Annotated in this window: 39 protein-coding genes and 1 pseudogene; 14 read left to right on the top strand and 26 right to left on the bottom strand. The window is 42.1% G+C overall.

Annotated elements, in window-relative coordinates:
• The first annotated feature begins 47 nt into the window (after positions 1 to 47).
• Positions 48 to 524 (top strand): hypothetical protein, encoded by a 477-nt coding sequence (locus FC51_RS10210; protein ID WP_057909040.1) that lies wholly within the window; start codon positions 48 to 50, stop codon positions 522 to 524.
• 79 nt (positions 525 to 603) lie between these two features.
• On the opposite strand, the gene FC51_RS10205 is transcribed toward FC51_RS10210, so the two are convergent.
• From FC51_RS10205 to FC51_RS10185, 5 genes are all read right to left on the bottom strand, one after another.
• Positions 604 to 1461, bottom strand: coding sequence for an aldo/keto reductase (locus FC51_RS10205; RefSeq protein ID WP_057909041.1), 858 nt, complete (start codon positions 1459 to 1461; stop codon positions 604 to 606).
• Between the two features lie 15 nt (positions 1462 to 1476).
• On the bottom strand, positions 1477 to 2034 hold the full coding sequence (locus tag FC51_RS10200; protein WP_171031878.1) for a sugar O-acetyltransferase: 558 nt from the start codon (positions 2032 to 2034) through the stop codon (positions 1477 to 1479).
• 228 nt (positions 2035 to 2262) lie between these two features.
• On the bottom strand, positions 2263 to 3687 hold the full coding sequence (gene araA / locus FC51_RS10195) for an L-arabinose isomerase (RefSeq protein WP_057909043.1): 1425 nt from the start codon (positions 3685 to 3687) through the stop codon (positions 2263 to 2265).
• A 640-nt stretch (positions 3688 to 4327) separates the two neighbouring features.
• Positions 4328 to 5707, bottom strand: a complete 1380-nt coding sequence (locus FC51_RS10190) for a sugar porter family MFS transporter (RefSeq protein WP_057909044.1) — start codon at positions 5705 to 5707, stop codon at positions 4328 to 4330.
• A gap of 668 nt (positions 5708 to 6375) precedes the next feature.
• Positions 6376 to 7479, bottom strand: coding sequence for a GntR family transcriptional regulator (locus FC51_RS10185; RefSeq protein ID WP_057909045.1), 1104 nt, complete (start codon positions 7477 to 7479; stop codon positions 6376 to 6378).
• Positions 7480 to 7797: 318 nt separating this feature from the next.
• Here FC51_RS10185 and FC51_RS10180 point away from each other — a divergent pair, with 318 nt between their 5' ends.
• Entirely contained in the window at positions 7798 to 8814 is a 1017-nt protein-coding gene (locus tag FC51_RS10180) for an aldose epimerase family protein (RefSeq protein WP_057909046.1), read from the top strand.
• A 94-nt stretch (positions 8815 to 8908) separates the two neighbouring features.
• On the opposite strand, the gene FC51_RS10175 is transcribed toward FC51_RS10180, so the two are convergent.
• The 6 genes from FC51_RS10175 to FC51_RS10150 form a co-directional block, all read right to left on the bottom strand.
• The gene (locus FC51_RS10175; protein ID WP_057909047.1) at positions 8909 to 10081 is read right to left on the bottom strand and encodes an acetate/propionate family kinase; all 1173 of its coding nucleotides are present in this window, start codon (positions 10079 to 10081) and stop codon (positions 8909 to 8911) included.
• 219 nt (positions 10082 to 10300) lie between these two features.
• The gene (gene gntK, locus FC51_RS10170) at positions 10301 to 11836 is read right to left on the bottom strand and encodes a gluconokinase (RefSeq protein ID WP_057909048.1); all 1536 of its coding nucleotides are present in this window, start codon (positions 11834 to 11836) and stop codon (positions 10301 to 10303) included.
• Positions 11837 to 11901: 65 nt separating this feature from the next.
• Entirely contained in the window at positions 11902 to 12894 is a 993-nt protein-coding gene (locus FC51_RS10165; RefSeq protein ID WP_057911298.1) for a D-isomer specific 2-hydroxyacid dehydrogenase family protein, read from the bottom strand.
• An 83-nt stretch (positions 12895 to 12977) separates the two neighbouring features.
• Entirely contained in the window at positions 12978 to 13859 is an 882-nt protein-coding gene (locus FC51_RS10160; protein WP_057909050.1) for an aldose 1-epimerase family protein, read from the bottom strand.
• Between the two features lie 24 nt (positions 13860 to 13883).
• Positions 13884 to 15308: a glucuronate isomerase gene (gene uxaC / locus FC51_RS10155; protein WP_057909051.1), complete on the bottom strand. Its 1425-nt coding sequence runs from the start codon at positions 15306 to 15308 to the stop codon at positions 13884 to 13886.
• A gap of 16 nt (positions 15309 to 15324) precedes the next feature.
• On the bottom strand, positions 15325 to 16950 hold the full coding sequence (locus FC51_RS10150; protein WP_057909052.1) for a mannitol dehydrogenase family protein: 1626 nt from the start codon (positions 16948 to 16950) through the stop codon (positions 15325 to 15327).
• 209 nt (positions 16951 to 17159) lie between these two features.
• Here FC51_RS10150 and FC51_RS10145 point away from each other — a divergent pair, with 209 nt between their 5' ends.
• Together FC51_RS10145 and FC51_RS10140 are read left to right on the top strand one after the other, a co-directional pair.
• Positions 17160 to 17822 (top strand): GntR family transcriptional regulator, encoded by a 663-nt coding sequence (locus FC51_RS10145; protein ID WP_057909053.1) that lies wholly within the window; start codon positions 17160 to 17162, stop codon positions 17820 to 17822.
• Between the two features lie 715 nt (positions 17823 to 18537).
• Entirely contained in the window at positions 18538 to 19848 is a 1311-nt protein-coding gene (locus tag FC51_RS10140) for a PstS family phosphate ABC transporter substrate-binding protein (protein ID WP_081037504.1), read from the top strand.
• A 98-nt stretch (positions 19849 to 19946) separates the two neighbouring features.
• On the opposite strand, the gene FC51_RS10135 is transcribed toward FC51_RS10140, so the two are convergent.
• The 7 genes from FC51_RS10135 to FC51_RS10105 form a co-directional block, all read right to left on the bottom strand.
• Positions 19947 to 21272 carry an MFS transporter gene (locus tag FC51_RS10135; protein WP_057909055.1) on the bottom strand — a complete coding sequence of 442 codons (1326 nt, stop codon included), beginning with the start codon at positions 21270 to 21272 and terminating at the stop codon, positions 19947 to 19949.
• A gap of 56 nt (positions 21273 to 21328) precedes the next feature.
• The gene (locus tag FC51_RS10130; protein ID WP_434086396.1) at positions 21329 to 24055 is read right to left on the bottom strand and encodes a family 78 glycoside hydrolase catalytic domain; all 2727 of its coding nucleotides are present in this window, start codon (positions 24053 to 24055) and stop codon (positions 21329 to 21331) included.
• Positions 24056 to 24073: 18 nt separating this feature from the next.
• Positions 24074 to 25591, bottom strand: a complete 1518-nt coding sequence (locus FC51_RS10125; RefSeq protein WP_057909056.1) for an MFS transporter — start codon at positions 25589 to 25591, stop codon at positions 24074 to 24076.
• Positions 25592 to 26012: 421 nt separating this feature from the next.
• Entirely contained in the window at positions 26013 to 26972 is a 960-nt protein-coding gene (locus FC51_RS10120; protein ID WP_218674062.1) for an AraC family transcriptional regulator, read from the bottom strand.
• 286 nt (positions 26973 to 27258) lie between these two features.
• On the bottom strand, positions 27259 to 27930 hold the full coding sequence (locus tag FC51_RS10115; RefSeq protein ID WP_225355072.1) for an SGNH/GDSL hydrolase family protein: 672 nt from the start codon (positions 27928 to 27930) through the stop codon (positions 27259 to 27261).
• Positions 27931 to 28506: 576 nt separating this feature from the next.
• Positions 28507 to 29409, bottom strand: a complete 903-nt coding sequence (gnd, locus tag FC51_RS10110) for a phosphogluconate dehydrogenase (NAD(+)-dependent, decarboxylating) (protein ID WP_057909059.1) — start codon at positions 29407 to 29409, stop codon at positions 28507 to 28509.
• 228 nt (positions 29410 to 29637) lie between these two features.
• The gene (locus FC51_RS10105) at positions 29638 to 32235 is read right to left on the bottom strand and encodes a YfhO family protein (RefSeq protein WP_057909060.1); all 2598 of its coding nucleotides are present in this window, start codon (positions 32233 to 32235) and stop codon (positions 29638 to 29640) included.
• A gap of 404 nt (positions 32236 to 32639) precedes the next feature.
• Here FC51_RS10105 and FC51_RS10100 point away from each other — a divergent pair, with 404 nt between their 5' ends.
• Both FC51_RS10100 and FC51_RS10095 read left to right on the top strand, forming a co-directional pair.
• A complete protein-coding gene (locus tag FC51_RS10100; RefSeq protein ID WP_057909061.1) occupies positions 32640 to 33545 on the top strand; it encodes a DUF5776 domain-containing protein in 906 nt (301 codons plus the stop codon).
• A gap of 39 nt (positions 33546 to 33584) precedes the next feature.
• On the top strand, positions 33585 to 34079 hold the full coding sequence (locus tag FC51_RS10095; RefSeq protein WP_057909062.1) for a C40 family peptidase: 495 nt from the start codon (positions 33585 to 33587) through the stop codon (positions 34077 to 34079).
• A gap of 117 nt (positions 34080 to 34196) precedes the next feature.
• On the opposite strand, the gene FC51_RS10090 is transcribed toward FC51_RS10095, so the two are convergent.
• A complete protein-coding gene (locus FC51_RS10090; protein WP_057909063.1) occupies positions 34197 to 34622 on the bottom strand; it encodes an OsmC family protein in 426 nt (141 codons plus the stop codon).
• 191 nt (positions 34623 to 34813) lie between these two features.
• On the opposite strand from FC51_RS10090, the gene FC51_RS10085 reads away from it, so the two are divergent.
• Positions 34814 to 36007: an MDR family MFS transporter gene (locus FC51_RS10085; protein WP_057909064.1), complete on the top strand. Its 1194-nt coding sequence runs from the start codon at positions 34814 to 34816 to the stop codon at positions 36005 to 36007.
• A gap of 380 nt (positions 36008 to 36387) precedes the next feature.
• Here the strand turns inward: FC51_RS10085 and FC51_RS10080 are convergent, their stop codons facing one another.
• A complete protein-coding gene (locus tag FC51_RS10080) occupies positions 36388 to 37788 on the bottom strand; it encodes an APC family permease (protein ID WP_057909065.1) in 1401 nt (466 codons plus the stop codon).
• Between the two features lie 205 nt (positions 37789 to 37993).
• Between FC51_RS10080 and FC51_RS10075 the strand changes: the two genes are divergently transcribed.
• Positions 37994 to 38572, top strand: a complete 579-nt coding sequence (locus FC51_RS10075; protein ID WP_057909066.1) for a TMEM175 family protein — start codon at positions 37994 to 37996, stop codon at positions 38570 to 38572.
• Between the two features lie 61 nt (positions 38573 to 38633).
• Here the strand turns inward: FC51_RS10075 and FC51_RS10070 are convergent, their stop codons facing one another.
• Positions 38634 to 38987: an iron-sulfur cluster biosynthesis family protein gene (locus FC51_RS10070; RefSeq protein WP_057909067.1), complete on the bottom strand. Its 354-nt coding sequence runs from the start codon at positions 38985 to 38987 to the stop codon at positions 38634 to 38636.
• Between the two features lie 120 nt (positions 38988 to 39107).
• Here FC51_RS10070 and FC51_RS10065 point away from each other — a divergent pair, with 120 nt between their 5' ends.
• Positions 39108 to 40058 carry an NADP-dependent oxidoreductase gene (locus FC51_RS10065; RefSeq protein ID WP_057909068.1) on the top strand — a complete coding sequence of 317 codons (951 nt, stop codon included), beginning with the start codon at positions 39108 to 39110 and terminating at the stop codon, positions 40056 to 40058.
• Between the two features lie 83 nt (positions 40059 to 40141).
• On the opposite strand, the gene FC51_RS10060 is transcribed toward FC51_RS10065, so the two are convergent.
• Positions 40142 to 40342 (bottom strand): hypothetical protein, encoded by a 201-nt coding sequence (locus FC51_RS10060; RefSeq protein WP_057909069.1) that lies wholly within the window; start codon positions 40340 to 40342, stop codon positions 40142 to 40144.
• Positions 40343 to 40357: 15 nt separating this feature from the next.
• On the opposite strand from FC51_RS10060, the gene FC51_RS10055 reads away from it, so the two are divergent.
• Together FC51_RS10055 and FC51_RS10050 are read left to right on the top strand one after the other, a co-directional pair.
• On the top strand, positions 40358 to 40756 hold the full coding sequence (locus FC51_RS10055) for a S24 family peptidase (protein WP_057909070.1): 399 nt from the start codon (positions 40358 to 40360) through the stop codon (positions 40754 to 40756).
• A 229-nt stretch (positions 40757 to 40985) separates the two neighbouring features.
• Positions 40986 to 41942, top strand: coding sequence for a helveticin J family class III bacteriocin (locus FC51_RS10050; RefSeq protein ID WP_057910063.1), 957 nt, complete (start codon positions 40986 to 40988; stop codon positions 41940 to 41942).
• A gap of 136 nt (positions 41943 to 42078) precedes the next feature.
• Here the strand turns inward: FC51_RS10050 and FC51_RS10045 are convergent, their stop codons facing one another.
• On the bottom strand, positions 42079 to 42936 hold the full coding sequence (locus FC51_RS10045; protein WP_057910064.1) for a hypothetical protein: 858 nt from the start codon (positions 42934 to 42936) through the stop codon (positions 42079 to 42081).
• 1048 nt (positions 42937 to 43984) lie between these two features.
• Here FC51_RS10045 and FC51_RS10040 point away from each other — a divergent pair.
• A complete protein-coding gene (locus tag FC51_RS10040) occupies positions 43985 to 44968 on the top strand; it encodes a helveticin J family class III bacteriocin (RefSeq protein WP_057911297.1) in 984 nt (327 codons plus the stop codon).
• Between the two features lie 110 nt (positions 44969 to 45078).
• Here FC51_RS10040 and FC51_RS10035 read toward each other — a convergent pair whose 3' ends face one another.
• On the bottom strand, positions 45079 to 45825 hold the full coding sequence (locus FC51_RS10035) for a hypothetical protein (RefSeq protein ID WP_057908981.1): 747 nt from the start codon (positions 45823 to 45825) through the stop codon (positions 45079 to 45081).
• Between the two features lie 205 nt (positions 45826 to 46030).
• Here FC51_RS10035 and FC51_RS10030 point away from each other — a divergent pair.
• Both FC51_RS10030 and FC51_RS10025 read left to right on the top strand, forming a co-directional pair.
• A pseudogene (locus FC51_RS10030) lies at positions 46031 to 46304 on the top strand (type II toxin-antitoxin system Phd/YefM family antitoxin).
• Positions 46304 to 46708, top strand: coding sequence for a type II toxin-antitoxin system YafQ family toxin (locus FC51_RS10025; RefSeq protein ID WP_057909017.1), 405 nt, complete (start codon positions 46304 to 46306; stop codon positions 46706 to 46708). The pseudogene FC51_RS10030 and the gene FC51_RS10025 overlap by 1 nt, the downstream one beginning before the upstream one ends.
• A gap of 117 nt (positions 46709 to 46825) precedes the next feature.
• Here the strand turns inward: FC51_RS10025 and FC51_RS12715 are convergent, their stop codons facing one another.
• Entirely contained in the window at positions 46826 to 47023 is a 198-nt protein-coding gene (locus FC51_RS12715; RefSeq protein WP_157777035.1) for a DUF3923 family protein, read from the bottom strand.
• Between the two features lie 212 nt (positions 47024 to 47235).
• A complete protein-coding gene (locus tag FC51_RS10015; RefSeq protein ID WP_057908982.1) occupies positions 47236 to 47961 on the bottom strand; it encodes a hypothetical protein in 726 nt (241 codons plus the stop codon).
• Positions 47962 to 48240: the final 279 nt, after the last annotated feature.

Genomic DNA, 48240 nt, shown 5'->3' with positions numbered 1-48240 from the left:
TAATCTCGATTTAGGTGTTAAAAAGTTACTAGTAGAGGGGAATTATTATGAATCGATTTATAAAATTATTTATATCGTTGCTTTCAGTCATGCTCATGACGATCTGTTTTGGGGAATCAACGATCGCTAGTGCCAACTCAAAAGTTCAAGATGGTGTGCCAACTGTATTGCAGGGAAAATACTGGACCGTCACCATCAGGGGTAGTAAGAGTTCTCAGCCAATCCATGAATACTTTTATGCAACCAAAGATGGCTTTGTTGCAAAACATACAAAAGATGGCAATTTTACTGCCAAATGGATGATTTACCGTCGAATGGAAGACAACGATTATATATTGAACGGCTCTGACACCAAGGATCTTTCGATGGCATATTGGATATTCATTGAGCCGAATAAAAATTGGACAAAGATTAGGATTGGTTACGCTCATCTCCCAATTAATCAGAGTCTTAAGCATTACCCCTCATACTATTGTCGCAGCACAGCCACACGAGTTTCAAAAGTCACGGCAATCTTACATTAAAATCAAACTTAAAAGTGCCAAGTTGACAAACTCTACTCATTCGAGTTCGTCGACTTGGTACTTTATTTGTTGTGAGCTATTAATGATGTGGATATTGATGCCCAATCTCATACACCATCTCAGGTTCTTGGCTGATCCGGGTATTTCGGTTCAACCCATCGACCAGTTTCATCTCATCCGCACTCAATTCAAAATCATAAATGTCAGCGTTCTGCTTAATTCGTTCCGGATGGACTGACTTGGGAATAAAGGCATCCCCACGCTGGAAATGCCACCGCAAAATGACTTGGGCGGCTGATTTACCATGTTTGGCGGCGATTCCAGTGATGACCGGGTCATCAAAGATCCGTCCTCGCCCCAGTGGCGCCCAAGCCTGAGTGACAATGTGATTTTCACGATCAAAGTCAATCATTGCCTGTTGGGACAAGTAAGGATGAACTTCCAACTGGTTAACGACGGGCATCTCATTGGCCTGAGTTGCCAAATACTCCAAGTGCAGCATGCCATAGTTACTCGTTCCAATTGATTTAACCAAGCCCTGTTCCTTGAGAGCTTCGAATGCTCGCCAAGTTTCAAAAAAGTGGGTATGAATCGGCCAATGAACTAACAGTAAATCAACATAATCCAGCTGTAATTTCTTTAAAGATTCTTCTACTGAAGCGATTGTTTGATCATAGCCCTGATTTTCTTCAGCAACCTTTGTGGTGACGAAGATATCATCCCGGGCAACATTTAGTTCTTTAATTGCTTGACCAACTGCGGCCTCATTGCCATACATTTGGGCGGTATCAAATAATCGATAACCGTCATCATATGCGGACTTCACCGATTGGATCAACTCGGCTTCATCCGTCATTCGGTACACGCCAAGCCCTTCTTGAGGCATTGTGTGACCGTCTGCCAACTCAATTCTACTGCCAATATTCTCTTTACTCATCAAAATCCTCCACTGTTATAGATGTTTGAGCACTCTGGCCGGGTTGCCGCCAATTAAGACGTTGTCACCAAATGATTTGGTCACGACGGCTCCGGCAGCCACGACGACATTGTCGCCCAAGGTGACGCCAGGAACAATTGTGGCGTTACCGCCAACCCAGAGATTATCTCCTATTGTAACATTGCCAGGATACTCATAGTTTTCATTCCGTTCGGCTGCATCCAATGGATGATTAACCGAATAAATCGAGGTGTTCGGCCCTAACATTGCATTTTTACCAATGGTAATCTGACCAACATCGATAAAGGTACAGCCGTAATTGGCAAAAAAGTTTTCGCCGACGGATATGGTATAGCCATAGTCACATTGAAACGGCGACTGAACATCGACCTTTTCCCCAGTTTGATGAAATATCTGCTTAATCAGTTGACTGCCCGCTTTTGGATCTTCACGGGCAACCCGGTTAAATTCATCGACCAGCAGTCGGTTTCGACGTCGGTCTTCAGCCAGTTCAGGGTCGGTATTTAAATATCGCTGTCCAGCCAGCATCTTCTCTTTCTCAGTTAACGTCACAGTCATTTCCTCCTATATTATAGATATGTACAAAATGAGGTCGAGGCAAAAGCAACTTTGTCTCAACCTCATTTTAATTTTACTTAAGTCCCGCCAAAGTCTCTCGGGGCTTTGTTATTGGAACTTTATTTGAGTAATCATTTCGGATTACTGATTAGTTCGCCAGCTGAGCAATAGAGGCTCTTCTACTGTCAACTAACTGAAGTTGTTTCGAGGGTCGTGCACAGACTACTTGATGTCGTCAAATGGTAAACCAAACATTGTTGCAAGGTCTTGGATTTGAGTTTCACTAGCAGAGAATGTAAGAACCGTGTGGTGTCCGCCACCATCATGGATCCATTGAGTAGCACCGGCCTTCAAGCCAGCCTTTGGAGTCCACATTTGTTTAGCAACTGGCAGATGTGGTGTTTCCTTAGGTGCCTTGTTACCTGTAACGGCGTAGCCAATCATCCGGTATTCAGTACCGAAGTCTGAAATCGTGATGTCCATTGCGTCGCCTTCGCGTCCAGTAAATACCAAACGAGCAGGGTCTGCTTTGCCACCAATGTCCAATGGGTGAACTTCAACACGAGGTTTGTCACTGGCAATACCAGGGTCAACTTCAAGCATATGTGATCCAAGGATAGCTTCCTTACCCTTTTGTAATTCAAGAGTGTAGTCTTCCATGAATGCAGTAGCCTGATTATGAGTCATGATTTTAACTAAGCGGCCAAGAGCAGCTGTCTTCCAGTCACCTTCAGCACCGAAGCCATAACCTTCAGCCATAAGCAATTGTGCAGCCAGGCCAGGTAATTGTTCCAAACCATAAAGGTCTTCGAAGTTGGTTGTGAATGCTGAGTAGTTGCCTTTGTCCAAGAAGTTCTTGATTCCGAAGTATTCACGGATTTGGTAACGTACTGAATGTTCGTACTTGTCTTTGTCGTTATCGCCTTGAACAAATTCATATTTGTCTTGTAATTCTTTGTACTTAGCATCAATATCGCTTTCAGAAACAGCGTTAACTGATTCTACCAAGTCGCCAAGTGCGTAGTAATCAACGGTCCAGCCAAATTGGATTTGAGCTTCAACTTTGTCACCTTCAGTAACCGCAACATTACGCATGTTGTCACCGAAACGTGCAACTTTGATCTTGAAGCTTTCGTCATAAGCAACTGCAACATCTTCCCAGTCAGCAATTTCGTCTTGGACTTCTGGATCACCCCAGTAGCCGTAAACAATCTTGTTGTGCTTTTGAAGACGCGCATTGATAAAGCCGTATTCACGGTCACCATGAGCACTTTGGTTAAGGTTCATGTAGTCGAAGTCAATGGTGTCATATGGAATGTGATCCAAGTACTGAGTTGCCAAGTGAAGTAATGGCTTTTGAAGTAACTTAGTTCCACGGATCCAGTTCTTAGCAGGTGAGAATGTGTGCATCCAAGTGATAATACCAGCAACTTTATCATTGTAGTTAACATCTTTCATTAACTGAGTGATGCTATCTGCAGTGGTTGCAACCATCTTGAATACGATTGGGTAAGGTAATTTGCCTGAAGCATTTAACTTATCAACCATATCCTTGGCGTCTTTTTCAACGGATTTTAATTGTTCTTCTCCGTAAAGATGTTGACTACCAGTAACAAACCAAAATTCATAATCAGGTACTTGTAACATAGCGATATCTCCTTATAAAAAATATTTTAATTGTCTGGATCAGTCATCCAAACATTTGTAAAAACCAAATTATTGAGCTGTAAGGTCAAAACACTTTCTTGTTATCGCTTACATTCCATAGTATAAAATATTTATACGCATAAATCAACAATTAATTGTAGTTATTCGAATAAAATTTTTAATTTATGTGGGTGACTACTCAAATATTGTTAAAAACTGCCGATACCGCCGTTAATTAAAGCTCAAAACTTCCCAGCAATATCAACAAACGCTGGCCTTGGAGCGTATCATGTGTCATTCCATTTACTAGACCAAAGATGACAGACACCCGCCTGAAACGATCGTTTAAATAGTTCGGGCCACCGTCGATGTGACCGATTCAACATTAGCCTATTAAGTCTCATTAGCATCAAGAAATGAGATGCCTATTTATCCGTATAAATGTTACAAGCCAACACACAAGCGCTTTGAACTTACGAGGCCAGCCCTTCTATAAAAAAGGCTCCAATCAAAAATTCAAAAGAATTTTGATTGGAGCCTTTGGTTGCGGACTATGCCACAGTTTCATCATTTCATAAAGCGTTCACGAACAGAATTAATTGAATCCCATCCTAACGATTGTTGATCATTTAAGTTAGGTTTATTCCTTAACGTTCCTGGCTTCGATTTCTTCAAGTGAAATACCCTTTGTTTCTGGAACGAAGAATTTAACAAAGAGGACACCGAAGATACAAATAACACCAAAGATTGCGAAGACGGCCTCTTGTGAAAGACTCGCAGTCATAATTGGGAATAACAGACCAACGACGAACGAGCCAATCCAGTTGAATGATGAAGCCAAACCGGCAGCTTTACCACGAACAGCCAGTGGGAACATTTCACCCACGATAACCCATGTCAGTGGAGCCCATGTAAATGCGTAGAAGAAAACATAAACACAAAGGAATACTAATAATAACATCGGGTGTTCAGTACTGGTAATCTTGTTAACAATCGCAGGAATTAAGAATGAGATGGCCATAACGGTACCACCACACATGATTAATGTACGACGCTTGAACTTTTCGGCGATAACCATGTACAGCAACGCGCCGACAACCAGAATAACTCCTTGAAGAACTGACCAGATCAAAGCATCACTGGCATTAATCTTCAAAGCACTTTCAACAATCAGTGGAATGTAATAGAAGATCGCATTAGCACCTTGGAATTGCTGGAAAGCAGCAACACCAACACCGGCAATAACTAAGTAACGATATTTACCAGTAAACAGTGAGGCGTAACTAACACTCTTATTAGCAGCGTGCTTTTCAGTTTCAGCAGTTTTCTTGATGTCATTCAATTCACTGTCAATTTCATTATCATTACTACGAACATAACTCAAAACCTTTCGGGCTTCATCATTTTGTCCGTGGTTTACCAAATAACGTGGAGATTCTGGTAATTTCAGAACTCCGAAGAATAAAACAATAGCAGGAACAGCAGCAAAGGCTAACATGATACGCCAGCCCCATGCGGTTGGTAAACCTTTAAAGAGGTAATCCATAATGTATGAAATCAACATCCCGGAAACGATCATGGTCTGGTTCAACCCATTCATCCGACCACGAAGACGTGCAGGTGCAAGTTCGGCCATATATGGAGGTACCAAAGCTGATGCAGCACCAACGGCTAAGCCTAAGAAACACCGAATAATAATCAAGTAGAAAACACCATTATTTGGTGCGACACCTGATAGTAGTGAGAATACACAGAAGATAACGGCTGAATACAAAATCATCCGTCGACGTCCAAGACGATCGGCTAACTGTCCAGCTAATGCACCACCAAAAATGGCACCAAACGTAACACCTGAAGTAACCCAACCAACTAAGGTCGCATTTGACATGGAGCTTACCCAATCAATTTTCAAAAAGGGTAAGGCACCCGTCATAACACCAATATCGTAACCAAAAAGGATTCCACCAAATGATCCAAAAAAGTATATGAACCAACTTGGAATTTTCTTTTCATTTTCCATCGTACTTTTCTCCTTTGCTCCAAAGAATTATATGCGGTACCGAGAAACGTAAGCGCTATCAAAATACTATAAATAGAAAGCACAATGCTCCTCCATATCACTTCCCGGCAAACATTGACTGTCGTTGTGTACCAATTTATGTTTTGTCTAGAATCAAACATAAGTAGGCAAGGTTTATAATAAAGTATTTATCCGTATAAATCAAGATCTAAATCTATTTATTTTATAATTTCTGTAATCGATTACAGTTTTAAAGGCTGATGGTAGTCGTTGAAACGCCGTTAAATCAACGTTTCTAATGGCCATACTATCGATGCATTGAACTAATATTTTTTAATTATTGTTCAATCTATTCACTGATTGTACCGACAGCTGATAATTATCAGTTTGTCGTTTTTAAAATACAATGGGTTGCAGACAATTTGACTTGGTTGGTCATTCAGAGCATCCGCAACCAATTTGGAGGTGTACGAGTAGGATTTCAGACAACTGGTTGAAAAAGCACTCTCTTAATTCTGCCCTGATTCGCTAGAACTTGAGCACCCAGAATTCAAAGATAACCCTCGAAGGCGCTCACAAATCATTCATGTTCTAATTTATTCAGATATGCCAAAAAAACTGCTATCAACAAATGTCAGTAGCAGCTTTCTTAAATAGATTATGAGGCCTTATTCGGCATCTTGTTTATCTTCAATTGGTCTTGTGGAATCTCTGATAACTAAATTAGACGGTAAGATTTGGCTGTCACTTGGCTTTTTTCTTAACTTATCTAATAACAAATTAGCAGCGGTTTCGCCCATCTGACGCTTTGGATGGGTGGTTGTCGTAATACTTGGATGAACAAATTTAGAAATTTCATAATCATCAAATCCAGCAACTGAAATATCTCCAGGGACATCTACTCCCTCTTTGGTTAACATTCCAATAACTTCAATTGCCAGCTGATCATTATAGCAGACAATCGCCGTTGGCCGCCCGGATGTACTATTGACAACACGATTTTTAATTTTATCAAGAACAACTGAAATGTCATCCCCAGAGCCATACATCATAATGTCACCAGACGTCGAAAGCGTTGGGTGTGTTTGATATGATTTAATGAATCCATTCATCCGGTTAACACCCTGAATATCATCTACTTGAAAGATACCTAGAACTTGTTCGTGCCCATTATCCAGCAGATAGTCAACCAGCGTCTTTTCTGCCAGCGCATCGTCAATCTCCACGTATGGAAATTTAAGCTGCGGGTAGTGGGCGTTAATAAATACAGCCGGCTTGCCCGAATCGACAATCATCTTATAAACGTCCAAATTCGGATTGTCAAGCGTACTACGAGTCGGTTCAATAATAAACCCAGCCACATCATTGTCCAGCATATTCAAGAGGTTATGCCGCTCGTTTTTATACTGATCATGCGTATTGCCGATTAGAACAGCGAATCCTTCAGCTGAAATGATTCGGTCAATGCCGCTAATGATGCTTGGAAAAATATAGTCGGCAATATGCGTGGTAATAACCCCAACACTTTGGGTCGAATGATCCGAAGGCGTTTTATTATTGATCCAATCGTTGACGTACATCCCCCCGCCTTGAACCCGATATATATAACCTTCATGTTCAAGATCGCCAACTGCCCGTCTAATCGTGTATCGACTAACTTTATAACTCGCCATCAATTCAGATTCAGTAGGGATCTTTTCGTTAATTCGATAATTTCCGTTGACAATATTCGCTTTGATACGTTTTTTAACCATAACGTATTTGGTTTCCATAGTTTCACCCCCAAGGATTAACGGCGGCAATTACTTTGCCTCACACAACTTAGAATCGTTAAGGTATCTCTTTATTGTAACAAATGATAATCAATAAATAAGTCTTATCATTCAACTGAGACCCTTGATTGCTATAACATTTCTACGCATTCCCTAAAAAGTTCCAATTGTAAATGTATCATACTTTCACTTCAAATTATAGCGAATTATACGGATAAATTAAAAAGATCTGGTTGCGCAACCATACAAAAACGGGCTATAATACATATAAAAGCGGTTTCACAACCGTAATTTATTTTTTCTAAGGAGACCCTATACATGAATACCAAAAAAGAATTGTTTGATAAATTAGACGGGCAACAGATCGAAAAGTTCACGATTACCAACGACCACGACGTTTCAGTTTCCGCGATTACCTTTGGGGCAACGCTGGAAGAATTTAACGTGCCAGGTCCGGATGGCAAGCCAACTAATATTTTAGTGACCGTTCCAACCAGTGAAGAGTTAATGAAGAACCAATTTTTCTGCCAAGCAATCGGTAGAACTGCCGGCCGGATTTCAAACGGCACCTTCAAGATCAACGGTAAAGCATACCATGTTGATCAAAACGAAGGAACGACGACATTGCACGGTGGCCCTCACGGATTCAATACCCAGATCTGGGATGGTGCATTTGATGGTGACACAATTGTCTTCACTAAACATATCAATTCTTCGGATGATTCATTCCCTGGTAACATCGACGTTAAGATTACCTTCTCACTGAACAACGACAACGAGTTGACCGTTACTTTCAGTGGCAAGAGTGATGCTGACACGCTATTTAACCCTACTCAACACATGTACTTCAACTTAAGTGATGGCGGCGACATTAATGGCCACTCACTTCAAATCAATGCTGATCATTATTTGGAACTCAATTCGAACAAGACCCCGTCAGGTAAGAAGGTTGCCGTTGATGACACACCTTATGACTTCCGTGATGGTCAAAACCTCAAAGTTGGTATCGCCGACATGAAGGCTGAAGTTGGCCACAGTTACGATGAAGTCTTTGAAATCAACGATCATCAAGACGATGAGCCAATCGCTAAATTATCAGATCCTGAAACCGGTCGTAGTGTTTCAATCAGTTCAAAGCGTAACGCATTGGTTGTCTTTACCCCTGATGATTTGTCAGGCTCTAACTTCATGATTGGCAAGGGTGGTCCTTACATGGCAATTGCTTTGGAAGCTCAAAATCTGCCAGACACACCTAATCACGATGACTTTGGTGATGTCACTTTGCCAGCTGGTGAAGAAAAGACTTATAGCATTAAGTATAAAGTTGAATTTTAATCAGTTAATTTCATAACGTATAAAAAGAACCCGCCAATGAAAATTGACGAGTTCTTTTTGTCTATCTCTCATGATTTATGATTAATCAGTTAATTTAATCAATCTTAGCTGTTACATCCCGCACCATGGCCAACTCCTCGTTCGCTGGAATCAGTAAGATTCGTGCAGATGAATCCTTTGCACCCAAGTCGCCAGGCTTTTGTTCTTCATTTAACTGGCCGTCCAGCTTGATGCCGAAGATTTCCAACTTCTTGCAGACCTGCTCACGGACCCATTTATCATGTTCGCCGATTCCACCGGAGAAGACGATGGCGTCAACGCCACCCAACTCAGTGATGTAGCTGGCTGCAAATTTAACCGTCCGGTTGACAAACATGTCTAAGGCCAACTTGGCCCGATCCTTATCGGAATCTTCCAAGTCACGCATGTCGGATGAAACACCAGACACGCCAAGTAAGCCCGAACGTTTATTAAACATATCGATGACTTCGTCTGCACTGGCCCCCATCTTCTTCATGAAGAACGGAACCAAAGCCGGGTCTACGTCACCTGAACGTGTCCCCATGACAAGACCGTTCATCGGCGTAAAGCCCATTGAGGTGTCAAAACACTTGCCGTTTCTTTCGGCTGCCACAGAAGCTCCTGAGCCCAAATGCAGGGTCACTAATTTAGCTTTGTCATTGCCCAAAATTTCGTCAGCTTGTTGGGTAATGAAGCCATGGTTAATTCCGTGTTCGCCATAACGACGGATGGTAAATTTCTTGGTCAATTCATAAGGAATCCCATAAATTGAATTCACTTCGGGAACGTCTTTGAAAAAGGCACTGTCAAAGACGGCGTACTGATCCGTATCAGGAAGAATTCGGCGAATGATTTCGATGTATTCAGCTTCAACCGGGTTATGAATCGGCGCAATATCCCCCAATTCCACAATTTGAGAGAGTGTATCGTCGTCAATTTTAGCGACTTTATCAAAGATGTCACTTCCAGCAACAACTCGGTTACCAATGGCGTCAATGTCTCTCAAATGGTCAATCACGCCAAGATCCTTCAAGTTATTGAGCATGATGGCCGCTGAACGCTCATAATCGATCTTATCTTCTTCAGCTTTGTACACTTTACCGTCACCATATTTAATCTTGACCAGTGACCCGGGCATGTTCAGCCGTTCAACCTGACCGTCTGCCAGCACCGTTTCTTTAGGCATATCGAAGAGTTTAAATTTAAGTGATGAACTTCCTGCATTTACAATGAGAACTTTGGACATAGTAAGTACCTCCGTTGTGTTTGAATTGACTAATTTTCATTCAAAATGAAAACGTAACCACAACTAAAAGTATACTATTTGTTGAGACCTTGTGACAACATTAGCTATTTTAATTTTGACTGAGGGAACATAAAAACGGTCGGCGCAAAACATGTTGTTTTGTCCGGCCGCTTAGATTTAAATTTGTTTCACTATGACGGGAATCAATCCCATCAGATATTAATCCTTGAATTCTCTTTGATACTCAGCGATTCCTTCGTATTCTTTAGAAAGATCACGACTCAGCCGCAAGTAAATCGGCATCAAAGTTCGGTATCGTTTAAAGACGTCCTCATTTGGTTTGTAAACCGTTTCTTTACCCATGTACTTCTTGATGTCTTCCAGGTTGTCTTCCAACCCTAAAGCCATCTTGGCCAGAAACATTGCTGCCAAACTGCCGCTTTCATATGATTCTGGAATAACAATATCATGTTCAAAAATATCTGCCATCATCTGGGTCCAAAGTGTTGACCGGGCAAACCCGCCAGCGGCAAGAACCGCCTTTGGATCACCCGTAACTTCTTTAAGCGCCAAGGTAACAGAGTACAAATTGTACATAATTCCTTCCATGACGGCCCGAATCATATGGGCCCGGGTATGCTTACGGTTAAGGCCAAAGAATGACCCACGCGCGTTTGCATCCCACAGCGGTGCCCGTTCACCACCCAGATAAGGATGGAAAATCAAGCCATCTGATCCGGCTGGGACGGTTGCTGCAATCTTTGACAGCATGTCATACGAGTCGATATTCAACAGTTTGGCGGCTTCAACTTCGCCACCAAACAGTGAATCATGTGCCCAGTTAAGAACAATTCCACCGTTGTTGATTGGACCGCCAACCAGGTACTTGCCCTTCATGACGGGGTAACAATATAACCGTGCTTTCGGGTCAATTCTTGGTTTGTCAACGAACGTTCTAACAGCAGCCGAAGTCCCAATGTTAATTGCTAAAACTCCGGTCTGGATGGCACCGACGCCAATTGTCGACAAGGCACCATCAGTGGCACCCATGACAAAGTAAACATCTTTATCAATGCCAATCACTTTGGCATACTCGGATTTGATTCCCCGGAACTTATCGGTCGTCTCAACTAATTCAGGCAATTGCTTTTCAGTCAGTCCGGTTTCATTCAGTGCTTCAGCATCCCAGGTCGAAGAATTCATATTCAAAAGGCCAGTTGCAGCCGCCATTGAAACCTCTTCTTTGAGAACACCGGTATACTTCCAAATGATATATTCCTTGATACCAACCCAGTAGGCTGCCTTTTCAAAGATTTCCGGCTGTTCATTGCGGAAGTATAGCAGCTTATAAAATGGCCCCATTGGATGAATTGGCAAGCCGGTCCGCTTATACATTTCCATTCCACGGCCGTTTTCTTTGTATTCCGCCGCATATTTTTGCGAACGGTTATCCGCCCAGGTTAAGGATCTTGTCAGTGGCTTAAGGTCTTTATCAAGTGCAATCAAGCTATGTTGTTGGGCAGACCAAGAAATTGCGATCACTTTACCATCGGAAATATTGGCTTTGGCAACCACTTCCTGCATTGCCGACACCGTGGCATTAAAGATCTCGTCCGGATCTTCTTCAGCCATATCAGGTGTCTCTTGATACAGTGGATAACCCTTGTTGGCCTTACCATATATATTTCCGTCAGTATCATAAATTAACGCCTTGGTACTTGTGGTCCCAACGTCAATTCCAATAATATAGTCCATAATAATCTCCGTTTCAGCTTCAATGTTACGTTAACGTGCACTGCGGCTTTGAGCCGAGTTGGCCGTTAGTCGTCTAATGCGTGTGTCAATTCACGGACTGGACGTTTGCCGGCAACAATTGCCTTGACGTCACTGACACATTTTTCGCCCATGCCATGAAGACATTCGTAAGTGTAGGCAGAAGTATGAGGGGTAACCAAGATGCGGTCGTTCTTTAAGAATGGGTGGTCAGCCTTAACAGGTTCCACTTCCATTGCATCGGCAGCGTAGCCAGAAAGTTGACCTGACTTAATCGCATCGAGAATGGCGTCTTCTTCAACTAAAGCACCACGGGCGTTGTTACAGATGTAAGCACCCTTTTTAAGGTTCTTGATGGTCTTTGAGTTAATCATATGAAGACTTGTATCATCAAGTGACGCATTCAATGAAATGTAGTCACAACGCTTGACTAACGTTTCCAAATCAACTCGTTCAACGTTGTTGTTAGTGAACCATTCTGGTTCGGTTGCAGGATGTGGATCGTTAACCAATACAGGACCGCCAAAGATGCTGAACAATTCTGCCACCCGGCTACCGATGTTTCCACAGCCGATAACCCCAAAGGTCTTGCCGCTGAATTGATTTCCCATGAATTGAGCACGGTCTTCGTAACGCCCAGCACGTTCACGCTCGGATGAAGGAACCACCTGGCGAACCAAGGCCATCAAGTTGGCAAGTTCGTTTTCGGCAACGGAGTTTCGTTCAACCTTTTGTGGCACAATTGCAACTTGAGTACCGTGCTTCTTGGCAGCGTGTAAATCAACGTTGTTAAAGCCGATGCCGTGACGTGAAATTAACAAAAGCTCATCCTTGTTATCAAAGAATTCCTGATTGAAGAATGGTGTCACACTGGCAATAATGACGTTAAAGCCGTGAAGCTTTTCAGCTAATGACTTGCCATCAATGTCGGTCGGCAACATGAAGCGCTTAACGTTTCCAATTCCTTCCAGTTCTTTCCAATGCTCAGTAAAAACCTGTCCGAAACTGTTTGAATTAACGACTGCAATATTGTATTCCATTGTAAATTCTCCTTATATATTATTAATCATAGACTGATTGTATACTGATATACTAGTTTTACACGTACTTTCTGTCAACCTTTTTAATGAAGGTTGATGTTGCATTGATACGTCTTAGCCTCGCCTGCGTTCAGGTGATGGTTACCCTCTTTTTGACCTAATTCCACTAAGTCGCCATAGACATCCGGCAACCCATTGAAGGGCTCAATACATAGGAACGGTGCGTTGGCCTCCTCCTTCGTCCAAAGGGTCACGTGGTCAAAATCAGACACATCGAGCATAACAGCGTGCTTGGTATCGTCCGAATAGAGCTTAACTGTCTTGATTCCGGTATTTTTAATAATGACCAAGCCCTTGTCAAACATGTTGTGATCAAGGTCAACAATCCCATTTTGATAATTCACCAGCTTGGTGACCTTCCCCGAACGATATGGGTTCGGCTTTTTGACGATTTCATAGGTATCCAGTGAGTCGGATGCCGGTGCCAAATCCAAGCGATAATCATTGAACGACCCTTCGCCATTGATCGGCACATTGAATGCCGGATGAAATCCAAGCGAGTAAGAAAGATCGCCATTGCTTTTGTTATCAACGTTGAATGCGACTTGAAGACCTTCATCTGTTACCTTAAAGGTCACCGTAAACTCAAAGTTAAATGGATAATATTGTTTGGTTACCTCATTTGACCTGAGTAGTAAAGCAACTTGGTCGTTTTTATGCTCGATCACTTCAAAGGTTTGATCCCCAGCAAAGCCGTGCTGTGGCATTTCGTATTGTTGACCGTTAATCAGATAAGCATCATTGTTGGAACGGCCAATCGCTGGAAATAGAATTGGCGCATGCTTTTCCCAAAGCGGGTTGTTCCAAATATAGTCAAAATGGTCTTCATTGTGATACAGATGGGTTAATTGGGCCCCGTGTTCATCAATTTCTGCAGTAAAACAACTGCTCTTTATTGTTTGCATCTACCCGTACTCCTAATATGTCAGTTAGTCCTTATCAAAGAAGTGGAACTGATCATGCGCATTGTTATACGAAATATCTTCAACAATCTTTCCAAGATAATCTTCATCGTCAGGTGCCTGACCGCGTTCAGCCCATTCGCCAATAACGTTGCAAAGGACTCTTCTGAAGTATTCGTGTCGTGGGTATGATAAGAAACTGCGAGAATCAGTCAACATGCCGACAAAGTTTGGTAACAAGCTTTGTTCGGCCATAATTGTCAACTGACGTTTCATGCCGTCAAACGTATCATTGAACCACCAAGCAGCACCTAACTGAAGCTTTTGGACACCGTCTTGTTGGAAATCACCCATTCCAGTTGCCAGTTGCATCCAGTCATTTGGATTCAATGAGTAGATAATCATCTTAGGAATTTCATTTTGTTCCTGAGCATCCATTAACAACTTCATGAATTCCTGAGCCAAATCAGGTTGGGTTCCCATTGAGTCAAAGCCGCCATCGGCACCAAAGCTCTTGAACATTGGCTTGTTGGCATTTCGAATAACGTTCATATGGAACTGCATCGTCCAGTTAAATTCTTTGTTCAAGTGCATCAAGGCTTCCACTAACATTGTTTGATACTGGTCAACTTCAGTCTTGGTGAGCTTCTTATTGTGGCGAGCCTTATCGATAATGTCGTTTAGTTCATCATCAGAAGCTTTAACAAAGTGAAAGAAGTTCAACCCGTGATCTGACAAGTGGCCGCCCAAACTTTCAAAGTACTCGAAGCGTTGACGAAGCGCGCCAACCAAGCTCTTAAACGATGTAATCTTCTTACCGGAAACTGCGCCCAATTGATCGAGATAGTCACCATAGCCGTCGGTAGTTAAGTTAAACGCCTTGTCTGGACGCATTGCAGGTAAAACCTTGAAGCCATTTTCAGCTTCGTCTTCTTTCAGAAGCTTGTGGTACTTCAAATCCGAGGCTGGATCGTCAGTCGTGCAGACAACTTGAACGTTTGACCGCTTAATCAAGTTCCGTGGTTTAAAGTCTTCAGTCGCCAAAAGCTGGTTGGCCTTTTCCCAAATTGCCGGGGCTGTCTTGGTATTGAAAACATCATTAATTCCAAAGAATCGGCGAAGTTCAAGGTGGGTCCACTCAAACAACGGATTGCCAAGTGCCTTTTCAATGGTACCGGCCCAGGCAAGGAACTTTTGGTAATCGTCACCGTCACCGGTAATCAATTCCTCGGGAACACCATTGGCACGCATCAGCCGCCACTTATAATGGTCACCAAAGCTGCCTTCGTTAATCCAAATTCTGGAAATATTTTTATAATTCTTGTTTTCATAGATTTCCTTAGGATCCAAATGGCAATGAAAGTCAATGATCGGCATTTTTTCAGCGTGATCATGGAATAACTTTTTGGCCATTGGAGTCGTTAATAAGAAATCATCATCCAATAATGACATGTTTTGCGCTCCTTATTTAAATTTCTTTGGCATATTTTGCAAGCGTATCTTCCAGCGTCTTTCGAACAGCGCCAACGCCTGCAATTTGTGATGCGAAGTAACCTTCCACAACGTCTCCCAAACCAATTTCATACAAATCATGACCGAAGATCTTCTTGTTGGATAAGATGTCCTTCAAATGGGCGTGAACGTCAGTCTTTTCGCCAAGTTTAATGTCGGCAACTTTGGGTTGAAGTTCAGATAATAGCGGATCACGACTTGGTTCAAATGGCTTGCCCTGGTCATCAATTGCCATCAAATAACGGCACCAAGTTGCGAGAACAAGTGGAATGAAATGTAAATCTTTAGGGTCGCGTTTAGGATCATCGATGTAATGTTGGATCGTCACTCCATAACGAACGGATAACTTCTGAGAGGTGTCGGCAGCAATTCGTTGCGGCATATCGGGAATATATGGGTTCGGTAAGCGTTTATTAACTAACTGATCGATAAATGTCTTAGGGTTGATCACCTTAGGATCGGTCACTACCGGTAAGCCTTCTACGTAACCAATTTGCTTGATGAGGTTAAGCATGTCCTTGTCACTAACTTCCGTGGCAATTGAATTAAAACCAAGCAGGCTGCCGTTAACGGCCAATGCGGTATGCAATGGGTTCAGGCAAGTCGTCACTTTCATCTCATCGGCATCGTTAACCGTGTCACGGTCGGTTAAGATAACGCCATCTGCTTGATCCAAGGCTGGTCGGCCATTTGGAAAATCGTCTTCGATAACCAAATAGTGAACCTCTTCAGTGTTGGTGAAGGCAGCAATATTGGTGTGCCCTGGTGTGTGGTAAATCTGGTAGTCTTCAAAGCCATCTGCCTTTAATTTATCAGAAACTGCTTCTGAAGGATTTGGTGTGATTCGGTCAATCATTGAAAGTGGGAAACTGACCGACTTGTCATCTTTTAGATAATCAACAAATTCTGAGGGAACCAGTCCATTTTTCTCCCAACCTTCAGCAATTGTCAAAACGCTCTTTTGCAGCTTTTCACCGTTTTGTGAGAAGTTATCAGTGCTTAGTAACGCCATTGGATATTTGCCGGCCTTAAAACGGGCAAACATCAGAGCAGTCAATGAAGCCATGTTGTTCTTTGGTGCTTCAGGACCGTTCTTAATATCGTCTTCAATCGCAGGCAATAATTGGCCTTGACTGTCCCAAAGGTTGTATCCTTTTTCAGTAATTGAGAAGGTTGCAAGCTGTAAGGCAGGATTTTCAAAAATGCTGAATAATTTCTTCCATCCATCAGGGTTACTTTGATCGAAGAAAAGTGAGTCTGAAACTGAAGCAAATAATTCTTTTTCAAATTTGCCATCTTCGTGGGTAATGACTCTTAAGATGCGATCGTTAAATTTTTTGTAGGCATCAGTTACAACATCTTTATCATGTGTTTCGGCAACGACAATACCGGCATCCAGATCGCCTGATTCAAGCAAGCGATCTGCAATTGCAGCGTGAAAAGCTCGGAATAAGTTACCACCGCCGAAGTGAACCCATTTGGTAGCACCGGTCTTTTGCTTAATATCGTAGGTTGGAACCTTAATCCCAGCATCGGTGAACTCTTGTTTATTGTTCAGGTAATCATCAGTAATTTTTACCATTAATTAAACCTCCCGTATTGCGTTACATAATCATTATTGAGGGCGTTCTCAGTGAGTTCGTCTGAACTAATACACCAGTCCACTGAATACGCTTTCGCTTTTATTATATTCTGATATATCAGATTGTCAATACCCCTGTTTTTAGGCAATCTTCGTTAACTTTTTCACCAATCTATGATAATATAATGGTATCTAAAGGAGACTTAAATATGTTGGATAACATGCGCAGCGATGCTTATAACGAAATTAAATACAAAATTATTCACTTTGATTACACTCCCGGTCAAAAGATTTCTGAAAAGTTAATTTCTCAGGAACTCAATCTTGGCCGAACCCCCGTTAGAGAAGCAATTATTCGAATTGAGCGAGAAGGCTTAATCGAAGTGATACCTCAGAGTGGTACCTATATCACCAAAATTGATATGGCAGATGCAAAGAATGCGCGCTTTGTCCGTAGTTGTATTGAGCCTAAGGTTATGGTTGACGCTGCAATCAACATCTCCGATGAGGAAATTGCTGCGATCCAACAAAATTTGGAGCAGCAAAAACAAACGGCTCTCCAAAATGAACCCGATAACTTCTTTGATTTGGACCAGCAGTTCCATCACGAATTCTATAACGTCGTCAACAAGGACACTGTTTGGCAATGGCTTCAGATTAACAACACCCAGCTCAACAGATTTCGGAGATTGCGTTTAAAAGAAGCCGAATTGGATTGGGATACATTAACCAATCAACATAATGCAATTTTTGAGGCAGTTAAAAACAAAGACATTGATGACTTAAGCTTCTTGGTAACGCAACACCTTCACTTAATGCTGCTGGAAAAGCAAAAGGTGGTAGAGGCGTATCCGGATTATTTCAAAAATTAGTGTGCGACAAGCAATGGGTGATGCGGTTTCTAAAGGTGCTTTGATTAAAGCCATGGGTTTAAGGCTTTGATTGAAGCACCTTTAGAAGTTAGCATCAGTTGCGTCGGAGCATAGCTCAAAAGCTGCCCAGTCATCTCAAAAAATATCTATCACGACTCCTCGGAGCACAAGTTAAAAAATACGGTGGTGAACGGTCCTTGTTCATTACCGTATTTTTTGACTTGTGTAGTAGAGGTCTGGGTCGTCGGAGCTCATTTTCAAAAATTAGTGTGCGACGAGCAACGGGTGATGCGTTTTCTAAGGGTGCTTTGATTGAAGCCATGGGTTTAGGGCTTTGATTAAAGCACCCTTAGAAGTTAGCATCAGTTGCGTCGAAGCATAGTTCAAAAGCTGCTATTTCTGGCAGTAAAAGATTGCGCCAACCATCACGAACACATGTGGGTTCAGGATGGTTGACGCTTTTTTAGTAGAGAGCTGACGATCTCGCATTTTACCGGTCAAATTGGGTTACTGATGATCCGAAATATTCCTGATTTGTAATTTTTCGATTCATCGAAGTGTTAAAATAGTAATATAATTACTCAGAGGGGGAACTAATATCACAAAGAAAACTACATACCAAAGCCGCTTCTGGTGGCTGCTCACCAGATCACTTATCATTTCACCATTGATTGTCGGTGCCGCCGGGGTCTTTGCCGTCGGTTGGTGGTGGGCAATGCTTCCAGCACTCATTTTGAACGCAATCTATTGGTACCGCTATAACAGTAAACATGGACTTCATAATTTCAAGAACCAGCTCCTAGCCTTAGTCGTTTCATTTATCTATTATTTTGGCCTGCTCTCAGTCGCCCTGGCGATCAGTCACTATAATTACCTGCAGCTTCCAGTCTGGTTTCCCGCTTTCTTCTTTCCCTACAACCTGACCAGCTTAACAATCGCGGTCGGCATGTTCTACGACAACCTTGGCTGGATGTTCATCGGAACCTTTTGGTCGGCTCTCCTGGGGATTGGTTTGTATCAGGCCAGAACCAAGCAACTACCAAAGCTTAATGGAAAACAACTAACCGGCTTAGTCGTCCTCATGATTGTCAGTCTTTTACCGATCTACCAAAATTTCGCCAATAATCTAAAATTCACCAATTCTTACGGTGAAGTCAGCTCACTGCATTTAAGTCAGTATCGACCATTTGCAGGCAGTAAGCACTTGGCAACAGTACATAAATCGACCAACCTGAGTATCCCAAGCGACTATCCCAAATTAAATGGGGCCACCGCCCTTTATCCTGTCTATTCAGCAGCCGCACAAGCCTTGTACAAAGGCGTTTCACCAAAGCAGGGAGCAAAATTGGTTCGAGTGGATTCAACGCCCAAAGCATTCAACAGCCTGTTAAAGAAGAAATCTGATGTCATCTTTATGGCGAAACCTTCAACCACCCAATTTAAAGCAGCCAAAGCGCAGCACGTCGATTTGAAATTGACAAAAATTGGTACCGAGGCATTCGTATTTTTTGTTAATCAAAAAAATCCCGTCAGCAACCTTTCAGTCAAACAACTTCAGTCTATCTATCAGCAGAAGACGCTTTTCTGGTCCAGCGTTGGTGGCCAATTCAACTACATTCAGCCCTTCCAACGTCCTGAAGGTTCCGGGAGCCAAACAGCCATGGAACAGATGGTGATGAAGGGTCGTAAAATGGTCAAACCGATGCGTTACCAAGAATTTGATGCCATGGATGGCGTGGTAGACGGTGTCGCCGGCTACAACAACCACACCAATGCGATTGGTTATTCATTTAGATTTTTCGCAACCCAAATGATGCACAATCAACGGATCAAACTCATCAAGATTAACGGTGTCGCGCCCACCCCACAAAACATCCGTAACGGCAAATACCCGTTGGTGGGCAGCTTCTACGCCATTACCCGAGGTCATCCTTCAAGAAATAGCCGGCGACTCATTGCCTGGCTGAAAAGTGACGATGGGCAGACTTTGATCAATCGCACCGGATACGTCGGTATCAAAAAGTAACGATAAGAAGCATCACAAATAAGCAGACAAAAAGACGCAACCAGCGAACACGGAATTGTTCGTTGATTACGCCTTTTGTGTATCAAATATTTGAAATCTTAGTTAGCTGATGAAGCAGCATTGTCTGCAGCCTTTGCAGCGGCAGCCTTGCTTGCTTCGTCACCATTAATCATGTTGTACTTCTTTTCGTAGTGAATCATTGCAAATCCGGCAATCCCGAAGATCGCAACGATTCCAACAAAGCCCCACATGGTCATCTTAATCGTGCTTGGAAGAACCAATAGTGGTGTGAACATTGCAAGGATCCCACAGAGGAACCGTGAGACACCGTTGATAAAGCCTTGGATACTTGCCCGAATTTCTTCAGGGAATGATTCTTGGGTCCATACCTTGTAAATTGCTTCACCTGAAAGCATACTTCCAACACCCCATACCAGCATGAAGGCAACGATCAAGGCGATTGAAGTAGCACCAAATACAGCCAAGCCGCCCATCGCGATCAAAGCAAAGATAACACCAAGTGTGAACCAAGTATTTCGTTTTGCAGAACCGGCGATTGTAACGTAGAAGCCTAAGATAAATAAGGCAGCGATATGCAATCCCAAACCAATACCGGTTGATAAGGTCTGTGATGCGCCAGCCTTAACAAACATGAAGGTTGTAAATTGACCAAACGTGTTGGCAACGAAGTTCCAGAAGATGTAGTAAATTGCGATTGCAGCAAACAAACGAATGTAAATGCTGCTTCTTTCACTTCTAAAGAGAACTTGCATAACTGATGCTCTTTCGGTTGGTTTGACTTCTAAAGCAGCTTCTTTGGCTGCTAAACGGTCTGCAGCTTCCTTGTGCAATACTCGAATGGCTTTGGTAAATGTCCGCCATACCCAAAGAATCAAAGCAACAATTGCAAAGAAGCCAAACACAATTCGACCACCTGTAACACTCATCGTTGAAACAACAAATGCGGCACCAGTTGAAACAAATTGACCAACTTGCCAGAAGATCTGAGTTGAAGCAACCATTTCGGAAGCCATCTTCTGATTTGGCGCATCCCTTGAAATAACCGTCAATGAGACTGGCAAATCAGTACCAGAAGCAATCCCACAAATGACCACCCCGGTTAAAAGCATCAAGTACCCATTTGAGAAGACACAGATACCGGCACCAATTGCATATAAAAAGTTAACCCAGTCAAAAATAGCAATAATTCCAACTTTGTCGGCAAAACGACTACCAAAGATTGATCCAAACGCAATGGCGAAAGTTAACGCGCCAGAAATGACACCAACCTGACCATTAGTTAAATGAAGGCCCAGTTGCCAAACAGTGATTGTACTTGCCAAACCAACAATAATTCCTGAACCCAGCATTGACCCAAGGCCTGCTGAGACACTTAAATTCCAGTATCTACCCAGATTTTTCATAATTCTGATCTCCTTATTGTCCCTTAGGACGATTCAAAATATGCTACTATAAACGATTAATTGATGCTGTACGAAATTTGATATTGACCGGATCCCAGAACCACTTGGTTCGTATCCGTCGGCATCCCCCCTAAATCGGATCCGTGACGATCTTCAACTTCAATTAGTTGACTATTCTCAGGTAAAATGATGGTTCCCTTTGAATTCATTGGAATCTCAACCGTCATAACCTGCTTGGTATCTTGAACCGATAATTTGGCTTTAATAATGCCCTTCGATGACGGCGTTTCGACACTTAAGTTGTGCAGATTGCCTGGTCGAATTTTGATGTTAAATGTTTCAAATCCAGGCTTGGTTGGGTTGATTCCCATAATCCCTTGAACAATCGTTAGACCTGGCGTTGCCCCCCAAGGATGTGACATTGTCATGTTTGGCTTGTAGTGATTACTCCAAGCTTCTGGGGCAATGGTTGCCTTTAAGGTATTCAAGATTGCGGCAAACGTCTTTTGGTCTTTCCGGTCGTCAGGGTTGGTTAACAAGCGAACCGCATCAGCGGCGTGACCGCTATCGATCAATCCTTTAAGCATGAAGTAGATAAAGTAAATGCTGCCAACAAAATGACCGTCGTTGGCGACAAATTTGCTCATCTTGTCCGCCATTTTTTGATCATCATAGACCCCGTAGCAAAGCGCGTAAGCTGTTGAATGATGGGCTGTGTGCTCGTTAACTGTGAGATCGGCATTCAGTGAATCGTAGAAGCGGCCGGTTTCAGGATTGTATAACCGGGCAATCATTTCCTTCTTGATTCGTGTAGCACGACTTCGATAATGTTCAGCATCTGCCTTGTGGCCGGTCGCTTCGGCAATCTTGCTCATGCTTAAATAAGCACCGTAGAAAATTGCGTTAAATGGTGCGTTGTACTCACCTTCAACGAAACCGTCCCGTTCCGGAATTGGCCAGTCAATCAAGCCGTCGTTGGTAACCAAACCAACTTTTTCATCGAAGTTATCGACTCCCTTAGTGTTTTTCAATGAGCCGGTAAAGTTTTGTGACGCCCCGTCAAAGCTTTCTTCGTTTTTCCCGCGGTTCAACTTGTAGGTTAAGTCGGTATAACGGCTATTCATAAAGGTATCATCGCCGGTGTACAAGTAATCCTGCCAAGCCATTTCAATGCTATAAAGCTTGTAGTCTTCAGGCCAGGTTGGGTTATCAATCAGGTAGTCCATACTGTGTCTGTTGAGTGAATAATTCGAAGAAACCACAAAGCTGGTATTTCCGTTAACCAGCAGGTCACCTTCATAAGGACGGCGTTCACGTGCTTGAGAATCCACATAAACGTCCTGATTGGTTGCCTTGATCGTGTACTTAGACATCTCGTACTCACGGTTCAACAAGTCATTATCGCTTTCAAAGCTTGATTCTTGCGATTCAAACGGCTGTTCGATTGCCCAACCATTAATGTCGTTTTCGTGTAAATCGCCTTGGAAACCAACCAATTCGATATAGCGGAAGTTCTTAACTTGAAGCGTTGTAAATTGATTTTGACCCTTAACGAATGTCCAGCTTTCGACATAATCAGGACCAGCAGCTAATTCGTGACGAACATGTCCATCATCCTTTAGTTGCTCACCCATCAATACGGTGACTCGCTGATTAAGTGGACTATCAAGGTTGACCTTTAGACTTCCAATGATTTCCTTACCAAGGTCAATCAAGTAATCCTGTTCGCCAAGCTTGACAATCTTTTTGCTGGGTTCGTTGGTTTCAAATCGACGCGTGTTTTGACTCCGGTACGGAATGAATTCCTCATCATCGAGAATCATTGCCTCGGGATTGACCCAGGCTTTGTCCCAAACCTCATCATCAAATTCAACTTCAGACCAATTTTGTGGATAATATCGCATATCAACATTTTCAGAAATCATTCCGAAGTAAATACTTCTGATCTTAACACCGTAGTCCCCAAAGGCACTGCTGCCGTCTAAGGCTTTCCAGCGATTGTCAGTCACGAGAATTTGTTTCTTTGAGCCGTCAGTCAGATAAACTTCAAGCTTGCACCAAAACGCTTTACGATCTGTTTTGGCCGTTGCCAGAGCAGCAATTACGTTTTCGCCGCTGGCCAGCTCCTCTGTGACGTCATACTTGTTGTAATAAATCCCAGTCTTGTCTGAACCATAGTAATGAACTTGTCGATGGGCCGAGCCGACTCCAACATTTTTGCCGTTAACAGCGATATCAAACCCTTGGATAAACAATGGTTCATTTCCACGAGAAAACGCGGTAATAACTGCAGTGTCAACGTCGTCCATATTGAGATTGAATCTCGGGCTGCGAAGAAAGACGACATTTCCAAGCTTCGGCAGTTCATTGTCTGACTTAGGCGTTGCTTCTGCCCATATTCCCATTGGCGATTGTTTTTGAGGGGCATCGGTACAGATAAATTTGTTTGGTTCTGAAAAACCGCTTTCGTTCCCAAAATTGTCTTGGACTCGAACCTGCCAGTAATAGACCTCGCCTGCGGCCAACTTGTCTTCTAGGCCGGGTACTTCGACACCAGTATTTTCAGTAGATTGAACCCAGCCGCTATCAAACCGATATTCGTGATTAATCAGTTGGTGTAATCGTTTTGAGACAACCACCTGATAAGCAGACTGCGTGCTATTGGCAAGGTTACTGTGATCCCACCAGCTAAAGCGGGGTGCTTTGTCCACGTTATAAGCAAATTCCATTAAATTAACGTTTAAATGTGTCGGTATTAATAAAGATTGATTATCTTTCGCCAAAATATTACCTCCAAGCGTTTATTGATGATCATCTGGCCAAACGTCCGCATACGGAACACCAGTTAAATCAGTAACGGTTTTAGCAACTTCCGGTTCAACATCGGATTTACTGCCGCCGTTTCTCAATCTGGTAATTTCCTCAAGAACAACCTGATGGGTTTGCTTGTTCAGCTTGAATGTCAATGCGACAAGCAAAGCCAAAATAATCAAGCCACCAGTTCCTAAAAGAAGAATCAATGCAATCGCGTGTTGCGTCTCTAACGGCTGTGTTGCTGCATTCTTGGTAAATCCGTTGCTATCAAGAATGAACCCGACCGCAATCGTTGCCACGGCCACCGTTGACTTACGAGTAAAACTCATCACGGCAGCAAATACCCCGGCACGACGGCGTTTCGTCACAATTTCATCTAGATCAGGGATAAATGGGAAGACATTCCAAGGTGTAAATTCCAAAGTCGCCCGACCAATTTGATAGAACAATGAAATGAAGAATAGTAACAAAATTACGTGGTTGGTAATGTGAAATTGGAAAATCAGATAATACCCGACTAACATGAAAAGCATTAATCCATAACCAACTTCATACAAGAACTTCGGTCCAAACTTAACCATTCCAAATCCAGCGACAATAGTTACCAATAACCCAATCAGGGAAAGTGACAACATGTTTGCCGCAACGGTTGCGGATAATCCCAAACAGTAAATACAGAAGTATGCAAACACGGTATTGAAGGTATCTTTACCAGTGAAAGAGAACAAGTAAATTAATAGATGTTTCCTAAAGCTCTTAATTCTGAGGGTTGAGCCATAATCACAAAGCAACCCCCAAACTCGTTGGAGAACACTGCCTTGATTAACAGAATCTTTTTCCAACTCCTTGGCCATTTCCGGCGTAACCGGCTTTTCCCAAGTAACTGAGTAACATACAAAAACCCCAATCGCAAAAATAATAGCAAATAATGTACCATTAACTAAGAATGGCAATGGGCTGTGTTGTCCCATAATCGCAAACAACTGGCCTGGAATAAATGTTGCCAGGAACGTGGCTCCTGCAGAAATAAACATTCTGGCAGAAGATAGCTTCGTTCGCTGGGTGTAATCATCTGTCATTTCATTTGGCAATGTTTCGTAAGGAATCATCATTGCACTAGAAATCACTTCGAAGACCATGTAAGTGACAAAATAATACCAGTAGTTCATTCCGGCTATCCACAGCGTGATGTATAACAACATCAGTGGAGACCCAATTAAAAGGAAGAAATGCCGGCGGCCAAAACGTTGACCCAACTTCGTCTTGTAGAAGTTGTCAGTTAAACTTCCCATCAACAAACTACAAATCGCGTCCGCAACTCGTGCTGCACCAATAATTGATGCACCTTCGACAGCAGTCAAATTACAGTATGAGGTGTAAAAGAAAAGCATCCAGGCACCGATGATCGTCATCGAACCGCCACCCACGAAATCAACAATTCCGTAGCCGATGCCACGCCAAATCGTAATCTTCCGCGGCGTATACACCCTATTTAGCTTTGACATATTTTAAAACCTCCTAACACCAAATTTCGTTGGAACAAATGAAGTTACCTCCTGTCATTGATCATCTAATATATCAAACTAATATATGAACAGTCTTAGCATATCTTGTGATGCACGCCTGGTCAATAAAGCGTTTTCAAAAAGGATCATATCAATACGGTTAATGCAGTCAAATGCCTGCTAGAGTGAGGATTACGGCTGCTAGAGAAAGTTTGTTAAGGATTCAAAAATATGTATATATGATACCTTTAACCAGTCAACCAGAGTACAGCTTCACAAACTATTTGTTCATTGGGGTATTACATTCGGTAGTTAAAGCTGGGCAAAATAAAAGCACCCTATTCACTATATTGTTTTACTAAAATACTAATAAATACTAGTAAAACTAGTGTTTAGGATGCACAATTTTAATCAAAATTAATTATTGAAGTGTTTTTTTGCGACTAGCACTCGGCGCCACTTTATACAAACTAATATATTTCTTGTAGAAAAACGTTCGGTTCTTAATCCCGACTTCTTTGATTATCTTGGAAACTGGTAGATTAGTTGAAGTAATTAAGATGTTTGCCTTCATTAATCGCTGCTTTGTGAGGACGTTTGAGAAGGTATCCCCGACCTCTCTTTTGAACAAATTACTTAGATAGTTACGGTTATAGTCGTATTTAGCCGCTAATTTTTCTAGGGTTACGTCCTTGTAGTTTGTATTGATTTCCTTTAAAAGCTGGACAGCGATTTCCTGCGATTTGGACATCGAGATCTGCGTATCAATCTTGTAATTTCGTACCAACTGAGCAATTAATATGGACAGATACGACACAATAATCGTATCGGAAAAGTCCCGTTCAAGAAAGTACTCTTCAATAATTCGATCGAGCGTTTCCTGGACTTCGCTTTGGCTTTCGTGGCCAAACACAAGATAGTGCAACTTGCTGTCGTCACCCATTTTCCGGTTGATTAAAAAATCGTACAGGACGCTTTTACTGCTCCGTAAGTCGCTGAGTAAATCCAAATTAATTTCTTTATCCTGAAATAAAATGTTAATCAATAGATCATTGGTCCCTAAATAACCGACCGAGTGCTTGCAGCCAACGTCAAGCAGGAGGACATCGCCCTGCTCTAAATGAACCGGTTGTCCCTCCACAACTTCATCACACGAACCGCGCAGCATATAATTAATTTCCAAAAATGTATGTGAATGAGTTGGATATTCTGCGTACCGATTGTGTTTGCTAACATAAATATTTTTATTTTTAAATAGTGCATTCCCAATGATCGGCGTTCGTTCTTTCTGTGATAACGCCGAATCATAAACGTCAATTGGCAAATCATTATGAAACTCCAGGTTCTTGAGTTGCTCTCTTTCAAGCGGCGTGGTCTTCATGAGTTTATTTAAAATTGTATCAAGCATCGCAAAATCTTCCTTNACAACTTAACTTAAGTATTGTATTTTAAACTATCGGATTAATCTCTAACTTATTGAACGATTCATTGTACCACATTTACACATCAGAAAAGGTGGCGGAAGCACTACTTGATGGAAAAGAATGCTTCAATCACAATAATATATAAAAACAGGTGTGATCAACGAACATAAATTCGTCCTTTGATCACGCCTGTTTTATCTGTGTTAAAAGGTGACGTCTACCCCACAGCATCTTGGAATCGCCTCAAATTAAATATCTAATCAATTCCCCGACAATCCGATGAGCTAATTTTTTATATCCAAGGGGACTGTAGTGCGTCCCGTCTGGCATGTAACGTTCGCTATTATCCAAAAATGGTGAAATGCCACTTATATTGAATAAATCAATAACCGGAAGGCTGTAGTGATGGCATATATCAATCATTGCAGCATTGTAGTTTGCCTGGGTATTACCAGCTGCATTTTTTTGAAAGGAGTTCGGATAAGGCTTTGAAGAGTGTGCAAATGAACTTTTGGTTGCCGTCATAAATATTAATACTGCGTCTGGGTAATGATCATTTAATCCGTTAATGATAATATCCAATGCACCAAGAAATTTATGTGGGTCTTTATTGCCTATAGTTCCAATCGGCACATTATTGACAAAATCATTAATCCCCCCAAATACAACAATGTAGTCAGCGCTTTTATCCATATCCAAGTAACGTTCGACAAAACTGTCCTGTCGATCTTCTGACAGCGCAATGCGTGAACCTTTTTTACCAAAATTGTTGACTTGCTTAAACGGAATGAGCTCTTGTAAGTGGGAAGTCCATGAGATGGCATTCCCACCCCCTCCAGTGCTGTCATCACCCCAAGTTGTTGAATCGCCAAGACAATTAATCGTTTTATCAGCAAAGTACTTTTCATCTAGCACTATTTTCGTCCCCTTTTAAACCACTTATTCGTAGTTGAGTAAATATCCAAAATCACTTTACAATACAACTGTAAGCGCTTCACAAAATAAATTCTTTGCAAAGTTTGCCATTAGATTTGCAAAAAGACAGAAAATAGATCATTTCTAATAGATGTTGTTTGTTTCAATTATGAGCATCATGAAAGGGGGCATTAGTATATAAAATAAGTCCATTAAGCTCACCCACATTCAAACCTGCCCAACTGACGACCGCAAACCAATTGCAGCGTCTAGTCCTGTGGACTGCAGCCCTGACCCTTTCAAACATTTTTGATACCACCAAGCCGAAACGCGTTCCGACGACCCTGGATCTTACACGTAAATAGAAAAGGTGCATCAATGGACAAACAACTTTTGAGGACAGCGACTGCAGCCCTGACCCCTCCTCCATACATTTTTAATACGACCAAGCCGAAACGTGCTCTTCAAGCCAGCTTTCTCCGCTTAACAAAATAACAGGAAGCAATGTGCAAAAAACGCACATCACTCCCTGTTATTCCGTTAATGCTCAAAAGCTAAACGGCTTGAAGAGCACTCTTATTTCTTCATATCCATCGCATGGCCACCGAATCCGTGACGCAATGCTGATACGACTTTACCTGTAAATGTATCTTGTTCCATTGAACGTGTACGTGCATACAATGCATCAGTGATAACTGGAACTGGGATGCCTTGGTTGAGGGCTTCTTGAACAGTCCACTTACCTTCACCTGATGAGAACATCTTGCCTGAGATTTGGTCCAAGTTGGCGTCGTTGGCAAATGCTTCCTGTGCCAATTCCATGAGCCAGCCACGGATAACTGATCCGTTTACCCAAACTTTGGCAACTGCTTCGTTGTCGTAGTCGTATGGGCTGTGGTCCAAAACATCGTAACCTTCACCGATAGCTTCCATCATACCGTATTCGATACCGTTATGAACCATCTTCAAGTAGTGACCTGAACCTGGCTTACCAGTGTAAAGGTAACCGTCTTTTTGTGAAATGCCTTCAAATAATGGTTTGATATGGTCGAATGCTTCTGCACTAGTACCACCGATCATGAAGTTACCACCGTTCAAAGCACCGTTCTTACCACCTGAAGTACCACAGTCAAAGAAGTTAATGTCTTTTTCTTCAGCGATCTTACCATGACGAATGGAGTCTTGATAGAATGAGTTACCACCATCGATCAAGTAGTCACCCTTTGAAAGAAGGCCAACCAGTTCAGTAACAGTTGAGTCAGTTGGCTTTCCTGCAGGAACCATGATCCAAACAGTGCGTGGTGCGCTTAATTTGCTTACCAGGTCAGCGTTGCTTGATGCTGGAGTAGCACCTGCTTCTTGAGCCAACTTGATGTTGTCTTCGTTCAAATCAAATGCAACAACTTCGTTTCCGTTACGGATCATGTTCTTAACAAGGTTAAGACCCATTTTTCCAAGACCAATCATACCAATTTGCATAAGTATTCGTACCTCTTTCGTCTTATATATTAGTTAGTTACTTACCTACGACAATATTATATATTTTGAAAAGAATTTTCGCAAGCTTTATTGAACATTATTTTCAAAAAAGTTGAAGCGATCTGAAAAAGCTGTGTAAATTCTCAATAAATACCGTCATGACAACGTTTTCATTAGGAGCCCACTTTATTCTGTCTTAAATTAAGAAATCCGATTATTGAAAATATTTTACACTTTTGACCAGTGTCGGCGTAAAACTGCCGTCCCACTTAAACATAAAAGCCCAATCAAACTCAGAGTTGCGCCGAGTAAAAGCCCCTTAACGTGATAGTTAAACGCCACTCGGTGGAATCCCGGCGTTAACTGAACACCCGTCAGTCCATCGGCAACCTTCTTCAATGGTTGTGGCTTGCCGTCAACGCTCACCTGCCAGCCCTTATCAAACGGAATGGTGATCACTAATGTCTGAGCTTGTCTCCCAACATTCACCGTTCCTTCAAAATGGCTGCCATGTTCATTTAATTTGTTTTGATGTTTCAACTTGAACTTATGCTGCTTCGAATAACTGATCACCTTATCAAACTCAGCCGTATCAACGCCGGAAAGATCGTTACTCAGACTTGGCAGTTCACTGGCCGAATGAATTGTAAGTGTCGACGTCTGTCCCTTTTGCAAGTCTCCCATTGGTACCATTTCAGTGCCGAGACTGCTATAAAGTGTCGATAATCGCTGCCCGTTGACGTAAAAATTCACATCATACAATCTAACACCAGGAATATATAGATAGTGTGGCCCAGTGGTATTCGCCCGAAATTGGATCCGATATTCAAAGAAATCCCGGTGGACTTGTTTTGATTCCGTCATGATCGTCGGCTTGACCAAATACTGGTTATGGTCTCCAGAAACCGCCTGAGTGAATTGATTCAAATTCGTAAATGCCTGATCGTGCTTTAAGTTTAAGTTTTGAATTCGATTATTCGCCATAAATCCCAGACCAGCCGCGTCCTTTCTGACAGTCAGCTGATTATTTCCATGGTCGCCAATAAAGTACGAATATTTTAAGCCAAAGAAATAATTGGTGATGGCAGTTCCGCCAAGCATATCAATGCGTCGAATATTTCGAGTTGAAAAGCCAAGATTGCCCAACACATGATGGGTATTGGCATTCAAGGTAGAACTATACGAACTAATGCCGTGATTTCTAAATAAAAACGAATCGTTATAACCGTTGTATGGAACCTTGAAGAGATGTCTGAATGGTTCATTAATCACCGTGAACCGATAAAAACCATTATCATCACGATAACGCTTTTCAACCGCGCCAATCAGCTTGGTAGACTTTGTATAAGTCCTTTCGAAATCCTGTTGGTTTCCAAACGGCGCCCCATCCGTTGCAATTAGGAAGTTCAAGCCCAGTTCGAACATCAAAATAATCCCCAAGAAAATTTTGCTCATGCGATGATGCCGACCGACACCAATCATCGCAATCACCGTCACGATGATAAAGGCAATTGCAAATCCCAAGACAATCGGGCGAACCGATAGCTGCGAAATATCAAACGTATAAGCTGTCATCTTCTGTTGCTCGATATGGGCAAATAGATAGCCAATCGCAATTGCAATTCCCAGGCCCAGTCCAGAGCGGACTAACAGCTTTGTTTCCGAGAACATCCCCTGCATATATCCTTCATAGACCACCATGATAATTGCGAAGCTGAATAAAAAGACCATCCTAAACGGAAAGCCAGCTGGCTGTTGAAACATATGCCAGATGGTGTTCAACGGCAAAAACCACATGCCAACAAAAATGCCGCCAATTAAGATGCCCGCCGACTGCTTATCGCGTTTACTAATCCGTTGAGAAAAGAAGTAGACGATCGTTCCAATGATAAACAGCGTCCCAGTAAAGAAGCTCGGATTATGGGCTAAACGGCCGGCAAAATCGTTGCCGCCAACCCCCAGATTGACTGGGAAACTGAAGCCAAAGGTTCCTCTAAACAGAAAATTTGATATCAAGAGGTCTTTTTTACCTGTCGCCAACATCCCTAATGCGGTCGGAATCAATACAACGGCCGAAACCATCGCTGATAACAATGAATACCACAGAAACCAACCGAGCGGTTTCCGGTTGACATCAATACTTTGAGAAAATGTTAGCTTGATTGGTTGATCTTTTTTAATCAGGTAAGCCACGTACAACACGTTGAAAATACAAATAATGTAACCCATATAAAAATTGGTCATGATAATCACGATGAGGCTAAAGACGTACAGACCGCCTTTGCCTTCATAAAACAATTTTTCAAGCCCATAAATCATAATTGGCAGCCAAATCAAGGCATCCAGCCACATCAGGTCATAGAAATACATTGCCACAAAGCCACACAGGCCGTATGCCAAACCGCCATATATCGCCATCAGATCATACTGGCGGTATTTTTGCCCCAAAAACGCACTCATGGAAACGGCACACAAAATGAGCTTCAGCCAAATGATGAGATCAATTGCAATCGGCAACTTGGCAGTACTGAAGAACAAAATAATAACGTTTAGTGGGCTAAGCAAATAATAGGCATAGATTGGCACCAAGCTATCCCCAATTGACATTAAGAAGGAATAACCTGAAAAGCTGAAGTGTGCCAACTGACGTTTGAGCTCGGCCAAAAATTGGAGGTATTGCGTGGACAGGTCACTAACTAATAAGTTGTGAGCCCCAAATGGTGCGATCCCCATAATGGCAAATAAGGCACTGACTAACAAAATCGGCATCAGTACCGCTAATATGTAAAATTTCAGACGTGTTTGCCCGTTACGCTGTGACAACATTTTTTCCACCCCAAATTGGATTTTCGGTTTCCAAGCTTCATCATTCCATGCTTGTAACACTCCTAATTATAGCTTTTCGCATGGTATATACGATAAATTACTCTTTTTCCTTTACTAACAATTAAAAACTTTGATGAATTGTTACATTTGACCCCCTTAACTTGTAACAAAAGTCCCAGTTTGAGTCAATTTGTCCTGATATTACCAATGATTTAAAAATATATTCGATAAATTAATATATTTGTTCACTTTTTTAAAGAGGCCTAACCCCCGCCACCTTGCACATCCGCGGGATACGTAAAATGTGAAATATGTTTCTTAACATTTATGAAACAATCCTGATACTGGTTGGTAGTATTCATTTCATATAATTGTTCTTGTAAGTTTTTAGAGGAGGACTATTGATGACATTTAAATTCAAAAAAATAGCCGGCCTATTAATGGGTGCCATGGCAGCATTCACCATCAGCGTGAATGCATCAGCTGCCAAGACAAAAATTGCTGATGTTTCTCAATATCAAGGAAGCATCAATTGGAGCAAGGCCTCCAAGCAATTAAAATTTGCGATCATCCGGGTCCAACATGGTGACACCGGCGATGCAGATTTCAGAATCGATACACAAAAAGATATCAACGCCAATGGCGCATATAAATATAACGTTCCTTTCGGTCAATACGGTTACGCGGAATTCAGTAGCGTGGCTGATGCCAAAAAAGAAGCCCGTGACTTTTACAAGCGTTCAAGTTCCAAAGCCCGTTTTTACGTTTTGGACAATGAACATCGTAAGGGAAAGGGTTCGGAACAATCTTACGTCAACGCGTGGTTATCTCAGATGAGAAAGTTAACCAAGAAGCCATTGGTTTACTACTCATATCAAAACTACGTGAACGTTCATAAAATCAATTATTCCAAGTTTGACGGTTCGTGGATCGCAAATTACTCCGCTCAGCCAAACGTCACAACCGACCTGTGGCAATACACATCAAAGGGTCGTTTGAGCGGAATCAGCGGCAACGTTGACTTAAGTAAGGTTGTTGACAGCTCAACCGTCAACTCTTGGCTTAAGACAACCTCAGCCGATGTTGCCAAGCCAACATACTTCACATCACTTCCAAGTGATAAGCAAGTCACAACGTCAAAGAACATTTACGAATATCAAGATGTCAATTTCAAGAGTCGAGTTTCAAAGATTACTGCTGGCAAGTCGCTTTCAGTTAAATCAATCACTCGTTCAAATGGTGGAGCTTACCGGTTCCAACTAACCAACGGAAATTACATCACAGCTAATAAAGCATACGTAACTGACTAATTTAACGAAACTAACGATATAGTAAAGGGGAATTTTATCTTGTCACACAGTATTATCAAATCAGCCTTAAAACCACTCATATTAATCGCAACTTTGTTCGCTTTTGCCGTAACGACTTATACAGCAGCTACCAGCGCTGATGCAAGTAGTTCCGACCAATCATATTCAAAAGTTTACAAGGAAGCTAAGAAACACCTTGGCGCTCGTTATGTATATGGTGCAATTGGCCCTACCAACTTTGACTGCTCAGGATTCACTAAATTTGTTTACAAAAAGTCAATCAAGAAGTCAATTCCTAGAACTGCCCAAGCCCAATACAACGGAACCAAGAAAGTTTCTAAGAGTAACATCAAAAAAGGTGATTTGGTATACTTTGGTGGCAGTAAGCACAGCATTTCCCACGTTGGGATGTACATCGGCAATGGCCGCATGATCGATTCACAAAATCGAGGCGTCGTTACTGAAAATGTTTACTCACCATGGTGGCACGTAGTCGGATTCTCCCGTCCAGCTACTTTGAGTTATGACGATTAATTTTAACGGATCATATAAAACATATAAAATACCAGCAGCAGGCAAATTTGCTTGTTGCTGGTATTTTTTGTAGCCCATGTCAATGTCCGTTTGAAATGATTAACTACTCAATTCGCGTTAAAATTTGAATTGATCAACAACTTCAAAGGTCACATTTTCATTTGCCTTGAGCAGCTTGGCGACTGGGCAGGTATCCAGTGCTTCATCGACTATCTTTTGTGCTTGCTCATCGTCTAATTCATGGAAGAGAATTTGGCAACGAACAACAAACTTGTAGCCCTTCGTGTCTTTAAGTCCGTCAACTGCGGTATGAATGATTGTGTCGGGCTTAATATTATACTTACGTTCAACCATGCCAATCGTTGCGTTAAAACATGTACTGAGCGCAAAACCGATAAATTGTTCCGGATTGCTCCCGGGGCTGTCAATTAATGAACTGCTTACACCGAGGGCTAATCCTTCATTCCCACGAACGAAACTTTCACCAACCAATCCATGCTCGTTAACAACTTCAGTATGATAAAGTGATCCGTCAACAGCCATATATTATTCCTCCTAATTCGCAAATCCGTTACTTCATCCAACACCCTTATGATATGTGATTTAAAAACACAAGTCCATCAAACAGCTCTTCTAATTGTTAGCGCTTACTCTGTCGATTTATTCCCCGTTGCGCACCAAATTTTGGTACGCTGGACTTTGGCGCAAAAATTCGAATGAAAGAAGGTCAACTAATGCCCAGAAAAGAAATGAGTCTCAAATGGCTGATCATCGGTGCGATGTTCAGTAGTGTCGGCATGAGCTTTGTCTGGCCGCTAACAAGTGTTTACCTACATGATCGACTCGGCGTTTCGCTCACTTGGATTGGGATCGTCCTGCTGTTTAACTCGCTGGCCAGTGTCTTGGGGAGCTATCTTGGCGGTTACTTATACGACCGCAAAAACCCCTATCACTTGCTGATCGGCGGCGTGTCGGGAACGACTCTCACCTTGATTGCCCTCACACTGTTTCATGGCTGGCCGACGTTTGGAATTATTTTATTTTTCAACGGAATTGCCAGTGGTTGGAACGTTGCGGTGGTTAACTCGATTGGAACCAGTATCAAATCAGAGGACAGCCGCTATATTTTTAACATGCTGTACTTCGCGCAAAACTTGGGGATTGTCATTGGAACGTCACTCGTCGGTTTCATTTACAGCATCAGCGTTACCCTGATGTTCGTGGTGGCCACAACGTTATTTCTGATTTTCCTGATCATTGTCCTGCTGGAATTCAAACCTGCAGCAAATAAGTCCGATAAAAAAGTGTCTGACACAGAAAAAACGACTTGGAGTTCAAAATCTCTTCCCAAAGCAAATGCCATTATGTTATTTACCTTTTTCCTATCACTATTTATTATTTGGATCATGTACCAGCAATGGGTTTCCAACCTATCCGTTTATATGACTGGTATTGGCATTCCGCTCCGTAATTACAGCTTCCTTTGGACCATCAACGGCGGTGTGATTGTTGTCAGCCAAATTATCATCAACTGGATTTCCCGATACCACGAAAATATGATTCTGGAAGTTTTCTTTGGTATCTTTTTGATGGCCAGTTCGTTTGTGGTCCTGATCTTCGCCAAGACTTATCCATTTTTCGTCTTGGCAATGGTGACGTTGACAATCGGTGAGGCAACTGCTTTGCCAACGATTCCGGCGTTGGTCAATACGTTAACACCAGTTGAAGCCAAGGGGCGCTATCAAGGCCTCATTCAGTCGTGGGCGTCTGCCGGACGTGCCCTCGGGCCTTTATTCGGCGGCTTGGTGATTGAAATGTCCTCCTACACGGCACTGTTTATCATTGCCACCAGCGCAGTCATGTTAGTGCTGATTGGCGTAATCGTGCTATGGAATATCTTGCATGGTAAATTGGTGATGTATCGTTAGCGTTTCATTATTTGGATAGTAAAAGGCCTCCGCGAAAAGTGCGGAGGCCTTTGTTAGTTGTTTTAAGTTTTAGATCTACTACCTAGAAAAATGTGCTCTGACGACCGCAAACGACGTGCAGCGTCTAGCCTATGGCGACGACCGCAAACGATGTGCAGCGTCTAGCCTACTGGCGACGACCCTGACCCCTAATGTGTAAGGCCGAAGTTGCAACAATGAACAAGACCCGTTCATGTCTTTCTATTACCTAGCGAAAACGTGCTCTGACGACCCTGACCCCTAATGTATAAGGCTGAAGTTACAACAATGAACAAAGCCCGTTCATTATTGCAACTTCAGCCTTATACACCGGGGTCACCCGGGTCTCGTCGCACTCTCTCCTACTTTCCCAACTGGCTATGCCTCAGTCCATACCCAAAGTACAGGACCAATCCAAATGCGAACCAGATTCCTGATGCAATCCAGGTTTCCGCTTGTAGTTGCGACAGCATCAGCATACACAACAGTCCGGAAATAATCGGCAATACCGGGTACCATGGCACCTGATAGCCGTGATGATTTTGGATTTCCTTGTTTCTTCTTAACGGAATAATGCCAAATGACACAAACAAGAAAGCAATCAAAGTACCAATGTTAACCAAGTTGGTTAATTGATCCAGCGGCACAAATCCGCCCATGAACGCAATGACAACCGTGATGGTGATCATACTATTTTTGGGGCTCCCCTTTTTATCAAGGGTTCCCAAGAATTTTGGTAACAGCCCATCCCGGCCAATTGAATAAATCAGTCGTGATGAACTGTAAATCATGGTCACCATCATCGTGAACATCCCTGCCAAAGCACCCAGCGAAATAATTCCGGCAACCCAGTTCAAGTGCACAAATTGAAGGGCAAAGGCAACTGGATCAGAGACATTTAACTTGGTGTAAGACACCATCCCCGTCAAAACAATCGATACCCCAACGTAAAGAATCGTCGCAACGATTAGGGTACCAATAATTCCAATCGGCATGTTTTTCTTAGGGTTCTTAACTTCGGCAGCTGAACTTGAAACAGCGTCAAACCCGAGATAGGCAAAGAAGACGGCTGCGGCACCGCCAAGGACCCCACCGTGAGCACTATGCCAACCATATGGCAAAAATGGATGCCAATTTGAAGGCTTAATATAAAACATTCCAACTACAATGAATAATAAAATAATACCAATTTTGACAACCACAATGATGTTATTCAAACGGACCGATGAACGCATCCCTTGATTCAACATCCACGAAATCAGAACCACGATAATAATCGCGATCAGGTTTCCATACGTTCCCTGGCTGGGCATGAACGGCCCGGAAATCGCCTTTGGAAAGCCAATGTGGAATCCTGCCAGGAATGACTGGAAGTAGGCCCCCCAGGCGCTGGAAACCGCCGCAACGGCTAACACGTACTCCAGGATCAACGCCCAACCAAGCACCCAGCCGACAATTTCGCCAAAAACCAGGTTTCCGTACGAATAAGCACTCCCCGCAACTGGTAAAGCCGACGCGAATTCGGCGTAACACATCGCCGACGTCGAACAAACAATCGCTGCGACAATAAATGAAATAATGATACCAGGACCCGCCTTGGTTGCGGCAACCGTCCCCGGGAGAATAAAAATACCGGTTCCGATCACGGCACCAATTCCAAGGGCAATGAGGTCGAACGCCGACATGGTCTTAATGAATTTCTTGTCAGTCTCAAGGTAGCGATCTAATTGCTCCCGTCGAAAAATTCGTGCTACTAATGACATACACGTGCCTCCAAGTGTTTAGATTAATTATTGATTAAAATACTTATTCTATTTTAACTTTGCGTCGTGCATAAAGTCAATTTCAAAAAGTTGATGTAACCGGTTTATCGAAAAATAACCGGATTTTTAATCAAAGTCACCATATCACCATTCGCCCAGAAAATATTGTATGCTTATATGTAAAGGCATTTAAGGGGGGACGAATTTGAAAAAGAACCGTCTGGAAGCATTTACCGACGCCATCGTGCCAATCATTATGACCGTTTTGGTACTGGAATTAAGCGGGCCCAAAACTTACAGTTGGCAAGGTCTGTGGGATATGCGCGAGGAATTAATGTCGTATGCCATTTCGTTTTTCTTGTTAGCAGTCGTCTGGGGCAACCATCATCACATGTTTTTACTGGTTAAAACCATCGACGGCTTCGTCATTTGGTCAAACACGTTACTGCTATTTTTCCTTTCATTCGTGCCATTTGCGACCGCCATCGTTGACGCCGACCACCAAAGCTTATTTGGCTCACAGCTCTACACGCTGTTATTTATCGCGATCAACCTTTCCTGGAATTTGTTACGCATCAGCCTGGTGCGGGCAAACAAGTCCGTTGCCGTGTTGGTCCGAACGCTTAAACGAGACCCGAAAAGTATCTACACGCTTTTCGCTTTCATTGCCGTTTTCTTGATTTCATTTTACTGGCACCAATTTGGGATGATTGGCACATTTATCGTGATGTTGTTGTGGGTCATGCCTTATCGAAAGATTGAGGAAGCTGCTAAACGACTTTAAACAATAATCAAAAAGAGCACCTGGCCAACGATGGTCAGGTGCTCTAATTGTTTGGAGTCGCTTATGCGTTTTGCTTTGTCAAATCTTTGAGTTCAATGTTACTATCCAAGACACCACTTTCGCCACTCAGGACAATTTGGTTGTTGGTATAATCCAGCTTCATGTCTTGGTCGAGGTAAATATTGGTGTACCCCTTAAAATACCAGTTGCCAACGTTAGCTGCCAACTTGGTATCATAATCTGGTACTTCGGCATCCTTATCCACAGCAATCACATCGAAGCTGACATCCAGTGAGCAAACCCCTACTTTTGAGAAGGGGCCAACACCATCATCGAAGCTGAGAAGAAGCTTGCTGTCGGCGGGAAATACCTTGTTGAGTTGTTGTAATGCATCATTTGTAATTGTTAATTTCATGTCCTCACCTCTTCTTATTATCCTAAACCTTTCAGAAGAGATGTCAATTAAATTGTGCACAATTTATCCACCGGTTTTCTTCGTGTTAAAATACCGTTATAATGACTTCGAGGTGATTTAATGACAAAACAAATGAATGCCATCGTCATCAATGAATATGGCGGTCGAGATCAATTAACTCAAACCCAAATGCCCATTCCTGAAATCAGCGAGCATCAACTACTGGTCAAAGTCGTCAGCATCGGCGTCAATCCGATCGATTGGAAAGTTCGCGAAGGCCTGCGTAAAAAGCGCTATAACTTTGAGTTCCCAATCATCTTAGGTCAGGAAATGGCCGGTGTGGTTGCCGAGGTGGGTAAAGATGTCACTGGCTTTAAAGTTGGTGACGCGGTCCTGGGTTACGGGACGCCTAATAATCGTGGGACCTATGCCGAATACTACGCCGTTGATGCCAGCCAAGTCGCCCACAAGCCGATTACGGTCTCGTTTCAAGAAGCAGCTGGGGTCAGTCTTGCCGGTACCACCGCTTGGCAGGCGATTTTTGATGCCGGCCATTTAAAAGTTGGCCAAACTGTCCTGGTATTGGCTGGGTCTGGGGGCGTGGGATCAATGGCCATCCAACTGGCCAAGAATATTGGCGCCCACGTCATTACGACCACCAGCGCGCCAAATGAGCACTTCGTTAAAAGCATCGGCGCTGATAAGGTCATCGACTACACAACTCAAGATTTCAGCAAGGTGTCGCCAGAAGTTGATCTGGTATTCGATACCCTGGGCGGCCAAAATCAAATTGATGCATTTAAAGTTGTTAAACCAGGTGGTGCCGTCATCTCAGTTGTTGAAACCACCGATCAAGCCGCTGAATTAGCCGAAAACCATCAGGTAACCTTTGATAAAATCAACGCACATCCTGAACAAGACGTGATCACGACACTGAGTAACCAACTGGGATCCGGTAAGTTAAAGGTTAAAATTGCCACCCAATTGAAATTCAACGTGGAAAACGTCCGCGAAATGCATAAGTTGAGCGAAACCGGCCACATTGTTGGGAAGTTAATTTTAAATATTTAACGAGACAGTCTGTTTTCAACATAATAATTAAGACATAAAAATGGCCCGTCCCTAGTTTAACTGGTGGCGGGCCATTTGACTACCTATGATTGCTTAGGTGGTCGTTGATAGTCATGGTAGGCTTGTTCAACTTTTGCGGCAATCGTTTCATCAGTGAGCGACAGCCCCAAAGTTTTCAGGTGCTGATTGATAAACTGGATCGCTTCAGCTTTGCGTTGCTGAGGTTCCAGTTCGGTCATTTTCGCCAGCTCCGGAATGATCGCCCCGGCCAGTTCGTCAGCCATCTTTAACGATTACAGATGGAACAGGCCAACAATGTCGTGCAACTCCCCTCCAAAATCTTACAGATTGATGGCGTGGTTTCTGCCGGGACTGGTGAAGAATTAGTCGATGAACGTGACGAAATGGACTACCAGGGTAAATTACCCCGATTTGATTATGCCGTTAAAATTAATGGTGATTCAATGGAACCTCAGTTTCATGATCAACAGGTGGTCCTCGCTCAAGCGGCCACCGATGCCGACAATGGCCAAATTGTGATTGCCTACGTTGATGGCCGGAGTTACATTAAGCAGCTAGAAAAGACTGATCAGCACTGCCGGTTAGTGAGTTTAAACGCCAAGTATGCCCCAATTGATGTCAGTGGGAATGAAGACTTCGCGATTAAAGGCGTGGTCATTGGCACCTTAAATAATTAAAAATACTCAGGATTAAAAAGGCGTCTCGTCATTCATTTGACGAGGCGCATTTTTTTATTGGCGGTAAAGTGGCGGTGTTTTGGCGGTAAGTTGTCCGGAGGTGGTCGGCTTTAAAAGGCCAAATGACGATATGCTATAAGCGTCAAATCGATTTGATACCTCAATCGCTAATTTAATGCCGGAATTAAATTGGCCAACAAAAATAAATTTAAGAAAGAAGATTTTTATAATGACTGATGTAACACAAAGATATCACGTAACTTTACCAAGTAGCAAAGTGATTCAAAAATTCTATTTGGATTTTCCAAACAAAATGGCTTACTTTTTGCAAATGGCTGCTGGAAGTGCCACAGATATGACCTTAACCTATGGAGGGTTTGATCCAAGTAATTCAGAGATTAATCTTTCAAACAACCCGACTCAAATGCATTTAACTAACTTTGGTCACGGCCAAACTTTTGAATTGTTTAACTGGAACAATCAATTATATGCTTGGGTTATGACTTATGCTGGTAGCAATGTAAATAAAGATGGAGATCATTGGGCAACCCGAGTTGCTCGTTTACCAATTGATGGTAATTCGAAAACGCCTGCTGATGTTAACTCCATTACTTTCTTGAACTATATGGGTACCGGTGCTGGTAATAAGAATATGACCTTATATCGGGCAGATGCAGCATTGTCTTCTGACAAGTCTCGTTTAGCGGTTTGGACTCAGCAATCTAAAACAGGAACCAAAAAACGAGTTACGGCGTTTAAGACGGATGTGTTAAATCAAATCATGGATACCGAAGGAAATATTAAATGTACTGATTCTCGCATGAAGAAAGGTGGATCAGCCTACGTATCCACTCGCGATATAAGTAGTTACAATTATCCTCAAGGTTCTTGGCAAGGTATGGAGCTATCTAATAAAACTAGTGCTGGCTATAACTGGGTTTATCTAACTAGTGGCCAAGCAAAGAATCCATCAGTAATCGTTCGAGCCCCTTGGAACTTTGCAAGTCCTGCACCACAAAATATTACTGCAAAGATTACCGACTTTGGTTCACATGATCATGAAACTGAAGCTCCTCAATTGTATGGAAATGATGTTTACTTTGGCGTTGAGGAAAAGAAACCTGCTAGTGGAAAACTTAACGAGCATTATATCTACAGTATCTCTAAGGATTCTTTTACTAATTAGGGTAACGGAGACCGGTGAAAATGCGAAAAAAACGGTAAGTTAAATTCAATTTAGAAAGCCTCACAAATTGGTTTTAAATCAATTTTGCGAGGCTTTTTTTGTTACTCCTAGTATGCAACATTTTAGAAATTGATTATTAGTCGCCATAATTGGCGGCATTCTGTGGGGGTGTGAAGTATTTTGCACCCCCTACTGTGTATAAACTAGCCCACATCGCATATATTCTGCCAGTATATTGATAGGGTGTATGTTGATTATTAATTGTTAACCGATAACGATACTTGCCCTTATTTAAATGGGTTGCTCTTACTCCTTGAAGTTTATGCTGATAGTATATGAAGGTTTTGGACCCCTGTTTAAGCGTATGACTGATTTTAACATAGGAGGTTGGCTTCTGGACGTACTGCCAATTAAGGCCCCCGTCGGCTAATGGCTTGTGATGATATTTATAAAATTCTAAATAACCATCAGAAGTGATTTTTAAAGCATTGCTAGAGAAATGGGGATTATAGAAATAATTGGAAGCTCGGGTTTTAAAGGTGCCGATACCACCAGAATAGAGAACGTTTTCGCCATAGGGTAAAACATAAACTGGCCGTTTCACTCTGGTATATTTGCTGGGATAATAGGAAAGCAATATTGGAATAAATTGAGATGGCTTGTTAAAGCCCACTCTTTTTTTCAGGGCGTAACTAAGATCAATGTGAGAGCTAATTAAGGCCTTTCCACTTTTTGCCTTACTACCGTTATCGATACTGACTGAGGCGGCGAGGACCGTTCCTTTTGGTAAAGTAACTTTATTACCGGCAAAACTAAATTTAGTGTTTTGATTTAATCGGTAATATGATGACTTCAAACCAATCTTGTTAATATAGCTGCTACTAACTCGATGAAGACCAGTCTCTTTAGCCAAAGCTGATTTATTCGAAGAAGCTGATACGCCTGAAAAGACCAGCAAGGCTGAAACAAAAGTTAAAAAGATGCGGTTTTTCATAATAAAAATCCTTTCATTGCTATCTATGTCTTAAGTATACTAAATTAGTAGATAAAGTTAAAAATGTTGAACTAGAAATGAAAGATTGTAATGAAGTAAAAAACAGTTGGTAAAGTGTTTTTGGGTTAACAGTTTTAAAATTAAATTAGGAAATTAGACGCATTATATGCTTACCGGGACTAGTAGAGCAGCTAAACAAAATAGCCACAGAATCTAAGGGGCAAAATTATGAATCCGGTTCAATTAACTTTGGCGGCAGAAAAATCTGCAATTAGCATTGGTCAATCAAGAGGTTTAGTTTATTGATTTGAGTTTTATAAAGGAACGTATCGATTCCAAAGTGAGAGTCTCAAGTGACGGTCTTAGGATTATATCTAGGCAATCTCATAAATACTCGCCGAAATATTTGCGAAGTCATTGGATGACCAATTAGCAAATGGTTGACAATCAATAGCAACCTTCGAGGAACCTTCGAGGGCTAAAAGATGTTCCGAAATAGTCAATTCAAAGTCAATCAGTAGCCATTGTAAATCCAAAATCAGGCTATGAACTGGACTATTTATAATTTAATTCGAACGACTTAAGATGTTCTTGGTGACATTCTTGCCAATGAACTTCGTAAAGAAATCTAAACAAACAGTCAGCAAAATGGGCCTCACAAGTCATCAATACTCGTGATTAGTTGCACGGATCCGCGTGCGTCGCTGGTAAAAAAGTTGCTTTTAAATTACCGGAATGAAGACTTAGGGTACACGAAGAAGCGAATTTAAACTCTATTTGAGATTCTTAGCAGTTAGGGGTCATTGGCACCTTAAATAATTAAAAATACTCAGGATTAAAAAGGCGTCTCGTCATTCATTTGACGAGGTGCATTTTTTATTGGCGGTAAAGTGGCGGTGTTTTGGCGGTGAGTCGTCCGGAAGTGGTCGGCTTTAAAAGGCCAAATGACGATATGCTATAACCGTCAAATCGATTTGATACATCAATCGCTGATTTAATGCCGGAGTTAAATTGGCCAACAAAAAATTTAAAGAAGGAAGTAATTAATATGTCAAGTAATGTAGATGCACATTTAAAATATCGATTTAAAGGATTGCCCAAAGCAAATGTTGTTCAGAAAGTATACGTTGGATCAACATATGTGTATGCACTTCAACTATTCAACACAAACACGGATGTTGTTATTTCACGAGTTGCAAAAAGCTCTGCAAGTGGCTTTGACTTAGACTTTTCAAATGCAGAAACGATGTATCTTAAAAATTTTGGCCACGGTCAAACCTTTGAATACTTCAATTACAATGGTCAGGACTACTGGTGGATTGTCACAAAAGGAGCTGGTGGTGAACATAATTGGGGAACCCAAGTAGGACGTATTCAGTTTGAACCCAATACTGAAGACACAACACCTTATACTGGGAATACCAGCATTACACGTTTATCGGCTCTTAGTACGGCGACCAAAGACGGGAATGCTTATGGTAGCATTAAGCGAGTTGAGGCAGCCTTATCCTCAACCAATGCCCCCGTTTCAGGCGGAACAACCGATCGATTGTTAATGTTAGCAGGACTTGATACCAACGGTAATGGCCACTTTACCCTTTACGATAACAATAAAGTGAATGCCATCCTTGATACGGTGGATGCTAATCATGGTCATATTCCTTGCAGCAAGTTAAAATCAGCATTGGTTTCAGATCCGTACCGTAAGGTAGACAGCCTAGCGTCTAAGCTAACCAGTGACTCTATTCAGGGGTATGATATCTCTGATGGTCGAGCAATTTATATTTCAAGCGGACAGCCCAATCAATCAGGACACTCTGGTCCTGATACCCCTGGTATTTCTAAGTTATATTGGAGTGACTCACATATTGTTAAGCATACATTGCGCAATACAAACTGGAGTGGTATTAATATCGAAACTGAAGGCGTTCAAATTGCTAGTGATCTGTACGTTGGTATTTCTTATCATAATGCGGATGCGACAGTAACTACAGAAAACAGATTGTATACCACAACCAAATCATCATGGTAATAAACGAAAAGTAGTTTTCACCAAAATCCCTCCGCAGGTTTGCAGAGGGATTTTATTTAACATAAAGATATCGGTAACCACCATTCCAGCACAGATTGGAACAGCATAATTTAGGGTTCCAAGAAGTAAACAAATCCCCATCCATAATTTTTGCTAGTCTTACCGGATATTGATATTGAAACTTTCCAACCCTTAAGATCTGTTACTTGGTAATTGTTCCCATTAAGATCAGTTAATAGTGCCTTAGGAATTACAGCATGTAAATATGCGTTAAAAGAAAGTTTACCTGACTTCAATTGTCCTTGCAATCGCTTATCTGAAGCCAAAAATCCCGGAATAGTAATTCCTTGGAATTTTTTGTATTGATCACCCAAAGCCTTTTGGAGATATTCTTGTTGACTATCTGGATGGTTTTTTAATTTGTCAGTGACCTGTTGTAAATGGGGACTATAAATTGTTCCTGGTAGTGCATTTAGCGTCTGCTGTTTAATGCTCAAATGTTTCACTTGTTTCAGATATCCCCGCCAAACCAGCCCAGAAACGGTGTTTTCAGGATTTTTAATTCTGTAAAAAATACCCGTTTTTTTGCCATTAGTCATTTTGTAACTTTTGAAAACATACCAATTAGTCCCAGGATAATCGCTTAATGAGAATCGTTTCTGGGTTAGATTATTATTCCAAATAGCAGCTTTTGGATTACCAACTCTAGTGTGGTAGGTTGGCAATATAGTTGCATAACTTTTACTTTTAATCGGTTGGTAACCCTTGGTCGCATGGACTGCAGGTGATTGCGTTATAAGGCCGATACTTAAAGTTAGGCCACTCATTAGTAAAACCTTCATTAATTTATTAATCATATTAAATCTCCCTTTTACCGATTCAGCTTTTGATGTACTTTCAGTATACGCGATTAGCTGGGCAATTTAAAAAATGAGGTCAGTTAATTGTTAAATGACCCAGGTCTGGATGAATTCTGTACCTTCAACTATATTATTGGCACTAAATATTGAGTAATCAAATACTTGATAAGGTACACCATTAAGTACGGAAAGGGTGATTCAAATGACCGTTGTTTTAACTCAGAGTGATTTTTGCTCACATTAAAAAACATCTCGACCAAGTTAATGATAACGAAACCGTCTATATTGCCCGCTCAAACAACCGCACAGTTTTCGCCATTTCCCAAGAAAAAATGGATTGGTATGAACGTACTTTGCGGGCCAAAGAAGGGGCGCTGGAATATGCCGCTGCCCGCGATCAGCTGATCAAACGCCATGTCTTGCCAGATGATGAAATTGTCGAATCCAATGACCATTATTGGGATCAGTTTAAATGATGAAAAAGCTTCGATTTAAACCACGGGCAACTTTTAATGCTGACCTGAAACGGCTGGACAGCTTAGATCGTAACATTATTGATGAAGTTCGATCAGCCATTGATCTGCTGCTGAAAGCACATCAGCTACCACCGGAATTTGATGACCATGAACTAACCCGCCAATTAGCCGGATATCATGAATTTCATTTACGTGATACACCTTCAGGAAATCAGCCCAATGATATCAATGACGTCCTCGTCGTTTATATCATTGATGAAGATGAATTAATCTTAATTGGCATTCGAGTTGGTTCTCATAATCGGTTATTTCCGGATCAAAACAGCTCAACGAAGTACCGAAAAAAAGATGATAAGCAGGGCTACTTTCATTCAAATAACGCTAAAACAGCCCCTATAATCTAGTAAGTAGATCTGAGGGGCTGTTTTAACAACGTTTCCAAGGGGCGATAATGTCATTATGGACCCTAAGTTGAAGGCCGCTATCGAAAGTGGGAATACAACCACTACTTATTTTTTCTTCTAATAAATGCAAGCCATATTACCTGTACAACAAGTGCAACAAGTAAAACGATTCCTAAAATAATTTCTGCCGCAACACGAGCTTGGTATGTTTGATATACCCGCACCATCAGTTTTTCTTAACATAATAAATGCTGAGCCACATAAAAAAATGATAATTATAATAATAGTTGTAACCCACCAAAACTTATTGTTCATTTTAGACGCCTCCATTCAAGTGGGGTATGAAATCTCGCCCCTAATTAAATATCCTCGTTCTGAAATACCAAAAAACTCAAAAAAAGGAGAAGAATAATATAGACTGTTCTTGGGACATCGTTTTTACTTCTTTCTATCTGAATTATCGCTTAATTCATCGTAATCAAAAAGTGTCTGGGGCACGCAATTGCATGTCCCAGACACTTTTTACATTAGAGAGATATGAGCATCAAGATTACTTCAATCCATGACGCTTTTTTCCTAATGCCATTCCACCAAAGGAGACAATCATTAAGAGTAATCCTAACAGAATTGGCGTTACAGATTGTTTGAACCGTCCCATCGCTTGGCGCGGCGACCAAAGCATCATTTAACTGTTGTTCGTTAGTCACCACAACGTTTTCGGCTGTTGCTTGTTTAGCAGCAGCCATTGTTGCGGCAATCTTTGAGTCGGCCTGCTTTAAAACAATCGGTTTGGCAGTCGCTTCGGTTGCTTGGACCTTCGTATTTTCGGTTACAGTTGCATCTTGCTTTACGGCTGTCGTTGCCTCAGTGGCCTTCACTTCAGAAGCTTGAGTTGCTGCCTGCATTGAGGCATCCACCTCAGCCGAATCCTGAGGTGCCTGATTCACTTCCTGTAAGTCCTTTTGACCGAGACTGTCCGTGACTTCGGCAGCTGACCCATCCGCACTGCTGTTGGCTGATACGGTTGCCGGTTGCGATTGGCTGGCCGAGTCAGCTGCCGTGATCGATTGCGTTGCTGCGCTGCTTTCGGCAGTCTTAGTTTGAACCTGAACCGTTTGATCCGCTGGAGCAATTGGCTCAGCTCGCGCAAGGCGGCCATTTCCCACAAATAACCATAGAAAAGCCACAACGGCGAAGACAATTGATATCAGACAACATATGATTCGCTGCGTTCGCCAAGTATATGTTTTCATATTCGTTTCCCCCTTAAAACATGTTGATAACTAGAATGCTTTAGACATCCCCCCGATGCCAGAACAAATATATCAACTTCGTCAAAATAAAGCAACAAATTCGGCTCATTTTTATAACGATTTCGTGATAAATGTGTAAACTACTAATTTATAATTAACAAGCTAAACAAACGCTACAATTCATTCATACCCAACTATGGGTAGGACGTGCCATTACTGGTTTAGCGGGGTTACTGACTACTAAGAACGCACAGAAAAACTACTAAGCTTAGAGGCGTA

Source organism: Lentilactobacillus parabuchneri DSM 5707 = NBRC 107865 (assembly GCF_001435315.1).
Classification (GTDB): domain Bacteria; phylum Bacillota; class Bacilli; order Lactobacillales; family Lactobacillaceae; genus Lentilactobacillus; species Lentilactobacillus parabuchneri.
The sequence above is the reverse complement of the archived record's forward strand: the minus strand, read 5'-3'. Positions and strand labels throughout refer to the sequence as shown.

Bases quoted from the DNA above. Each gene is read 5' to 3' on its own strand.
- FC51_RS10210 (WP_057909040.1), top strand. From the start codon at position 48: ATGAATCGATTTATAAAATTATTTATATCGTTGCTTTCAGTCATGCTC.
- FC51_RS10205 (WP_057909041.1), bottom strand. From the start codon at position 1,461: ATGAGTAAAGAGAATATTGGCAGTAGAATTGAGTTGGCAGACGGTCAC.
- araA (WP_057909043.1), bottom strand. From the start codon at position 3,687: ATGTTACAAGTACCTGATTATGAATTTTGGTTTGTTACTGGTAGTCAA.
- FC51_RS10190 (WP_057909044.1), bottom strand. From the start codon at position 5,707: ATGGAAAATGAAAAGAAAATTCCAAGTTGGTTCATATACTTTTTTGGA.
- FC51_RS10185 (WP_057909045.1), bottom strand. From the start codon at position 7,479: ATGGAAACCAAATACGTTATGGTTAAAAAACGTATCAAAGCGAATATT.
- FC51_RS10180 (WP_057909046.1), top strand. From the start codon at position 7,798: ATGAATACCAAAAAAGAATTGTTTGATAAATTAGACGGGCAACAGATC.
- FC51_RS10175 (WP_057909047.1), bottom strand. From the start codon at position 10,081: ATGTCCAAAGTTCTCATTGTAAATGCAGGAAGTTCATCACTTAAATTT.
- gntK (WP_057909048.1), bottom strand. From the start codon at position 11,836: ATGGACTATATTATTGGAATTGACGTTGGGACCACAAGTACCAAGGCG.
- FC51_RS10165 (WP_057911298.1), bottom strand. From the start codon at position 12,894: ATGGAATACAATATTGCAGTCGTTAATTCAAACAGTTTCGGACAGGTT.
- FC51_RS10160 (WP_057909050.1), bottom strand. From the start codon at position 13,859: ATGCAAACAATAAAGAGCAGTTGTTTTACTGCAGAAATTGATGAACAC.
- uxaC (WP_057909051.1), bottom strand. From the start codon at position 15,308: ATGTCATTATTGGATGATGATTTCTTATTAACGACTCCAATGGCCAAA.
- FC51_RS10150 (WP_057909052.1), bottom strand. From the start codon at position 16,950: ATGGTAAAAATTACTGATGATTACCTGAACAATAAACAAGAGTTCACC.
- FC51_RS10145 (WP_057909053.1), top strand. From the start codon at position 17,160: ATGTTGGATAACATGCGCAGCGATGCTTATAACGAAATTAAATACAAA.
- FC51_RS10140 (WP_081037504.1), top strand. From the start codon at position 18,538: ATGCTTCCAGCACTCATTTTGAACGCAATCTATTGGTACCGCTATAAC.
- FC51_RS10135 (WP_057909055.1), bottom strand. From the start codon at position 21,272: ATGAAAAATCTGGGTAGATACTGGAATTTAAGTGTCTCAGCAGGCCTT.
- FC51_RS10125 (WP_057909056.1), bottom strand. From the start codon at position 25,591: ATGTCAAAGCTAAATAGGGTGTATACGCCGCGGAAGATTACGATTTGG.
- FC51_RS10120 (WP_218674062.1), bottom strand. From the start codon at position 26,972: ATGAAGACCACGCCGCTTGAAAGAGAGCAACTCAAGAACCTGGAGTTT.
- gnd (WP_057909059.1), bottom strand. From the start codon at position 29,409: ATGCAAATTGGTATGATTGGTCTTGGAAAAATGGGTCTTAACCTTGTT.
- FC51_RS10105 (WP_057909060.1), bottom strand. From the start codon at position 32,235: ATGTTGTCACAGCGTAACGGGCAAACACGTCTGAAATTTTACATATTA.
- FC51_RS10100 (WP_057909061.1), top strand. From the start codon at position 32,640: ATGACATTTAAATTCAAAAAAATAGCCGGCCTATTAATGGGTGCCATG.
- FC51_RS10090 (WP_057909063.1), bottom strand. From the start codon at position 34,622: ATGGCTGTTGACGGATCACTTTATCATACTGAAGTTGTTAACGAGCAT.
- FC51_RS10085 (WP_057909064.1), top strand. From the start codon at position 34,814: ATGCCCAGAAAAGAAATGAGTCTCAAATGGCTGATCATCGGTGCGATG.
- FC51_RS10080 (WP_057909065.1), bottom strand. From the start codon at position 37,788: ATGTCATTAGTAGCACGAATTTTTCGACGGGAGCAATTAGATCGCTAC.
- FC51_RS10070 (WP_057909067.1), bottom strand. From the start codon at position 38,987: ATGAAATTAACAATTACAAATGATGCATTACAACAACTCAACAAGGTA.
- FC51_RS10065 (WP_057909068.1), top strand. From the start codon at position 39,108: ATGACAAAACAAATGAATGCCATCGTCATCAATGAATATGGCGGTCGA.
- FC51_RS10060 (WP_057909069.1), bottom strand. From the start codon at position 40,342: ATGGCTGACGAACTGGCCGGGGCGATCATTCCGGAGCTGGCGAAAATG.
- FC51_RS10055 (WP_057909070.1), top strand. From the start codon at position 40,358: ATGGAACAGGCCAACAATGTCGTGCAACTCCCCTCCAAAATCTTACAG.
- FC51_RS10050 (WP_057910063.1), top strand. From the start codon at position 40,986: ATGACTGATGTAACACAAAGATATCACGTAACTTTACCAAGTAGCAAA.
- FC51_RS10045 (WP_057910064.1), bottom strand. From the start codon at position 42,936: ATGAAAAACCGCATCTTTTTAACTTTTGTTTCAGCCTTGCTGGTCTTT.
- FC51_RS10040 (WP_057911297.1), top strand. From the start codon at position 43,985: ATGTCAAGTAATGTAGATGCACATTTAAAATATCGATTTAAAGGATTG.
- FC51_RS10035 (WP_057908981.1), bottom strand. From the start codon at position 45,825: ATGATTAATAAATTAATGAAGGTTTTACTAATGAGTGGCCTAACTTTA.
- FC51_RS10025 (WP_057909017.1), top strand. From the start codon at position 46,304: ATGAAAAAGCTTCGATTTAAACCACGGGCAACTTTTAATGCTGACCTG.
- FC51_RS12715 (WP_157777035.1), bottom strand. From the start codon at position 47,023: ATGAACAATAAGTTTTGGTGGGTTACAACTATTATTATAATTATCATT.
- FC51_RS10015 (WP_057908982.1), bottom strand. From the start codon at position 47,961: ATGAAAACATATACTTGGCGAACGCAGCGAATCATATGTTGTCTGATA.